This window comes from Pseudonocardia phyllosphaerae, from assembly GCF_046546475.1.
Classification (GTDB): Bacteria; Actinomycetota; Actinomycetes; order Mycobacteriales; family Pseudonocardiaceae; genus Pseudonocardia; species Pseudonocardia phyllosphaerae.
Map to the genome: position 1 here is coordinate 848,299 of NZ_JBKGXS010000001.1, position 57,289 is coordinate 905,587.

Sequence of the window (57,289 nt, forward strand, 5' to 3'; positions counted from 1 at the left end):
CGGGATGGACGGCCTGGAGGTCTGCCGCCGCATCCGTGCCGGCCAGTCCGACCTGCCCGTGCTGATGCTCACCGCGCGCACCGACGAGGTGGACTTCGTCGTCGGTCTCGACGCCGGTGCCGACGACTACGTCTCCAAGCCGTTCCGGCTCGCCGAGCTGCTCGCCCGGGTGCGGGCGCTGCTGCGCCGCCGCACCCAGGACGTCGTCGAGGTCGACGGGCTGCGGATGGAGCTCTCCGGCCGCCGCGTCCTGCTCGACGGCGACGAGGTCACCCTGGCCAACAAGGAGTTCGAGCTGCTGCGGGTCCTGATGACCCACGCCGGGCAGGTCGTGACCCGCGACGAGATCCTGCACTCGGTGTGGGGCGACGCCGACATGAAGTCGTCGAAGACGCTGGACATGCACATGTCCTGGCTGCGCCGCAAGATCGGCGGCGAGAAGCGGATCGCCACCGTCCGCGGCGTCGGCTTCCGGTTCAACACCGACTGACCTGCTGCGATGCGCCGCCGGATCCTGCTCTCCACGCTGCTCACCGTCGCGGTGACGGCGCTGTTCCTGGGCGGCCCGCTGGCGCTGGCGACCTGGCAGCTGGTCGAGGACTTCACCCGCGCCGAGCTGACCCAGCGCCTCGAACAGCTCGACAGCCGCCTCGACGGCCCGGAGGGCCGCCCCGTCGACCCGCGCTCGATCGAGCTGGGCATCCCGGCCAACAGCCGCCTGGTGATCGACGACCCGCGCACCGGGCCCCGCGCGTACGGCGCCGCCGAGGTCGCCGACCCGGTCACCGAGTACCTCCCGCTGGGCGGCGGCGGGACGATCACGCTGTCCCAGCCGCGGGAGATCATGCGTGAGCAGCAGACCCGGGTGGTCGCCGTCGTCGTGCTGCTCGTGGGGTTCTCGGTGACCGTCGGTACGGGCGTCGCGATCTACACCGCGCGGCGGCTGTCGGACCCGCTGCGTGATCTCGCCGCCCGCGCCGCGCGGCTCGGCGCCGGTGACTTCCGCACCGCGCCGGGCCGCTACGACATCGCCGAGCTGGACCGGGTCTCCGAGGTGCTCGACTCGTCGGCGACGGCGCTGGCCCAGCTCCTGCAGCGCGAACGGTCCCTGGTCGGCGACGTGTCCCACCAGCTCCGCAGCCGGATCACCGCCCTGCAGCTGCGCCTCGACGAGCTCTCCACCCACCCCGACCCGGACGCCCGCCGCGAGGCCGTCGCCGCGCTGGAGCAGACCGAGCGCCTCACCGGTGTCCTCGACGACCTGCTGGAGTCCGCCCGTGCCGCCCGGGCCGCGGGTGCGGAGCCGGTCGACCTGGCCGAGGCCGTCGAGGAGGCCGCCCGGGAGTGGCGCGAGCCGCTGCAGGCGGCGGGGCGGTCTCTGCGGCTGCGGGTGCCCGACGGGATGCTCGCCCGGGTCACCGGCGCCCGGCTGCGGGAGGCGATCGGCGCACTCGTCGACAACGCGCTGCAGCACGGCGAGGGCACGGTGACCGTCACGGCCCGGACCGGGGACAACGCCCTGCTGGTCGAGGTGTCCGACACCGGGCCGGGGGTGCCGGAGGACCTGGTGCGCCACGTGTTCGACCGCGGGGTCTCCGCCCAGTCGTCGACGGGGCTGGGGCTGGCCCTGGCGCGCACCCTGATCGAGGCCGACGGCGGCCGGCTGGAGCTCTACCGGGCCCGGCCGCCGGTGTTCCGGATGTACCTGCCGCCCGCCCGGCCCGATGACGTCGCCGCGGCCGCCCCACCGGCGTCCAGCTCCGGTCCGCGCTGAGCAGGCTGTGTTGATGGGCCCGCTCAGCGGGCTGTGTTGATGGGCCCGCTCAGCGGGCGTCGGACTCCGGGAACACGTAGCGGCGGAACGCCCACCAGCGGAACGCCATGCCCGCCAGCGTCCCGAGGATCTGCCCGGACACGAAGTCGGCGACCTCCTGGGTCAGCAGCGACACCGCCGGGATCTCCAGCCCGACGGCGTAGCGGGACAGCGCCAGCGGCGCCGCATACACCGCGACACCGATCCCGGAGATCAGGAAGAACAGCGCCGCCTCGTGGTGGCGCTCCCGCCCGCCGCGGGTCCGGAAGGACCACTCGCGGTTGAGCACGTAGGACACGATCGTCGCGACCAGCACGGCGATCACCTTCGCCGTCACCGGCTTCTCGCCGAGCACGGTGGCCTTGAGCAGCAGGAACACGACGGTGTCGATCACCCACGTGGTCGCGCCGACCATCAGGAACTTGATGAGCTCGCGGTGCCGGATCGCCGTGTCGCGGTACGGCTGCGGGATCCTGGCGAGCGCGATCTCGACCACCGACACGACCGTCAGAGTGCCAGATTAGGCTCCCTGAATCGTGGACAGGGTGGACGCAGCAGGCAACGGGATGCCCACGGTCGGCATGGTCGGCGGAGGGCAGCTCGCGCGCATGACGGCACAGGCGGCCGTCGCGCTCGGGCAGACGCTGCGCGTGCTGGCGTCGGAGGAGACCGACCCGGCGGCGCTGGTGACCCCGGACGTGGTGCTCGGCGACCCCGACGACGGCGCGGCGCTGCGCGAGCTCGCGACCGGCTGCTCGGCGGTGACCTTCGACCACGAGGGCGTCCCGCAGGAGGTGCTCGTCCCGCTCGCCGAGGCCGGGATCCCGCTGCGGCCGCCGCCCGAGGCGCTCGTGCACGCCCAGGACAAGCTCGTCATGCGACGCCGGCTGAGCGCCATGGGCCTGCCGGTGCCCGACTTCGCCGAGGTCACCGCCCCGGCCGACGTCGCCACGTTCGGCGACGCGCACGGCTGGCCGGTGGTGCTCAAGGCCACCCGCGGCGGCTACGACGGCCGCGGCGTCTGGTTCCTGCGCGAGCCCGACCCGGAGCTGGTCCGCGGGCTGCTCGACGACGGCACCCCGCTGATGGCCGAGTCCGCGGTCCCGATGACCCGCGAGCTGGCCGCGAGCATCGCCCGCTCCCCGTTCGGGCAGGCCGCGGCGTGGCCGGTCGTCGAGACCGTGCAGGTCGACGGCCAGTGCGCGCGGGTCACCGCGCCCGCGCCCGGCTTGTCGTCGGCCGACGCGGCGCGGATCCAGGAGCTGGCGCTGCGGATCGGCGAGGAGCTCGGCGTCGTCGGGCTGATGACCGTCGAGCTGTTCGAGACCGAGCCCGGCCGGGTGGTGGTCAACGAGCTGGCGATGCGCCCGCACAACTCCGGGCACTGGACGATCGAGGGCTCCACGACCTCGCAGTTCGAGCAGCACCTACGGGCCGTGCTGGACTACCCGCTCGGCTCCACCGCCCCGGTCGCGCCGGTCGCGGTGATGGCCAACGTGCTCGGCGCCGCCGAGGAACCGGCGATGTCGATGGACGAGCGCCTGCACCACTGCTTCGCCCGCTACCCGGACGCGAAGGTGCATCTCTACGCCAAGGACGGCCGCCCGGCCCGCAAGATCGGGCACGTGACGGTGCTCGGCGACGCCGCCGACACCGCCGACGCCGTCCGCGAACGCGCCGAGCTGGCCGCAGGCTGGCTGGCCACCGCGACCTGGGCCGACGGCTGGTCGGCCCACCACGGCGATCCCCGGGAGGATTCCTAGATGACGGCCGCACCCGGCCCCCGCGTGGGGGTCGTCATGGGCAGCGACTCCGACTGGCCCACGATGAGCGCCGCCGGCGCCGCGCTCGACGAGTTCGGGATCAACTGGGAGGTGGGCGTCTACTCGGCGCACCGCACCCCGCAGCGGATGCTCGACTACGCCGCATCGGCCGCCGACCGCGGCCTGCAGGCGATCATCGCCGGGGCCGGCGGCGCCGCGCACCTGCCCGGCATGGTCGCCGCCGCGACGCCGCTGCCGGTGATCGGCGTGCCCGTCCCGCTGAAGTACCTCGACGGGCTGGACTCGCTGCTCTCGATCGTGCAGATGCCGGCCGGGGTGCCGGTCGCGACCGTCGCCGTCGGCAACGCGCGCAACGCGGGCCTGCTCGCCGTGCGGATCCTCGGGGCCGGCGACCCGGCGCTGCGCTCGGCGATGGTCGAGTACCAGGCCGACCTGGAGCGCTCGGTGCTGGACAAGGACGCGAACCTGCGGGCCACCGCCCGCGGCGAGGGCTGACGCCTCCCGGAATTCCCGTGGCGTGCGCGCGACACCCGTGCGTACGGTGGCCGTACACGGGAGAGGAGGTGGTCCAGCAGATGAGCTACAGCAGGACACGTGAGGTGGCTGTCCGCTAGCACCACGTTCGAGACGGTCGTGGAAGCCGGTGTGGTGCCGGCGAATCCCAGGCAGTCACCCGTGATCCCCGGGTTCCGAGCTCTCGGTCCCGGGGATCACGCATGTCCGGGGGTCTGCCCCTAGGGGATCCCCGAGGGGGAGAACCGCAGGCCGGGGCGGGTGCCCGCTCCAGTGACCGCGGACGTGCCGCGGGCCACGCTCGGTGCACACACAGCGCACCGAGGGGGAGCCATGCACCGTCCGCTGACCGTGATGTCGGCACTGATGGCCGGGCTGGCCGTCGTCGCCGGGATCGGGCTGATCGTCGACGACCGCACGCTGCTCGACACGTCGGTCTGGACCAAATCGCTCAAGTTCGCCGTCTCGTTCGCGGTCTACGGCCTGACCCTGGCCGTGCTGGTCCCGCGGCTGCGCCGGGCCCGCCGTACCGCCTGGTGGCTGGGCACGCTGTTCGCCGCGACCGCGGTGGTCGACGTCGGGTTCATCGCGCTGCAGGCCGCCCGCGGCACCTACAGCCACTTCAACACGAACACCGACCCGGTCAACGCGATCGGGCAGACCGTGTTCACCTCCGGCGTGCTCGGGATGTTCGGCGTCAGCCTGGTGATCGCGGTACTGCTGCTGGTGCAGCGGGTCGGAGACGCCGCGCTCACCCGGGCCCTGCGGGCCGGGCTGCTGCTGGCGACGGCGGGGATGGCGGTCGCGTTCGCCATCGCCGGGGCGGGCGCGCGGCGGACCGTGCCCGACGCCTACGGCCGCCCGGTCACCCTCGCCGGTGCACACGGCGTCGGGAGCCCGGACGGGGCGGGGATGCCGTTGACGAACTGGAGCACCACCGGCGGTGACCTGCGGGTCCCGCACTTCGTCGGGCTGCACTCGATCCAGGTGCTCGTGCTGGTCGCGGTCGGGCTCGCGATCCTCGCCCGCCGGGTGCCGCGGCTGCGTGACGAGCGGCTGCGCGCCCGGCTGACCGGGGTCGCGGTGCTCGTCTGCGCCGGGGTCTTCGCGATCACCACGTGGCAGGCGTTCCGCGGGCAGTCCCTGGCCGCGCCGGACACCGCGACGCTCGCCGCGGCCGGGGTGCTGGTGCTGCTGGCGGGAGGCGCGACGGCGGTGGCGCTCAGCCGGCCGGGTGCGCCTGCTGCTCCAGCGCCTGCACCGCCCGCTCCAGCCGCCGGGTGACCTGTTCCAGATCCGGGCCGGTGACCGGCCGGGTGTCGGCGGGCGGGGTGTCGGCGGGCGGGGTGTCCAGCGGCAGCATCGGCGCGACCCGCCGGAAGTGCTCGATGGCGCCGGGGACGTCGGTGTCGCGGGCGCCGTCGGCCAGCCAGCGGCGCAACGCCTGGTTGTGCGCCGCGACCAGGGAGGCGGCCGTCACCGCGGCGCGCAGCTCGCCGTCGGGCTCCCCGGCCAGGCGCGCGGTCAGCTCACGGGTGAACAGCCGCCGGTAGTGGTGCACCGAGGCGGCTTCGCGGTCGCGCAGCGCCGGGACCGAGCCGACGAGTGCGAACCGCAGCCGGGCGACCTCCGGGTCGTCGGTGTAGAGCTCGAACACGGTTTCCGCGGCACGCAGTGCCAGTGACGGCAGCGGTTCGTCGGGGTGCGCGTCGTCGAAGACCTCCGCGATCCGGGCGAGGCCGAGCTCGTGGTCGGGGGACAGCGCGTCCTCCTTGCCGCGGAAGTAGCGGAAGAACGTCCGGCGCCCGACCCCGGCAGCAGCGGCGATGTCGTCGACGGTGGTCTCGTCGTAGCCGTGCTCGGTGAACAGCCGGGCCGCGGCGGCGACCAGCTCCCGGCGGACCTCCGCGCGGGCCTCCGGGGACCGGCCACGGCGGGGCCCGGACGCGGTGGTCGTCATGGCACTCAGGGTAGCAATCACCCTTGTTGGTGGCACGGAGTGCCGTTATGGTGGCGGCGTGAACACCGAGTTCGACAGCTACAGGCTCAGCGACGAGCACCAGGCGCTGCGGGAGGCCGTCCGCGACCTCGCGGAGAAGGAGATCGCCCCGTACGCCGCGGAGGTCGACGAGGAAGGCCGCTACCCGGTCGAGGCGCGGGACGCGCTGACCAAGGCCGGGTTCCAGGCCGTGATCATCCCGGAGGAGTACGGCGGCGAGGGTGCCGACGAGCTCGCCGGCTGCCTGGTGATCGAGGAGGTCGCGCGGGTCTGCGCGTCGTCGTCGCTGATCCCGGGCGTGAACGGGCTGGGGATGACCCCGATCCTGCTGTCGGCCTCGGACGAGCTGAAGAAGCAGGTGCTGCCGTCGATCGCCTCCGGCGACGCGATGATCAGCTACGCGCTGTCCGAGCGCGAGGCGGGCTCCGACGCCGCTGCGATGAGGACCCGCGCGCGCCGCGAGGGCGACGAGTGGGTGCTCAACGGCACCAAGTGCTGGATCACCAACGCCGGCGAGTCGACCTGGTACACGGTCATGGCCGTCACCGACCCGGAGAAGAAGGCCAACGGCATCTCGGCGTTCGTGGTCCACAAAGACGATCCCGGGTTCGTCGTCGGGTCCAGGGAGCGCAAGCTCGGCATCCACGGCTCGCCGACCCGCGAGATCCACTTCGAGGACTGCCGGATCCCGGCCGACCGGATCATCGGTGACGAGGGCACCGGCTTCAAGACCGCGCTGCGCACCCTCGACCACACCCGCCCGACGATCGGGGCGCAGGCCGTCGGCATCGCGCAGGGCGCGCTCGACGTCGCGACGCAGTACATCAAGGAGCGCAAGCAGTTCGGCAAGCACCTGGCCGAGTTCCAGGGCCTGCAGTTCATGCTCGCCGACATGGCGATGAAGGTGGAGGCCGCGCGCCAGCTGGTCTACGTCGCCACCTCCCGTGCCGAGCGCGGCGAGTCCGGCCTGGGCTTCATCTCCTCGGCCGCGAAGTGCTTCGCCTCCGACACCGCGATGCAGGTGACCACCGACGCCGTCCAGCTGCTCGGCGGCGCGGGCTACACCCGCGACTTCCCGGCGGAGCGGATGATGCGCGACGCGAAGATCACCCAGATCTACGAGGGCACCAACCAGATCCAGCGCCTGGTCATGGCACGCAACCTGCTGGCCTGACCCCCGCCGAGTCCGCGGACCCGCGACCCGCGACGGCGGCCGGGATCCCGGGCGTACACCTTCCCCGTCGATGCCACCGGACGCGGAGCCGGTGAGCGTGCGCCGTGGTGTCACGGCTCGGACGGGCGCGGGGCGGATGCGGCCGGCTGCTGGCGCGGAACACCGGAGGCTGACACCCTGTCGCTCCGTGACCGACGGCGCGACGCGTGACCCGCTGCTCGACCGGCTCCTCGACACCGATCCGGCGCTGCGCTGGCAGGTCGAACGCGATCTCGCCGGCGCGCCGCCGCAGGTGTGGGAGGCGACCCGCACCCGGACGGCGACCGAGGGCATGGGTGCGCGGCTGCTCGCCCGGCAGGACCCCGAGGGCACCTGGGCGGGCGGCGCGTACTTCCCGGTGGAGCAGCCGACGGTGCCCGGCCAGCCGTGGACCGCGACGACCTGGTCGCTCAACGCGCTGCGCGAGTGGGGCGTCGCCGCCGACGCGCTCGCCGGGACGTCGGAGAAGCTCGAGTCCTGCCGCTGGGAGTACGACGACCTGCCCTACTGGGACGGCGAGGTCGACTGCTGCATCAACGCGTTCACGGTCGCGAACGGGCTCTGGCTCGGCCGGGACATGAGCGCCAACGCGGCCTGGTTCACCACCCACCAGCTCGACGACGGCGGCTGGAACTGCGAGTGGGTCGAGGGCGCGACGCGGTCGTCGTTCCACTCGACGCTCAACTCGCTGATCGGCCTGCTGACCTACGAGGAACGGACCGGCGGGACCGAGGCCACCCGTGCAGCCCGGAAGCGCGGCGAGGAGTACCTGCTGGCCAGGCGGCTGCTGTACCGGCTCTCGACCGGCGAGCGCGCGCCGCTGCCGGACGTCGACCGGTTCGCCTACCCGCTGCGCTGGCGGCACGACGCGCTGCGCGGCACCGACTACTTCCGCCGCGCCCACGCCCTCGACGGCGGTCCCCGGGACCCGCGGCTGAGCGAGGCGGTCGAGCTCGTGCGCGCCGCCCGCGGCCCGGACGGGCTCTGGGTGCAGGGCGAGCGGGACCCCGGCGAGATGTGGTTCGAGGTCGACGTGCCCGCGGGGGAGCCGTCGCCGTGGCTGACGTTGTACGCCACCCGGGTCCTGGACTGGTGGGACCGGTGAGCGTGCCCGTCAGCGCCGGAAGCTCTCCACCAGCACCTCGTCGTCCGGACCGAACCGGCGGGCCGCGGCGCTGATCAGCGCGATGGTCCGCACCGACTGCGCGCAGCCGATGCCGTACTTCTTCCGCACGCGTGCGTCGGCGATCTCCATGCAGGTCCGGCTGCGGGCGACGAAGTCGGCGACCGGGTACGCCGTGCCGGTCGCGAGGTGTTCCTCCACGACCAGCGACGGCGAGTAGTAGCTGACCTCGGTGCCGTCCGGCCAGCGGACGTCGAACGTCATCTCGGGCACGGCACCGACGCTAGGCGCCGGGCATTACCCGCACGTTGCCGCTGTGCGACACCGGCTACAGGATGAACCCGAACAGCGGGCTGTCCGGCGGGATCTGCTCGATGTGCGGCGGAGCCTCCTCCATCCGCTTGAGCAGCGCGGGCAGGTCGTCCGGCGCACCCAGCTCGATGCCCACCAGCGCCGGGCCGGTCTCCCGGTTGGAGCGCTTGGTGTACTCGAACAGCGTGATGTCGTCGTCCGGGCCGAGGACGTCGTCGAGGAAGCGGCGCAGTGCACCGGGCTCCTGCGGGAACTCGACCAGGAAGTAGTGCTTGCGGCCCTCGTACACCAGTGCGCGCTCGACGATGTCGGCGTAGCGGCTGACGTCGTTGTTCCCGCCGGAGATCAGCGAGACCGTCGTCGCGTTCCGCGGGATGTCGAGCAGGCCCAGCGCCGCGGGGGACAGCGCGCCCGCGGGCTCGGCGATGATCCCGTCGGACTGGTAGAGCGACAGCATCTCGACGCAGATCCGGCCCTCGGGCACCGCGAGCAGCTCGACGCCCGCGTCGTGGGCGATCCGGAACGTGTCGGCGCCGACCTTGCGCACGGCGGCGCCGTCGACGAACGGGTCGATCCGGTCCAGCTCCACCGGCTCCCCGGCGGCGAACGCGGCCGCCATGCTCGCCGCACTCGCCGGCTCGACGCCGACGATCCGGGTCGACGGCGCGTGCTCGCGCAGGTACGTGATCGCCCCGGACAGCAGCCCGCCGCCGCCGACCGGCACGACCAGCACGTCCGGCGGGTCGGCCAGCTGGGCCAGGATCTCGCGGGCGATCGTGCCCTGACCGGCGATGGTGCGCGGGTCGTCGAACGCGGGCACCTGCGTCGCGCCGGTGGACTCGGCGTCGGCGCGGGCCGCGGCGGCGGCCTCGTCGTAGGTGTTGCCGACCACCCGCACCTCGACGGCGTCGCGGCCGAGCCGGGCGACGCGGTCGCGCTTCTGCCGCGGCGTCGTCCCGGGCAGGTACACCCGGCCCTTGACTCCGAGCCGGTTGCAGGCGAACGCGACCCCCTGGGCGTGGTTGCCTGCGCTGGCGCACACCACCCCGGCCGCGCGGGCCTGCTCGGGCAGCTCGGCGATGAGGTTGTACGCCCCGCGGATCTTGTAGGAGCGGACCGGCTGCAGGTCCTCGCGCTTGACCCACACCTCGCCGCCGAGCTCGTCGGACAGGCGCGGGTTGAGCTGCAGCGGGGTCGGGCCGATGACGGCGCGCAGGCGCTCGGCCGCGTCGTCGACGTCCCGCGCGCTCACCCGGGTACCGGGCTCGATGGTGCTCACGATCGTCCAGAGTCTCACGCGCGGCGGGGCGGCTCGCGCGGGCCCGCTCAGCCGATCCGGACGGTGACGTTCTCGCTCTCCGCCTTGTGCTCCAGCCGCGTGATCTCCGGCTGGGCCACCTGGACCAGCGAACCCCCGGCGGCGAGGACGGCGAGCAGGCCGTCGCGCAGCCCGTCCGGGGTGTCCCAGGCCAGCGTGGACTGCACGCGGGCGGCGGGGGAGAAGGACAGCGCTGCGGCGCGCTCACGGGCCGCGTCGAGCACCTGGGCGCCGGTGGCGCCGTCCCACGCGGGTGCGTCGGGCCCGACCGGGTCCCACGGCACGAACTCGTCGCCGTGCGGGCGGACCTCGGTGGCGTAGTCGATGACGCCGTCGGGCAGGTCGGGGATCCCCCGGCCGAACGCGTCCAGGGAGAACGCGACGACGCCCTCGGCGCCGGCGGCCAGCGCCTCGTCCAGGTGCGCCGCGTCGGTGAGCACCCACTCCGCCGACGACGGGGCGCTCGTCAGCTCGGCGCCGCAGGACCACAGCGCGAGCAGCACCGCGGCGGTCTGCCAGTGCGCGGGCAGCAGCGACGCGACCCGCACGCCCGGCTCGACGTCGCACTCGTCGCGCAGCAGGTTGGCCGACTTCGCCGCCCAGTTCGCGGTCGTGACGCCGGACAGCTCGACGCGCTCGCCGGTGGCGTCGTCGTAGTAGGTCAGCAGCGGCTTGGCCGCGTCGGCCATGGCCGGGCCGAGCAGCGCGTCGGTGAGGAACAGGTCGGTACCGAAGACGGGGCTCATCGGACGCGACGCTAGCCGATCCGACCCCGCGGCCGAGCCGTCAGTCGATGCAGGGCACCCCGCCCGCGGTGATCGGCGGTGCGGAGGGCGCGCCGCCGGCTCCACCGCCCGCGGCGGGCGCACCGGCGCCGGAGTCCCCGGGGCCGTGGTAGTCGGTGCCGATCAGCACCTGCACCCGGCCCGGGGCGACGCCCTCGGACTGCTCGACGCCGATCCCGCCGAGTGCACCGGCGACCTTGCGGGCGCCCGCGTCGCCGTCGGCCGCGCCGTAGCGGACCACCGAGGTGGTGCGGTCCGGGGCGTTGCCGACCTGGCCGGTGGCGATCCCGTTCTGCCCCAGGACCCCCGCGACGCCCGCGGCGAGCCCGGTGCGGCCCGACCCGTTCCCGACGTCGGCGGTCACCGGCCCGGCCGCCTCGGCGGGCGCCGCCTTCCGCGCGGGAGCGGCAGGCGCCTCGTCGGGCACCGCCTGCGCGGCCTGGCGGGTGGCGGGCTGCTCCTCGGTGTGCCGGGTGACGAAGTCCCGGACCTGGCCCGGATCGACGCTCAGCACGTCGCCCTTGCCCGAGTCGTGCGGCGGGCCGGTCGGGATCGTCAGGAAGTTCATCTGGCCGCCGGCGATGTCGGAGGCCTGGCGGGCGAAGCCGAGCACGTCCCAGCCGCTGTCGATCACCACCGACTGCTGGACGACACCGATCAGCGCCGACAGCTTCGACGGGTCGGTCAGCGTCCCCGACGAGAGCACCTTGTGCGCCACCGCGGCCAGGAACACCTGCTGGCGCTTGATCCGGGACAGGTCCCCGGCGGCGAGGCCGTGGCGCTGGCGGACGAACGACAGCGCCTGCGTGCCGGAGATCGTCTGCGGGCCCGCCGGGAAGTCCGCGCCGGAGAACGCGTCCTTCGCCGGGGCCTTCAGGCAGACGTCGACGCCGCCGATGGCCTGGGTCAGGTTGTGGAAGCCGAGCAGGTTGACCTCGGCGTAGTGGTCGACGCCGAGCCCGGTCAGGTCCTGCACCGCCCCGATCAGCGCCTGCCTGCCCTCCTGCGAGGACTGCTGGTCGAGCTGCCGGGAGTCGGCGACGCCCTGGCTGCTGAGCCGGGACGCGGCCTGCGCCTTCGTCTGCGGATACGCGGCGTTGATCTTGTTGGTGCCGAGCCCGGGGATCGCGACCTCGGAGTCGCGCGGGATGGAGAACGCCGTCGCGCTGCCGCCGCCCGACGGCACGTGCACGACGATGATCGTGTCGGAGTTGAGGACGCCGGACTCCGCGCCGCTGTGCAGCTGCGCCAGGACCTCCGGGGGCAGCGGGTTGCCCTGCGCGTCGGTCCGGCTGTCGACGCCGACGAGCAGAATGTTCTGGTCCCCGCCCGACGAGCCGCCGAAGAGCAGGTTCGTGGTGCTGATCCCGCCGGTGACGTCGCGGTAGAGCAGCCACGCCCCGCCGGTCACCAGCATCGTGACCGCCGACAGCGTCGCGACCGCCACCCGGAACCGGTGGAGCACACGGCTCCCGCGGGTGCCGCGGGGGTCCCGGGCCGGGGCGGAGCGGTACGGGGCGGAACGCACGCTGCTGCCTCCTCGGGGGCTCGGAACGGCGGTGAAGACGGCTCGGGACCCGGCTCGACGCCGGCCGGATCACGGAGTGTCGTCGTTCAGGGTGCAACATCCCGGCCGTCCCCGTGGGCCGAACGGGAAGGCGTGTCGAGGTCGTGACCCGGTCCTCCGACCACGCCGGAACTTGAGGGTGATCGCGTCACACCCGGTGTCGCCGCTGGTCGCGGGCTTGCGACCCGGGCTCGGGGCCGCGCCGGAGCCCCCGATCATGATCACTGAGTGTGACGTTCGTGTCCACGCTCCGCCGACCGGGCGGTCCCGCCCGACCGGGCCCGGCGGGCCCTCGCTAGGTTCGGGCCCGTGCAGCCGCAGGATCCGCAGCGTGCGTACGGCGACCGGGTCGCCGTCGTCGTCGTGACCTACTGGCCCGGGGACATGCTCGAGCCGTTCGTCGCCTCGACCCGCGCCGCGTCGTCCGGACCCGTCCGGATCGTGCTCGCCGACAACGCCTCCGGCGACGGCGTGCCGCAGCGCGTGGCCGCGGAGCACGACGACGTCGAGCTGGTCGAGATCGGTGAGAACGTCGGCTACGGCACCGCTGCGAACCGCGGGGTGGCCGCGCTCGGGCCGGAGTACGGCTGGGTCGTCGTCGCCAACCAGGACCTCGAGTGGCGCCCCGGCGCGCTGGACGTGCTGCTCGACGCCGGTCGCCGCTACCCGCGGGCGGGCTCGCTGGGCCCGCTCATCCGGGAGCCCTCCGGTGAGGTCTACCCGTCGGCACGGCAGGTCCCGTCGCTGGTCGCCGGGGCCGGGCACGCCACGCTGGGGCAGGTCTGGCCCGGCAACCCGTGGAGCACCGCGTACCGGCGGAGCACCGAGGACGTCAGCGAGCGCGACGCCGGCTGGCTGTCCGGCTCGTGCCTGCTGCTGCGCCGGAGCGCGTTCGACTCCGTCGACGGGTTCGACCCGCGCTACTTCATGTACTTCGAGGACGTCGACCTGGGCGACCGCCTGGGCCGGGCCGGATGGCGAAACGTGTACGTACCCTCGTCCGAGGTCGTGCACGTGGGCGGAGTGTCCACCGGCAGGCCGGAGGTGTCGGCGCGGATGCTCGCCGAGCACCACCGCAGCGCCTACCGCTACCTGGCCGACCGGCACGCCCGGCCGGCCGACGCACCGCTGCGCGCCGCACTGCGTGCCGGGCTGGCCGTCCGATCCCGGATCGCCGCGGCCCGGGCGGGCCGCTGAGCGGCCGAACACGAGAGACCGAGGGGGAACCGCGTTGCAGGACGTCGAGGCGGTCGTACTGGTCGGGGGCAAGGGCACCCGGCTGCGGCCACTGACGCTGTCGGCGCCCAAGCCGATGCTGCCCACCGCGGGTGTGCCGTTCCTGGCGCACCTGCTGTCCCGAATACGGGAGGCCGGCATCCGGCGGGTGGTGCTGGGCACCAGCTACCTGGCCGAGACCTTCGAGGAGCACTTCGGTGACGGCTCGGCGCTCGGGCTGGAGCTGACCTACGTGACCGAGACCGAGCCGCTGGGCACCGGCGGGGGCATCCGCAACGTCGCCCCGAAGCTGTCCGCCGAGCACGTCATGATCTTCAACGGGGACGTGCTCGCCGGGACCGACCTCAACGCCGTCCTCGAGACGCACCGGCGGACCTCGGCCGACGTCACCCTGCACCTGGTGCGGGTGCAGAACCCGCGGGCGTTCGGCTGCGTGCCGACCGACCCGACCGGGCGGGTCACCGCGTTCCTGGAGAAGACCGACGACCCGCCGACCGACCAGATCAACGCCGGTTGCTACGTCTTCCGCCGCGAGATCATCGACGAGATCCCCGACGGGCGCCCGGTGTCGGTGGAGCGCGAGACGTTCCCGGAGCTGCTGGCCCAGGGCCGCCGCGTCCAGGGCCACGTCGACGTCGCGTACTGGCGTGACATGGGCACCCCCGGCGACCTGGTGCACGGCTCGGCGGACCTGGTCCGCGGCGTCGCCCCGTCGGCGGCGCTGCCCGGCCCGACCGGCGAGGCGATGGTCCTCGACGACGCCGAGGTCGCCCCGGACGCGTTCGTGTTCGGCGGCAGCACCGTCGGCCGCGGCGCGCGGGTCGGCTCCGGGGCGCGGATCGAGGGCTCGATGCTCTTCGACGGCGCCGTCGTCGGGCCGGGGGCGGTCGTGGAGAGCTCGGTGATCGGCGCGGGTGCGGTCGTCGAGGAGGGCGCCAGCGTGCGCGACACCGTCGTCGGCGACCGGGCCGTGATCGGTGCGCATTGCGAGCTGCGCAACAACATGCGGATCTGGCCGGACGTGGCGCTGCCGCCGCACGGAGTCCGGTTCTCCCCGGACGTGTAACCGTGCTCGACCGGGAGTGGCGGCCGCCGTTCCTGCTGGACCTCTACGGCGTGCTCGCCCCGCTGCGCCGCGGCCGGGGCGACCCGACGTGGCGCACCGCCGGCGACGGCGGCGTGATCTGGCGGGCGTCCACCACCCCGGACGGCCCGGCGACGGTCGCGATCCGCCGCCGCGCCGACGGCGGGGAGCACGGCACGGTCCGTGCCACCGGCTGGGGGCCCGGCGCCGGCTGGGAGCTGGACCGGCTGCCGTCGCTGCTCGGCGCCGACGACGACCCGTCGGCGTTCGCCGCGCACCACCCGGTCGTCGCCGACGCGGTGCGCCGCCGCCCCGGGCTGCGGCTCGGCTCGTCCGGGCGGGTGTGGGACGCGCTGCTGCCCGCGGTGCTGGAGCAGAAGGTCACCGGCGTCGAGGCGCACCGCTCGTTCCGCGAGCTGGCCCGGCGGTTCGGCGAGCCGGCCCCCGGACCCGGGGGTGTCGTCCCGCACGGCATGCGTACCCCGCCCACCCCGGGACGGGTGCGGGAGATCCCGGTCTGGGAGTGGCACCGGGCCGGGGTCGACCACGCACGGCGGTCGGCGATCCTGCACGCCGCCCTCGTCGCGCACCGCCTGGAGGACGCCGCCCGGGTCGGTGGTGAGCAGGGCCGGGTGCTGCTGCGCCGGGTCCGCGGCATCGGTGTGTGGACCGCGGCGGAGGTCGCGCAGCGGGTCTGGGGCGACCCGGACGCGGTCAGCTTCGGCGACTTCCACATCCCCAGCACCGTCGGCTGGGCGCTGCTCGGCCACGACCTCGACGACGCCGGGTTGCTGGACGTGCTCGCTCCGTACGCGCCGCAGCGGCAGCGGGCGGTGCGCTACGTCGAGGCGTCCGGATTCCGGCGGCCGCGGTTCGGGCCGCGCTTCTCACCCCGCGACTACCGGGCGATGTGACCTGCGGATGCGCGTCGTAGGGTCGGTCGCGTGAAGGTCACCGTACTGGTCGGCGGGGTCGGTGGGGCCCGCTTCCTGCAAGGGGTCAAGCTCGCGCTCGGGCTGCCGCCCGTCGGGCCCGGCCCGGAGAACCACCCGCACTCCGTCGACGCCGTCGTGAACGTCGGCGACGACATCTGGCTGCACGGGCTGCGGGTCTGCCCCGACCTCGACACCTGCATGTACACCCTCGGCGGCGGCATCGACGTCGAGAAGGGCTGGGGCCGCGCCGACGAGACGTGGTCGGTGAAGGCCGAGCTCGAGGCCTACGGCGCCGAGCCGACCTGGTTCGGGCTGGGTGACCGCGACGTCGCCACACACCTCGTCCGGACCCGGATGCTGCGCGCGGGCTACCCGCTCTCGCAGGTCACCGAGGCGCTGTGTCACCGCTGGCAGCCCGGGGTGCGGCTGCTCCCGGCCTCCGACGAGCGCGTCGAGACCCATGTGGTGATCGACAACCCCGAGCTCGACGGCGGGGCCGAGGCGAGCGAGGAGACCCCGCCGCAGGTCGCGATCCACTTCCAGGAGTGGTGGATCAAGCACCGGGCCGCGCCGAAGGCGTACCGGTTCGCCTCGGTCGGCGCGGACCGCGCCGCGATCCTGCCCGAGGCCCGCGCCTCGATCGCCGAGGCCGACGTCGTGCTGGTCGCACCGTCGAACCCGGTCGTGTCGATCGGCACGATCATCTCCGTTCCCGGTGTGCCGCAGGCGCTCGCCGCGACCCCGGCCCCGGTCGTCGGTCTCTCGCCGATCGTCGGCGGGCGCCCGGTGCGCGGCATGGCCGACGCCTGCCTGTCCGCGATCGGCGTCGAGACCAGCGCCGAGGGCGTCGGGCGGCACTACGGCGGGCGCGGCGAGGGCGGCCTGCTCGACGGCTACCTGGTGCACACCGGCGACACCGCGACCGTGCCCGGTGCGACCGTGCGCGAGGTGCCGCTGCTGATGACCGACCACGAGGCGACCGCCGACATGGCCCGTGCCGCGTTCGACCTGGCCGGCGTGCGTGTCTGAGCCCGCACACCCGGCGTTCGCCGACCACGCATCGGAGTCGCTGGAGGTCCTCGGTGTCCCGGGGCTGCCGGAGTTCCGTCCCGGCGACGACCTCACCGCCGCGCTGGCCGAGGCGATGCCGTCGCTGCGCGACGGTGACGTCGTCGTGGTCACCTCGAAGGTGTTCTCCAAGACCGAGGGTCGCCTGGTCGCCGCCCCGGTCGACGACGACGAGCGCGACGCCCTGCGCCGCAGGCTCATCGACGGCGAGACCGAGCGGATCCTGGCCCGCCGCGGCAAGACGCTGATCGTCGCCGGGAAGCTCGGGATCGTGCAGGCCGCGGCCGGGGTGGACGGCTCCAACGTCCGCCGCGACGAGCTCGCCCTGCTGCCCGCGGACCCGGACGCCAGCGCCGCCGCGCTGCGCGACGGGCTGCGTGAGCGGCTGGGGGTGACCGTCGGCGTGGTCGTCACCGACACCCTCGGACGGACGTGGCGGGTCGGGCAGACCGACGTCGCGATCGGCTCCGCGGGCGTGCCGGTGCTGCACCGCTACGGCGGCGCCGTCGACGGTCAGGGCAACGACCTGCTCGTCACCGAGATCGCGCTCGCCGACGAGATCGCCGCCGCCGCGGACCTGGTGAAGGGCAAGCTCGGCTCGCTGCCGGTCGCCGTGGTGCGCGGCATGGCCCTCGACGACGACGGCTCCGTCGCCCGCGATCTCGTCCGCCCGGTCGAGGACGACCTGTTCTGGCTCGGGACCGAGGAGGCACTGGCTCGCGGCCACCGTGAGGCGGTCCTGCTGCGCCGCAGCACCCGCGACTTCGCCGACCCCGCCGAGGCCCCGGTCGACGCCGACGCGCTGCGCCGCGCGGTCGGCGTCGCGCTGACCGCGCCGGCCCCGCACCACAGCACCCCGTTCCGGTTCGTGTGGCTGCGCGACCCGGCCCGCCGCACGGCCGTGCTCGACGCGCTGGCCGACCGCTGGCGCGCCGACCTGGCCGCCGACGGACGGCCGGCCGACGAGATCGAACGCCGGCTCGCCCGCGGCGAGCTGCTGCGCCGCGCGCCGGAGGTGGTGCTCGCGTTCCGCACCGGCGAGGGCATGCACACCTACTCCGGCGCCGGCCCCGCCGGCCCCGCCGGCCCCGCCGGCTCCGCTGACGCCGCCGGCACGGACCCGCGCGACGCCGCCGAGCGGGACATGTTCACCGTCGCCGGGGGAGCGGCCGTGCAGTCGCTGCTGGTCGCGCTGGCCGCCGAGGGCCTGGCGTCCTGCTGGGTCGGGTCGACGATCTTCGCCGCGGACGTCGTGCGCGACGCCCTGGACCTGCCTGCGGACTGGGCCCCGCTGGGCGCGGTCGCGGTCGGTGTCCCGGCCGAGCCGCTCACCCCACGCAGCCCGCGCGACCCCGCCGACGCCCTGCTGGAGCGCTGAGACCCGTTGGTAGCCACCGCGACCGCCACCCGTGAGCTCGACGCATGGGACCCGCCCGGGGAGGCCCAGCGCGCGCTCAAGCAGGCACTGCTGGCGTTCCTCGACGCCCGCCCCGACGACGCCTGCGACCGCTCCTGCGCGCCCGGGCACCTGACCGCGTCGGCGCTGCTCGTCGACGCGACCGGCGAGCACACCCTGCTGACCCTGCACCCGCGCGTCGGGCGCTGGATCCAGCTGGGCGGGCACTGCGAGCCCGGCGACGAGAGCCTGCGGGCGGCCGCGCTGCGCGAGGCGACCGAGGAGTCCGGGATGAGCGGGCTGGAGATCGGCGAGCACCCGCTGCACGTCGACGTGCACGCCGTCACCTGCTCCGGCGGCGTCCCGACCCGCCACCTCGACGTGCGCTACCTCGTACGTGCCCCGGCCGGTGCGCAGCCGGTGATCAGCGACGAGTCGCTGGACCTGCGCTGGTGGCCGGTGGACGCGCTGCCGGCCGACAGCGACACCGTCGCGACCATGGTGGCCGCCGCACCGGCGCCGGTGCGGCCGTAGCGCCGGAGGCTCAGAGGTCCCGCCGGAGGCTCAGAGATACCGCCAGAAGAACAGCGCCTGGTAGCCCGCGCCGGCCAGGCTCGTGTTGCCGCCGACGGCGCCGTAGAGCGACTGGGCGGCGGAGAAGAACGCACCGCCGACCCCCGGCACGAACAGCAGCACCGCGAGCAGCGCCAGCGGCGCCCACGGCCGCACCCGGGCGCCGAGCTCCTGGGCCGGCCGCGACAGGTAGGGCTCCAGCACGCCGTAGCCGTCGAGGCCGGGCACCGGGAGCATGTTCAGCACGAACGCGACGACCTGGAACAACGCCAGCGCGGACAGCCCGGCGGCGAGCGGGATCGGCATCGGCACCGCGCCGACGACGACGGTCAGCACGATCCCCAGCAGCAGGTTCGCCAGCGGCCCGGCGAACGAGACCGCGCTGCGCCAGCCCTTGCTGCGCAACGCCCCCTGCTGGATCCACACCGCGCCGCCTGGCAGCGGCAGCCCGCCGATCAGGAAGATCACCAGCGGCAGGACGAACGAGTAGCCGACGTCGGTGTAGCGGCGGATGTCCAGGGTCAGATAGCCCTTCGCGGCCACCGACCGGTCACCGCCGCGGAAAGCCGCGATCGCGTGGCCGTACTCGTGCAGGCACAGCGAGACGGCCCAGCCGCCGACCACGAGCACGAAGATGCCGCCGATCACCGCGGCGCTGGATCCCCACGAGGCCCCCAGCACCGAGAACACCCCGCCGACGGCCGTCACACCCAGAAGGATCAGGAAGAAGGGGCTGACGCGCAGAGCCGGGGATGCCATGTACCCATCGTCCCGGACGGCCCAAACAAACGCGCGGGAGGCTTCACTCATTCGGAAGAGCGAGCTTGCCATCATGGAACGTCAGCGCTGTACTTACAGCGGTGTCATTCGCCGAAGCGTTGCGGGGAGGTGGGCGAGTGGACGACGTCGAGGGTTTCATGCGGATGCTGCGGCCGGCGGAAACAGCCGGCATGGAGCACGACATCGTCGCGATGGACACACATCGCGGCGAGCAGGGCCACGATGCACAGGTTCTGGACCTGAAGGGGCTGCTGCTGGACGACATGTCCGGCGACGAGGTCCCGGAGTGGCAGGAACGTGCGCTGTGCGCCCAGACCGATCCGGAGGCGTTCTTCCCGGAGAAGGGCGGCTCCACCCGCGAGGCGAAGCGGATCTGTTCCGGGTGCGAGGTCCGGGCCGAGTGCCTGGAGTACGCCCTGGCGCAGGACGAGCGCTTCGGGATCTGGGGCGGGCTCTCCGAGCGGGAGCGCCGACGGCTGCGCCGAGCGGCGGTCTGAGCGGACCACCGCTTCCCACAGGGGGGAAACAGACCACGAACGCCCGGGACACCACGCGGTGGCCCGGGCGTCGTCGTGTGCGGGGCCGGGCTCAGCCGCCGTCGACGGCGTCGGGCTCGATGTTGAGGTACTCCGCGACCTGCTCGACGAGCACCTCGTGCACCAGGTCGGCGAGGTCCTCACCGTTGCGGGCCCGGGCCTCCAGCGGACGGCGGTAGAGCACGATCCGTGCGCGGGTCGGCAGGCCCGCCGAGTCGACCCCGGCCGGGACCAGCTGGGCCAGCGGCACGGTGGCGTCGGCGAGGACGCCGGTGCCCCACGCGACCTCGTCCGGCGAGGTCGTGTCGACGGCCGGGACGTCGTCCACGGCCAGGTCCAGGTCGGCGATCTCCGGCCCCCACCGCGACTCGATCGGCTCGAGCGCCTCCAGCACCTTGGCGTCGAAGCGCTCGGCGCGGGTGCGGAAGGCGGGGGTGGTCACCGGGTACATCAGCCCGCGCAGGCCTCGGCCGCGGCGGTCGCGGCGGCGCGGGGTACGGCGCAGCAGACGGTGGGCGGTGGACACCCCGGTGATTCTAGGCGTACACCCGCCCGGACCGGGCCCGACCGAGCCGGGCGCGCGTCGCAGTGCGGCGTGCGGAACCCGAGGGGCTATCGTCCGGAGTGTGTTGAGTGTGCGGAGATGTTCGCGGACGGGCTGCACCGAGCCCGCCGTCGCCACGCTCACCTATGTCTACGCCGACTCCACCGCCGTCGTCGGCCCGCTGGCCACCCAGGCCGAACCGCACTCCTATGACCTCTGCACCGCGCACGCGCAGAGCCTGACCGCGCCGCGCGGCTGGGAGGTCGTCCGGTTCGAGGGCGAGTTCACACCGCCCCAGCACGCGACGGAGGAGCTGACCGCGCTCGCGGACGCCGTCCGCGAGGCGGGACGGGGGGACCGGCCGGTCGAGGTGGTGGCCCGGAACGGTGGCGGCAACGGGCGGCGGGGGCACCTGCGGGCGCTACCGGCGCCCTCGGAGGACAGCCGCAACTCCTGATCCGCCACCCGCCACCACTCCTGATCCGCTCCTGATCGCGGTACCGCGCGTGGCCGGACGCTCACACGCGTGAGATGAGCGCGGACGGGTGACGGTCTTGCGCTAGGGTCGTGTGTCGTGCCCGACCTCTCGGCGATCGTGAAGGCCTACGACATCCGCGGTGTCGTCGGCGAGCAGCTCGACGAACGGACCGCACGCGCCCTCGGCGCGGCGACCGCGCGGCTCGTCGCATCCGACCCCGGCCCCGGTGACTCCGCGGGAACACCTGCGGTCGTCGTCGGCCGGGACATGCGCGACTCCTCACCGCGGCTGGCGGCCGCATTCGCCGAGGGCGTCACCGGACAGGGCCTCGACGTCGTCGACATCGGCCTGGCCAGCACCGACATGCTCTACTTCGCCTCCGGCACGCTCGGCCTGCCCGGCGCGATGTTCACCGCCAGCCACAACCCGGCCGCCTACAACGGCATCAAGCTGTGCCGCGCCGGCGCCGTGCCGATCGGCCAGTCCTCCGGGCTCGCGACCATCCGCGACGAGGCGGGCCGCTTCCTCGACGACGGCATCCCGGCGTTCGACGGCACTCCCGGCACCGTCCGCACCGAGGACCTGCGCGACGGCTACGCCGACTACCTGCGCGGCCTGGTCGACCTGGCCGGCTGTGCCGGGCTCACGGTCGTCGTGGACGCAGGCAACGGGATGGGCGGCCACACCGTCCCCACCGTGTTCGAGACGCTCGGCATGCACGTCGTGCCGCTGTACTTCGAGCTCGACGGCACCTTCCCCAACCACGAGGCGAACCCGCTGGACCCGGCCAACCTGGTCGACCTGCAGAAGGCCGTCGTCGCCGAGGGCGCCGACCTGGGCCTGGCCTTCGACGGCGACGCCGACCGCTGCTTCGTCGTCGACGAGCGCGGCGAGGCGGTCAGCCCGAGCGCCATCACCGCGCTGGTCGCGGCCCGCGAGCTGGACAAGGCGGCGGCCCGCGGCGAGACCGACGTCTGCGTGATCCACAACCTGATCACCTCCCGTGCGGTGCCCGAGCTGGTCGCCGAGCGCGGCGGCCGCCCGGTCCGCACCCGGGTCGGGCACTCGTTCATCAAGCAGACGATGGCCGAGACCGGTGCCGTGTTCGGTGGCGAGCACTCGGCGCACTACTACTTCCGCGACTTCTGGAAGGCCGACTCCGGGATGCTCGCGGCGCTGCACGTGCTGGCCGCGCTCGGTGAGCACCGCGCGGCGGGCGAGAACGCGACGCTGTCCGGGCTGATGGAGTCCTACGAGCGCTACTCCGCCTCCGGTGAGATCAACTCCACGGTCACCGACCAGGCCGCCACGGTCGCCGAGATCGAGAAGATCTACGGTGCCCGCGACGGTGTCGAGCTCGACCGGCTCGACGGCCTGACCGTGTCGCTGCCCGACGGCTCGTGGTTCAACCTGCGCGCCTCCAACACCGAGCCGCTGCTGCGGCTCAACGTGGAGGCCGCCGACGACGCCGCCGTGGCCGCCCTGCGGGACGAGGTCCTGGAGATCGTCCGGTCCTGAGCGGACGTGGCCCCGAGCGGCTGTCCGACAGCGGCTCCGGATCGATCCGGAGCCGGATTCACCGCGGCCGTACCCGGTCGGCCCCCGCGCGACGACGCCGAGCGGTGGCAGCATCGACCCTGCAGGCGTGACGACGAGGAGAACCGTGGCCGTACAGCTCGACCCCCAGCTGCTGGAGATCCTGGCGTGCCCGTGCGACGAGCACGCGTCCCTGACCAGCGAGAACGAGACGTTGCGCTGTGGCGCGTGCACCCGGGCGTTCCCGGTCACCGACGGCATCCCGGTGCTCCTGCTCGACGCCGCCCTCCCGGGAACCGGCCCGGGCTCCCCGGCCCCGGGGAAGACCGTCGGGCACGACGGGTGACGCCGGTGCTCGACGACACCCTCCTGGCCGATCCCGGTGAGCTCGCCTCCCGGGACTCCACCGGCGTGCTCCGTGCCGCCGCGACCGCGGGCGCCCAGGTGCGTTCCGCGGTGCACGCGTGCGGCGAGGCGGGCGTGGACCGGCTCGCCGGGCACCGCCCGCGGGCGCTGGTCCTGCTGAGCCGTCCGGGCGTCTCCGGGGCGGTGTGCGACCTGGTCACCGCGCTGCTGGGGGACCGCTGCCCGGTGCCGGTGGTGCAGTCGGACCGGGTGCCCGGCTGGATCGGGCCGCTCGACGTCGTCGTCGCGCACACCGCGGACCCGACCGACCCCGTGCTGGCCGAGTCCGTGGAGCTGGCGAGCCGCCGCGGCGCCGAGGTCGTGCTGTCCGCACCGGACGGCGGCCCGGTGTCGCAGGCCGGGGCCGGACGGGTCCGGCTGGTCGAGCCGCGGATCCCGTTGCCCGAGGGCCTCGGGTTCGCCCAGGCGCTGGCCGTGGCGCTCGTCGTGGTGTCGGAGCTGGAGCTGATCTCCCCGGTGCCGCAGGCGGGGCTGGAGCATCTCGCCGACGCCCTCGACGCCGAGGCCGAGCGCTGCCAGCCCGGCCACGAGCCGTTCGTGAACCCGGCCAAGTCGCTGGCGCTGCGCTTCGCCGAGCGCACCCCGCTGCTGTGGGGCGCCGACCTGGCCGCGGCCGCCATCGCCCGGCACGGGGCGACCGCGCTGGCCGCGCACGCCGGTGTCGTCGCGCAGGCCTCCGACCTCGGCCAGGCCGGCACGCTGGCCGGGCTGCGCGTCGCCGTCGACCTGTCCGAGCGGGAGAGCGACATCTTCGCCGACCCGTTCGACGACCCGGAGCCGTCGGCCGCCGCGCCGCCGCCCCGCCTGGTGCTGCTCGGTACCGGCGAGGAGGACCCGCAGCAGGTCAGCCGCCGCCTCCTCGGCCGGGAGTGGCCGAACGCCGACCTCGCACATCCGGTGGACGAGATCCCGCGCGGGAGCCGCGACGCGGTCCTGCTGCGCGCCGGCCTGCTCGCGCTGCGGGCCGACATCGCCGCCGTCTACCTGGGCCTGGCCACCCGCGGTGGCCTGGGCGTCTGACCTCGGGGGACCCGTGGAACTGCTGGAGAACCAGATCCGGACCTACGCCTGGGGGTCGCGGACGGTGATCGCCGAGCTGCTCGGCGAGCCCGTGCCGTCCCCGCACCCGCAGGCCGAGCTGTGGCTGGGGGCCCACCCCGGCGCGCCGTCGCTGGTGCGTCCGGCCGGGGGCAGCCCCCGGCCGCTCGGTGAGCTCATCGCGGCCGACCCGGACGCCGCCCTGGGCGACGGCCGGGACCGCTGGGAGGGGCGGCTGCCGTTCCTGCTCAAGGTGCTCGCCGCCGACGAGCCGCTGAGCCTGCAGGCGCATCCCAGCCTCGCCCAGGCCCAGGAGGGCTGGGCGCGGGAGAACGCGGCGGGGATCGCCGTCGACGCGCCGCACCGCAACTACCGCGACGCCAACCACAAGCCCGAGCTGATCTGCGCGCTCACCGAGTTCGTCGCGCTCGTCGGGTTCCGGGAGCCGGCGCGCACGGTGGAGCTGCTGCAGGCCCTCGCGGTGCCCGAGCTGGCCTCGCACACCGAGCTGCTGGCAGGCCAGCCGAACCCGGACGGCCTGCGCGCGCTGTTCACGACCTGGATCACGCTGCCCCAGTCCGTGCTCGACGGTCTCGTCCCGGCCCTGCAGGACGGTGCGGTCCGGCTGCTGGAGCGCGGGGCAGGCGAGTGGGCAGGCGAGGCGCGGATGGTGCTGGACCTGTCCGAGCGCTACCCCGACGACGCCGGTGTGCTGGCCGCGCTGCTGCTCAACCGGATCACCCTGTCCCCCGGGCAGGCGCTGTTCCTGCCCGCCGGGAACCTGCACGCCTACCTGTCCGGGGCGGGCATCGAGCTGATGGCGAACTCGGACAACGTGCTGCGCGGCGGGCTGACGCCCAAGCACGTCGACGTCCCGGAGCTGCTGCGGGTGCTGGACTTCGGTGCCCCGCCGCCGCCGGTGCGCGAGCCCGTCGACGACCCGGACGCGACCGGCTGGCGGCGCTACGCCGTCGAGGTGGAGGAGTTCCTGCTGCGCCGTGCCGACCTCGACGGCCGGGACAAGCTCGACCTGCCCGGCAGCGGTGCCCGGATCCTGCTGTGCACCGACGGCGAGGCGACCGTGGAGGGCCCGGACGGGACCGTCGAGCTGCCCCGCGGGGCGGCGGTGTTCCTGGCCGCGTCCGACGTCGGCGGGGTGCTGGCCAGCGGTGACGACGGCGCCACGGTCTTCCTGGCCGGGGACGCGCTCTAGGTTCCCGCCGGGTGCCGGGCCGCCGCCCGGCGGTTCCGCCCGTGCCGGCTCCCCCGGTCCCGCTACAGTGCTCGCCGCAACGATCGGTGACCACGGGGGAGGCCCATTTGTCGGCCGAGGGCGGTAGCAAGGCGATCCTGGCGGCACTGGCCGCGAACCTGGGGATCGCGGTGGCGAAGTTCATCGGCTTCGCGCTCACCGGCGCGTCCTCGATGCTCGCCGAGGGGGTGCACTCGGTCGCCGACACCGCGAACCAGGGGCTGCTCCTGCTGGGGCGCAAGCGCGCCGAGCGCACGGCGACCCCGGAGCACCCGTTCGGCTACGGCCGCAACCGGTTCTTCTACGCCTTCGTCGTGGCGCTGCTGCTGTTCACGATGGGGTCGGTCTTCGCGATCTACGAGGGCATCGAGAAGCTCGGCCGGCCCGAGGACCTGAGCTCGCCGATCATCGCGATCGCGATCCTGGTCGTGGCGGTCTGCCTGGAGGGCTACTCGTTCTTCACCGCGGTCGGGGAGTCGAAGAAGACCAAGGGCCGGCGCAGCTGGTGGCTGTTCATCCGGCAGGCCAAGGCCCCGGAGCTGCCGGTGGTGCTGCTGGAGGACTTCGGTGCGCTGATCGGTCTGGGGCTGGCCCTGCTCGGCGTCGGGCTGACGCTGCTCACCGGCAACCCGGTCTGGGACGCCATCGGCACCCTGTGCATCGGCACCCTGCTCGGGATCATCGCGGTCGTGCTGGTGATCGAGATGAAGAGCCTGCTCATCGGTGAGGGTGCGCTGCCCACCGAGGTGAACAAGATCGTCGACGCGCTCGAGGCCGGGCACCACGTCGTCCGCGTCATCCACATCAAGACCCAGTACCTCGGGCCGGAGGAGCTGCTGATCGCGGCGAAGATCGCGCTGACGCCGCGGATGCCGGTCGAGCAGGTCGCCCGCGAGATCGACGAGGCCGAAGCCCGGGTGCGCGCGCAGGTCCCGATCGCCCGGCAGATCTACCTGGAGCCCGACCTGGACCGCAGCGCGGCCTCCGAGCCGGGTAACCAGATCGACCGCGAGGGCGAGGCCGTCGCGCAGGACAGCTGACCGGCTCCGCCCGGTCCCGCCGTGTTCTCGCGCCGATCCGGACAGGTGCTCGGCGCCGTTCCGGTGCCGGTCGCCGGGTCAGTAGGTGTGCGGGGCCCGGTGGTGTTCGAAGATCAGCGCCGTCCGGGTCCCGGCCACGTCGCGGTAGGAGTTGAGCGCGCCGACCAGGTCGCGCAGCGCCGCGGTGTCGGCGGTGGCCACCCGCAGGACGTAGTCGTCCTCACCGGCCAGGAAGTAGACGTCGCGGACCTCGGGCAGCCGCCCGGCCCGGTCGACGAACTCGGCGAGCCGGTCCCGGGCGTCGGCCTGCAGGCGGACGGAGATCATGGCCTGCAACGGATGTCCGGTCGCCGCGGGGTCGACGTCGGCGTGGTAGCCGCGGATGACCCCGCGCTCGCGCAGCGCCCGGATCCGCCCCAGGCAGGTCGACGGCGCGATGCCGACGGCCTCGGCGAGCGCGTTGTTCGGGGTACGGGCGTCCTGCTCCAGCAGGCGCAGCAGCGCGCGGTCGGTCGCGTCGAGCCGAACGTCGTTCGGCGCGCCGGGCACTGACCGGGAGGCCGATGAAGATGTTTCGGTCATGCTGCCTCCTCGAGAATCTTCAGCGATAACGTTGGCACGGTACCGCTGGATCTTCATTCTTGTCCGCAACCCGAGCGGACGGAGAACGACATGCGCATCGCAGTGCCCAAGGAGATCAAGGACAACGAGTTCCGGGTCGCCCTGACCCCGGCCGGCGTCCACGAGCTGGTCCAGCGCGGCCACGAGGTGTTCGTCGAGCACGACGCCGGCGCAGGCTCGGCCATCTCCGACGCGGACTTCAAGTCCGCCGGTGCCGAGATCCTCGCCGACCCGGCCGACGTCTGGGCCTCGGCCGAGCTGCTGCTCAAGGTCAAGGAGCCGATCGAGGCCGAGTACGGGTACCTGCGCGAGGACCTGACGCTGTTCACCTACCTGCACCTGGCCGCGTCCCGGTCGTGCACGGACGCGCTCCTCTTCGCCGGCACCACCTCGATCGCCTACGAGACCGTCCGCACCGCCGACAACAGGCTCCCGCTGCTCGCCCCGATGAGCGAGGTCGCCGGGCGGCTGGCCCCGCAGGCCGGCGCGTACCACCTGATGAGCTCGGCCGGCGGCCGCGGCGTGCTCATGGGCGGTGTCCCCGGCGCCCCCGGCGCCGACGTCGTCGTGCTGGGTGCGGGTGTGGCCGGTGCCAACGCCGTCGCCATCGCCGCGGGCATGGGCGCCAAGGTGACCGTGCTCGACATCGACATCGACAAGCTCCGCGCGATCGACGAGCGCTACGCCGGCCGGGTCAGCACCGTCTACTCCACCCAGCTCTCGGTCCGCGAGGCCGTCACCAACGCCGATCTCGTCGTCGGCGCGGTGCTGGTGCCGGGCGCCAAGGCTCCGACGCTGGTCTCCAACGAGCTCGTCTCGCAGATGCGCCCGGGTGCGGTCCTGGTCGACATCGCGATCGACCAGGGCGGCTGCTTCGCCGACTCGCGGCCGACCACGCACGCGGAGCCGACCTACGCCGTCCACGACACGGTCTTCTACTGCGTCGCCAACATGCCCGGCGCGGTCCCGCACACCTCCACCCGGGCGCTGACCAACGCGACGCTGCCCTACGTGCTGCGCCTGGCCGACCGTGGCTGGGAGGAGGCGACGCGCACCGACGCCGCCCTGGCGAACGGTCTGTCGACCCACCGTGGCACGCTGCTCTCGGCCGAGGTCGCCGACGCGCACGGCCTGGAGGTCGGCACGGTCTGACCCCGCCCGAGCTCTCCGCCGGTCCCGGATCCGCAACCGCGGATCCGGGATTCCGGCATTCCCGGACACGGTCCCGCAAAACGGGCAAATCGCAATGCAACCTGATTGTGACCCGAAATCTGTACCCGGACGCGTGACGCGGCACTCGTCGCGGTCGTAGCTTCACCGCTCATGACGGTCACGAACCGCGGGGGCGGACCCTTCAGCGGCTTTCTCCGCACGAAGTCGGTCGAGCAGGCGATCAGGGACACCGAGGAACCGGAGTTCCAGCTGCGCAAGGCGCTCGGTCCGGTCCAACTGACGATCATGGGCATCGGCGTCCTGATCGGGACGGGGGTGTTCGTCCTCGCCGGTGAGGCGGCGGCGAACTACTCCGGACCGGCGGTGGCGCTGTCGTTCCTGATCGCCGGCGTGGTGTGTGCGCTGGCGGCGCTCTGCTACGCCGAGTTCGCCTCCAGCGTGCCGGTGGCGGGCAGCGCCTACACGTTCTCCTACGCCTCCATGGGCGAGTTCATCGCCTGGATGATCGGCTGGGACCTGATCCTGGAGTTCACCCTCGGTGCGGCGACCGTGTCGAAGGGGTGGAGCGGCTACTTCGACAGTGTGCTCGGCAAGCTCGGCCTCTCGATCCCCGACGCGATCTCCAGCGCCCCGGAGGACGGCGGTGTCGTCGACGTCCCGGCGATGTTCATCTCGCTGGCCATGATGGTCGTGCTGATCATCGGCATCCGGCTCTCGGCCTGGGTGAACGCCACCATCACCACGCTCAAGCTGCTGATCGTCGCCGGGATCCTGATCATCGGCTCGTTCTACGTGACCAGCTCCAACTGGATCCCGTTCATCCCCGAGTCGAAGCCCGCCGACTATTCCGACGCGGTCGGCGGTACCCCGCTGCTGCTGCAGATCCTCGGCATCAACAGCGGGTTCGGCATCACCGGCGTGTTCACCGGTGCCGCGGTCGTGTTCTTCGCCTACCTCGGCTTCGACATCGTCGCGACGCTGTCGGAGGAGGTGAAGAACCCGCAGAAGACCATGCCGATCGGCATCATCGCCTCGCTGACCATCGCGACGGTGCTCTACATCGTCGTCTCGCTGGTCTACACCGGGATCCTGCCGTACCAGCAGCTCGGCGTGGAGGCGCCTGCGGCGGCGGCGATGGCCGCGACCGGCGTGCCCGCGGCGGAGTTCATCATCTCGCTCGGCATCCTGATCGGCCTCACCGTCGTGATCATGACGCTGATGCTCGGCCAGACCCGCGTGGCGTTCGCGATGAGCCGCGACCACCTGCTGCCCTCGACGCTGGCCAAGGTGCACCCGAAGTACCGCACCCCTTACAAGCTCACGATCATCACCGGTGTCGTGTCGGCGATCCTCTGCGGCTTCATCCCGCTCTCCGAGCTCGCGGCGCTGGTGAACATCGGCACGCTGGCCGCGTTCGTGCTGGTCTCGATCGGCGTGATCGTGCTGCGCAAGAAGCGCCCCGACCTGCCGCGCACGTTCAAGACGCCGCTGGTGCCCTTCATCCCGATCCTGTCCGCGGTGCTGTGCTTCGGCGTGGCGCTGTTCCTGCCGGTCGACACCTGGCTGCGGTTCGTCGGCTGGATGGTCATCGGCTTCATCGTCTACTACTTCTACGGCCGCACGCGCAGCCGGCTCGTGACCGGCGAGCACGCCTGACCCTGCGCCACCCCTCCGGCCCCGTGGCCCGCCCGACGGCGGTGCCGCGGGGCCGGAATGCTGTCCGGGGTTCGCCCGCTCCGACCCCTCCTGCCAGGGCGGGTTCGGCACTAGGCTCGCGATCCATGACCGTTCCGCAGCCGGACGACGCCGGCGATCCGCGTGCCGCGACGGTCTGCCTCGACGTCGGGTCCTGCTGGACGAAGGCCGTGCTGGTCCAGCCCGACGGCTCGCCGTCCGGTTACGCCGAGCACCCCACCACCCCCGACGTCCTGGCCGGGGTGGACGCCGCCGTCGCCGCGGCGGCCGCGGCCGGGCACAGCGGGGCGGCCTCCCCGGAGGTGCTGGCCTGCTCCTCGGCGGGCGGGGCGCTGCGCCTCGCCGTCGTCGGGGCGGAGCGCCTGGCCGCGACCGAGGCCGCGCACCGGGTGTGCCGGACCGCCGGGGCACGCGTCGTCGGGGTGTACAGCGGGGCGCTGGAGTCCTCCGACGTCCGCGAGCTGGCCGGGCAACGGCCCGGTGTGGTGCTGCTGCTCGGCGGGGCCGACGGCGAGGACCCCGGCATCGTCCTGCACAACGCGGGACGGCTGGCACGCACCCGCGGTGGTTACCCGGTCCTGCTCGCCGTCGACGACGCCGCCCGCAACGACGCCCTGAGCCTGCTCCGCGCCGGCGGGCGGGCGGTCACGACCTGCCCGAACGTGATCCCGCGGACCGGTGAGATCGTCCCCGGACCGGCCCGGAACGCGGTGACCCGGCTCTACGAGCGCCACGTACTCGGCCGCAGCGGGGAGGACGGGCGGTTCACCTCGCTGGCCCGCACCCGCACCCCGCTCGCGGTCTCCGGCGGCGCGGCCGCGCTGGCCCGGGTGACCGGCACCGGCGTGCTCGTCGTCGACATCGGCTCGGCGACCACCGACGTGCACCAGGCCGTCGACCCGGCGTTCCTGGCGTCGGCGCCCGAACCGCTGGTCACCGTGGAGGGCGACCTCGGGCTCCGGGACGGTGCGCACGGGCTGATCGTGGAGGCCCAGGCCGACGGCGTCGTCGACCCGGTCGAGGCCGACCTGCTCACCCCCGCGGTGTCCGCGCTGGCCGGAGCCGGGGCGTCGGTGCCCGCGACCCGGGGCGAGGCGGCGGAGGACCGGCGGCTCGCGGCCGTCGCCGCGGTGCTCGCGCTGCGCAGGCACCTGCGCGCGACCGGCCACCTCGCCGATCCCGACGGCGACGACGGGCTGCCCGGCTCGCAGCAGCGCGGGGCGCTGGGGCTGCGCGGCGCTGCCGCACTCGGTGACATCGGTCTCGTGGTGCTCACCGGCGGCGTGTTCCGCCAGCGGGACCCCGCCGGCCTGGCGGCCGTGGCCGCCACCGTCGAGAGCGATCCGGTGCTCGCACCCGTCCTGACCGGTGCGGACGTGCGGATCGACGGCGAGGTCGTGCTGGCACCGGCGGGGCTGCTGGCCGCGTCGGGACGTGAACGCGCCGCCCGTGCACTGCTGACCGAGCAGCTGCTGGAATGACCGGTTCATGATCGGGTCGCGGGATCCGGTCCGGTTGACACCCGCCCGGGGCGTGGCAACGATGGAACACGCAACAGCACAGCCGGGCGCCGAGAGGCGCTGCAGCGGCCCGCCCGTCCACCTGCGGTGGCCGGGGCGATGGCCGCCACGCTCGGTCCCGGCCCGCACGGACGAGAAAGGGCGCCTGTCTCCGACGAGGAGGGAGGGTGCCGTGTTCGTGCCCTCGTCTCCCGGCCCGGAGCCCCGTCCCGCCCGACTCTCGTCGCCGGTGACCACCGGCCGCACGGACGAGATCGAACCGATCGCCCGAGGAGGCGCACTCACCCCATGACCGGTCACCCGAAGCTGCAGAACGTCAACGGCCTGGACTTCGCCATCGCCGACATCAACGAGGCGGAGTACGGACGCAAGGACATCCGTCTGGCCGAGAACGAGATGCCGGGTCTGGTCGACCTGCGCCGCGAGTACGCCGAGGCCAAGCCGCTGGCGGGCGCGCGTATCGCCGGGTCGCTGCACATGACCACCCAGACCGCCGTGCTGATCGAGACGCTGGTCGCGCTGGGCGCCGACGTGCGCTGGGTCTCCTGCAACATCTTCTCCACCCAGGACTACGCCGCCGCCGCGGCCGTCGTCGGGCCGAACGGCACCCCGGAGAAGCCCGAGGGCGTGCCGGTCTTCGCCTGGAAGGGCGAGACCCTCGAGGACTACTGGTGGTGCACGGAGCAGCTGTTCAAGTTCCGTGACGCCGACGGCAACGTCGTCGGCCCGAACATGATCCTCGACGACGGCGGCGACGCCACCCTGCTGGTGCACAAGGGCGTCGAGTTCGAGGAGACCGGTGTCGTCCCGACCGTCGCCGACGACGACGAGACCGTCGCCGACGAGGAGCGGGTCGTCCTCGACACGCTGCGCCGCAGCCTGGAGGAGGACCCGAAGCGCTGGACGACGATCAACTCCGACATCCGCGGTGTCACCGAGGAGACCACGACCGGCGTCAACCGCCTGTACCAGCTCGCCGAGCAGGGCAAGCTGCTGTTCCCGGCGATCAACGTCAACGACTCGGTCACCAAGTCGAAGTTCGACAACAAGTACGGCATCCGGCACTCGCTGCTGGACGGCCTGAACCGCGCCACCGACGTGCTGATCGGCGGCAAGGTCGCGCTGGTCTGCGGCTACGGCGACGTCGGCAAGGGCTGCGCCGAGGCGCTGGCCGGCCAGGGTGCCCGCGTGATCGTCTCCGAGATCGACCCGATCTGCGCCCTGCAGGCGCTGCTCGAGGGCTTCCAGGTGGCGAAGGTCGAGGACGTCATCGACCAGGCCGACGTCGTGGTCACCACGACCGGCAACAAGGACATCATCACCACCGAGCTGATGCAGAAGATGAAGCACCAGGCGATCCTGTGCAACGTCGGTCACTTCGACAACGAGATCGACATGGCAGGCCTGGGCCGCATCAAGGGCATCAACAAGGTCAACATCAAGCCGCAGGTCGACGAGTGGATCTTCCCGGACGGGCACTCGATCCTGGTGCTCTCCGAGGGCCGCCTGATGAACCTGGGCAACGCGACCGGCCACCCGTCGTTCGTCATGTCGAACTCGTTCGCGAACCAGACGATCGCCCAGATCGAGCTGTTCACCAAGCACGACGAGTACGAGAAGGAGGTCTACCGCCTCCCGAAGCACCTCGACGAGAAGGTCGCCAAGGTGCACGTGCTCGCGCTCGGCGGCGAGCTGACCCAGCTCTCGAAGGACCAGGCCGAGTACATCGGCGTGGACGTCGAGGGCCCGTACAAGCCGGAGCACTACCGCTACTGATCCGGCAGGTCCGGTAGATCCGGTAGGCGAGATCTCTCCGACGGCGCGGCGCCCGGCTGGGTGCCGCGCCGTCGGCGTGTGCAGGAAGGGGTGCAGGTGAGCGACTCCGAGCCCGGCGTGCCCGAGCCCGCGCCGGAGACCGTGCCCGAGCCCGGGACGGAGACCGAGCCGGAGACCGTGCCCGGCGTGTCCGAGCCCGGTGCCGGCATCGGGTCCGGATCCGGCGACGGCTGGGTGCGCTGCGCGTACGGCCACCGGCACTGGGGCCTGTTCGGCGCGGCCGGGCTGCTGGTGCGCCACCACGACGACGCCGACCCGCCCGGTGTCGACCGGGTCCTGCTCCAGCACCGCGCGTCGTGGAGCCACCACGGCGGCACCTGGGGCATCCCCGGTGGTGCCCTGGACCCCGGCGAGACCGCCCGGCAGGCGGCGCTGCGCGAGGCCGCCGAGGAGAGCGACCTCGACACCGCCGCGGCCGAGACGGTCGACGAGTTCGTCGACGACCACGGCGGCTGGAGCTACACCACCGTCGTCGTCCGGGTGCCGTGCGCGCCGCCGGTCGCGGTACGCGGAGCGGAGAGCACCGAGCTGCGCTGGGTGCGCGCCGACCGGCTCCACGAGCTCGACCTGCACCCCGGGTTCGCGACGAGCTGGCCCCGGGTGCGGGCGCTCGGGGCCCTGCCGCACACCGGCTAGGGTCACCGCCGTGGGACGGCTGGTGGTCATCGAGGGGCTCGACGGGGCCGGCAAGCGCACGTTCGCGTCGGCGCTCACGGCCGCCCTGCATGACGCCGGTGCCACGGTGTCCTCCCTCGCCTTCCCCCGGTACGACGACGACGTGCACGCCGAGCTCGCCCGCGACGCCCTCTACGGCCGGATGGGCGACCTGGCGTCCTCGGTGCACGCGATGGCGGTGCTGTTCGCGCTCGACCGCCGCGACGCCGCCCCGCAGCTGAGCGCGGCGCTGGCGACGCACGACGTGGTGCTCGTCGACCGCTACGTCGCCTCCAACGCCGCGTACAACGCCGCCCGGCTCGGGCAGGACGCTGCGGGTGAGGTCGTCGGCTGGGTCCGGGCGCTGGAGATCGACCGGTTCGGTGTCCCCGTGCCCGACCACCAGCTGCTGCTCGCCCCGCCCCGCGAGGTGGCCGCCGAGCGTGCCCGCCTGCGGGAGGCGACCGAGCCCGGCCGCGAGCGCGACGCCTACGAGAGTGACGCGGGCCTGCAGGCCCGCACCGACGACGTCTACCGGGAGCTGGCCGCGACCGGCTGGCTGAGCGCCTGGACCGTCGTCGGATCCACCGGCGGGGCCGATCCGGCCGACCCGGCGGCGCTGGTGCCCGTCCTGCTCGACCCTCCGGCGTCGGGCCCGGAGACCGAACTGGGATAGTGATGCTCATGAAGTCGCGCGTGCTGGTGGTCGACGACGACCCGGCCCTGGCCGAGATGCTCACCATCGTGCTGCGGGGCGAAGGATTCGACACCGCCGTCGTCGCCGACGGCACGCGGGCGCTGCCCGCGGTCCGCGACGTCCAGCCCGACCTCGTGCTGCTCGACCTGATGCTGCCCGGGATGAACGGCATCGACGTCTGCCGGGCCATCCGGGCCGAGTCGGGCGTTCCCATCGTCATGCTCACCGCCAAGTCGGACACGGTCGACGTCGTCCTCGGTCTCGAGTCGGGCGCCGACGACTACGTGGTCAAGCCGTTCAAGCCGAAGGAGCTCGTCGCGCGGATCCGGGCCCGGGTGCGCCGCAACGACTCCGAGCCCGCCGAGCAGCTGTCGATCGGCGACATCGAGATCGACGTCCCGGCCCATCAGGTGATGCGGGAGGGTCGGCCGATCGCGCTCACCCCGCTCGAGTTCGACCTGCTCGTCGCGCTCGCCCGCAAGCCGCGGCAGGTGTTCACCCGCGAGGTGCTCCTGGAGCAGGTGTGGGGCTACCGGCACGCCGCCGACACCCGGCTGGTGAACGTGCACGTGCAGCGCCTGCGCTCGAAGGTGGAGCGCGACCCCGAGCGCCCCGAGGTGGTCCTGACCGTCCGCGGGGTGGGGTACAAGGCCGGCCCCCCGTGACCGGGAAGCGGGGCATCCGGCCGTGAGGGGCCGGGTACGCCGCCGGATCCGGGGGCTGCCCGGGATGGCGCGGCTGGCGCAGGCCCTCGCGCCACTGCGTGCCCAGGCCCGCGAGCTCGGCGGCCTCGTGGCCGCCTCGTGGCGGCGTTCGCTGCAGCTGCGGGTCGTCGTGTCGACGCTCGCGCTGTCCTCGGCCGTGGTCCTCGTGCTCGGCCTGGTGCTGCAGAGCGAGATCGCCGAGCGGCTGCTGCAGAGCAAGACCGCGGGCGCGCTGGTGCAGGCCGAGGCCGGCCGCGTCGTGCTCGAGGGGCAGCTCTCCGGCGTCGACCCCGACCGCGAGGGCGTGCAGGAGATCCTCAACCAGGCGCTGCAGCGGCTGACCAACTCCGACAGCTCCGCGCCCGGTGCGACGACCGCCGGTGAGTTCCGGGCCGCGCTGACCACCGGGTCCGGCAGCGGCCCCGAGGTCTCCGCCGGGCCGGTCGACGAGGTCACCCCGGAGCAGCGGCTCACCGTGGCCGAGGGCGGGCTGAGCCGCCAGTACACGACCGTCGACGGCATCCCGACGCTGATCATCGGGCAGCCGGTCGCCACCGCGGGCCGGGAGCTGCAGTTCTACCTGCTGTTCCCGCTGGAGGGCGAGCGCCAGACGCTGAACCTGGTGCAGAGCACGCTGATCGTCGGCGGCCTCGTGCTGCTGGTGCTGCTCGCCGCGATCGCCAGCCTGGTGACCCGGCAGGTCGTCCGGCCGATCGGGCACGCCGCCGACGTCGCCGAACGCTTCGCCGGCGGGCACCTCGACGAACGCATGGCCGTCCGCGGCGAGGACGAGGTCGCCCGGCTCGCCGAGTCCTACAACGAGATGGCCGGCAGCCTCGCCGCGCAGATCGCCCAGCTCGAGGAGTTCGGCGCGCTGCAGCGCCGGTTCACCTCCGACGTCAGCCACGAGCTGCGCACGCCGCTGACCACCGTGCGGATGGCCGCCGACGTCCTCTACGCCTCCCGCGACGAGCTGCTCCCCGCCCTGCGCCGCAGCTCCGAGCTGCTGGTCACCGAGCTCGACCGGTTCGAGGAGCTGCTCGCCGACCTGCTGGAGATCTCCCGGCTCGACGCAGGCGTCGCCGACCTCGGGGCCGAGCGCATCGACCTGGGCGCGATCGTGCACCGTGCGGTGGACGCGGTCCGCGGCATCGCCGCCGACGCGGGCACCGAGCTGGTGCTCGACCTGCCCGAGAGCGAGGTCGTGGAGGCCGACTCGCGGCGGGTCGAGCGGATCGTGCGGAACCTGGTGGCCAACGCGATCGACCACGGGGAGGGCAAGCCGGTGGAGGTCACGATGGCCGGGGACCCCGGCGGCGTCGCCGTGCTGGTGCGGGACCACGGCGTCGGCCTGCGCCCCGGTGAGGCCGATCTGGTGTTCAACCGGTTCTGGCGTGCCGAGGAGTCCCGGGCCCGCCGCAGCGGCGGCACCGGGCTGGGGCTGTCGATCAGCATCGAGGACGCCCGCCTGCACGGTGGCTGGCTGCAGGCCTGGGGCGAGCCCGGCCGCGGGTCGGCGTTCCGGCTGACCCTGCCGCGCCAGGTCGGCGGTCACCTCTCGGCCTCCCCGCTGCCCCTGGGGCCGTCGCCGCGCAACGGCACCCGGGACACCGACGACGACCGCAGGGACGGCCGTCCCGGCTCCTCGGTACCGACCCCGCCGCGCGGGGTGCTCACCGTGCGCGGGCCGAGCACCCGGCCCGACGACCACCGGCCCGACGGCTCGGGAGCGGACACCGCCGACACGCACGACGCCGGCCCTCGCGATGCCGACGACGCCCGCGACACGGCCGACGCCCGCGACACTTCCGACACAGCCGACGACGCCCGCGACACCGCCGACCCCGCCGCCACCCGCGACACCGCCGCCACCCGCGACACCGCCGACACAGCCGCCGACACCCGCGCCGACTCCGGGGACGCCGCCCCGATCCGGCCCGCGGAGCGGGCGATCATCGACCCGGGAGCCGACCGGTGACCCGCCGCCGCATCACCGGACCGCTGCTGCTGGCGCTGTGCGCGGTCGTGCTCGCCGGGTGCGCCAGTGTGCCGCAGCACTCCTCGGTGCAGGTCCTGCGCCAGACCGGGGACTCCGGCGCCGCGGTGCCCGACGGCCCGATCGAGGACGGTGACCCGCTCGGGCTGGTCCGCGGGTTCGTCTACGCCTCCGGGCGCTCCGACGACCGGCACGCCTCGGCGCGCCGGTACCTGGCCGGTGCCGCGTCGAACTGGGACGACGGTGCTTCCCTGACCGTGCTCACCGAACGATTCGACACGGTCTTCGCCCCGAGCACCACCGAGGCCGGCCCGGACCGGGCCACGGTCCGGGTGCGCGGTACCCGGCTCGGGACGGTCGGGCCGTCGGGGGCCTTCGACGCCGCGCCCGCCCCGGTCGAGCTCGACGTCGGCGTCGTCCGGCAGAACGACCACTGGCGGATCGACCGGGTTCCGCCGGGTGTCCTGGTGCGCCAGTCCGACTTCCGGGACAACTACCGCTCGCTGCGCGCCTGGTTCGCCGACCCGGCCCGGGACGCGCTGATGCCCGACACCCATTACGTCCCCAGCACCCGGCCGACCCAGCTCGCGGCACGTGCCGTCGAGGTTCTGATGCGCGGCCCGTCGGCCGGGCTCTCCGGCGCCGCGGTGTCGCTGTTCCCGGCCACCGCACGCCTGCGGTCCGCGGTCTCCGAGTCACCCGACGGCGTCGCGCTCGTCGACCTGACCGGGGTCTCGGGACTGTCCGAACCGGATCGTCGCACCCTCGCCGCACAGCTCGCGCTGACGCTGGCGGAGGTGAGCGTGCCGCGGGTCCGGATCCTCTCCGACGGGCAGCCGCTGCTCCCGGGCCGGCCCGAGGTCAGCCGGGACGACTTCGCCGCGCTCGCGACCGGTACCGAGGTGCTGCCGCAGCTTCCGATGGTCGTCGACGGTGGCCGGGTGCGGCAGCTGACCGAGTCCGGCGGGGACGACCCGGTCGCGGGCCAGGCCGGCAACGGCTCGTTCGACATCGTCGACGCGGCCTCGTCGGTGCGGGGAAACCGGATGGCCGTGGTCTCCCGGGAGGAGACCGGCACGCAGCGCCTGCTCGTCGGTCCGGTCGGCGGGCAGATGACGGCGACGCCGGTCTCGGGGGCCGAGGTCACCGCCCTGACCTGGAGTGCGCGTGGGGACGAGATCTGGGCGATCGCCGACGGACGTGTCCGGCGGGTGCTGGTGCCGTCGGCCGGCCGCCCGTCCGAGGGGGCACTGGACCTGTCCGCACTCGGTACGACCGCACCGATCACCGACCTGGCCCTGTCCCGTGACGGAGGCCGGATCGCCGTCGTCGCCGGGCGGCGGGTGCTGGTCGCCCCGGTCGTCGACGAGGCGGGTGGGCGCGTGTCGCTCGGGGCCGCGCGGGCGCTGCGGCCCACCGAGCTCACCCACGCGGTGGCGGTCGCCTGGCGCTCGGCCGAGCAGCTCGTCGTCGCCTCGGACTCCGACCGGCCGGTCGCGCTGGTGTCTGCCGATGCCATGTGGCTGGACCCGATACCGGGCACGAACCTCACCTCCCCGTTGCGTGCGGTCACCGCGGCTCCCGGTCATCCGCTGTACGTGACCGACCGGACCGGGCTGTGGAGCTACTCCGGCGCCGACCTCGACGCCTGGCGCCAGACGCTCGGCACCTCGACCACCGTCCGGCCCTTCTACCCGGGCTGATCCCGTCGGACCGGTCCCGGCCGAGTCTGCTGCGTCCGGCGCCGGCCGTGCACCGGAAGTTCGTGACCTGTGGACCGAACCGGCGGGTGTGGACAACCGCGCTCGCGTCCGGAGCAACGGCCGGTCCGGACGGCCGAACGTGTCGGGACGTGCGGGCAGCATCGCCGGCATGACCACTGCGACGCACCTCCTGCCCGCCCTCGCCGACCTGCTGCTGCCCCGTTCCTGCGGGGGGTGCGGCGGCGCGGCGGGGCTACCGGCCGGTGGCTGGTGCCCGGCCTGCGCCGAGGCCACCGGTGCGCCCTACGCGGTCCGGGTCCCCGGCGGCGGTCGGGTGGCCGCCGCCGGGCGCTATGCCGGCCCGCTGCGCCGTGCGGTGCTGGCCTACAAGGAGCGGGACCGGCGCGACCTCGCCACGGACCTGGCCGCCCTGCTGGTGCCCGCGGTCGCGGCGGTCCTGCCGACGCCCGTCACCGGGGTACGCGGAGATCCGGCCGGAGTCTGGCTGGTACCGGCGCCGTCGCGGCGTACGGCGGCCCGGGCCCGGGGCGGCGACCACGTGCACCGGATCTGCCGGCGGCTCGAGCGGCGGCTGGCCGCATCCGGGTTGCCGGCCCGCACGGTGCCCGCGTTGGCACTCGACGGCCGCGCGCGGGACTCCGTGGGCCTGGACGCGACCGCCCGAGCCGACAACCTCGCGGGTTCGCTGCACGTCGCGCTGTCGCCGCTGCGCGGCCCGGCGCCGGGGGAGCGGGTCCTGCTCGTCGACGACGTCGTGACCAGCGGCGCGACCCTGCGGGCCTGCCGCTGGGCGTTGCGTTCGGTGGGGATCGACGTCGTCGGTGCGGTGCTGCTCGCCGACGCCACGACCTCCGGCGGCGGCCCGGGGGTCCGGGCACCCGGCCGGCGGGGGTCACCCACGTGCCGCACACCGGATACAGAACGCGGCGACGCGCGCCACCACGTCCCACGGGCGGGTCGGTGAACGACCTGTCGAGCGCGCGCATTTCCCGCTAACGTCCGCTGAACTCAGTGGCGTCCACCACATGAGTGCTCCCGAGACGGAGGAGGAAGCGACCGGCAGTCCATCCCGGGACCGGCGCGTCCCGGGCTCAGCACGACTGAAGCGAGGGATGTCCGAGTGGAGATCGTCGTCACCGGCCGGAACGTCGAGGTGCCCGAGCACTTCCGGGGTCTGGTCGAAGAGAAGCTGACTCGCCTGGAACGCCACGATCACAAGATCGTCGGGATGGAGGTCGAGCTCTTCCACGAGCCGAACCGCCGTCAGCAGAAGTCCTGCCAGCGTGTGGAGATCACCGGACGCGGAGGGTGCGGTGCCGTCGCCCGCGCCGAGGCCTCCGCGGCCGACTTCTATGCCGCACTTGATCTCGCCGCGAGCAAGCTCGCCGAGCGCCTCCGCCGATCGCACGACCGGCGCAAGCCCAGCCGCCGCGACCGCGTCCAGGCCTCCCGCGTCGCCGCGAGTGCCTCCGCCGTCGCCCTGATGGAGCAGGCGCCCGCCGCCGTCGACCTCGTCCCGTCCCCGCGCGGGCACGACGAGTCGCTCCCGGCCGCCTCCGAGGATGCGCTCGACCGCTACGAGGCGGAGCTCGCGGCCGGCCTGCCCGGCCGCATCGTCCGGGAGAAGGAGCACACCGCCGCACCGATGACCGTCGACGACGCCCTGTCCCGCATGGAGCTCGTCGGACACGACTTCTATCTCTTCTCCGACAAGGACTCCGGCTGCCCGTCGGTGGTCTACCGGCGCCACGGTTACGACTACGGCGTCATCCGGCTCAGCGGCTGACGCCACCGGGCCCGTCGTACCCGCCGCTCGCCGCGGCGGGTACGGCTGCGGGCGGTCAGGTCCGTCCGGCGCAGTCCGCCGGGCGTCCGGCCGATCCGCCGCGGCCCGGGCGGTGCGGTGGCCCCGTACCATGGCGGCGGGTCGGTAGCGCCTGCGTCGTCGGGTGGTGCCGCTCCGTGACCTGACCGCGACGTGAATGAGGTCGGCAGTGCCCTTCCTGAGTCGACTCCTCCGGGCCGGCGAGAGCAAGCTGGTGAAGCGGCTGGCGAAGATCGCCGCCCACATCGACGACCTGGAACCGGAGTTCGAGGGCCTCACCGATGCCCAGCTGCGGGCCAAGACCGACGAGTTCCGCGGGCGCCTCGCCGACGGCGAGTCGCTCGACGAGCTGCTGCCCGAGGCGTTCGCGACGGTCCGTGAGGCCGCGCAGCGCACCCTGGGCCAGCGGCCCTTCACCGTGCAGCTCATGGGTGCCGGTGCACTGCACATGGGCAACGTCGCCGAGATGGGCACCGGTGAGGGCAAGACCCTGACCTCGACTCTCGCGGTCTACCTGAACGCGTTGTCCGGCAAGGGCGTCCACGTCGTCACCACGAACGACTACCTGGCCAAGCGCGACTCCGAGACGATGGGCCGGATCCACCGCTGGCTGGGGCTGACCGTCGGTGTGATCCTCGCGGAGATGCCCCCGGCGCAGCGCCGTGAGCAGTACGCCTGCGACATCACCTACGGCACGAACAACGAGTTCGGCTTCGACTACCTGCGCGACAACATGGCCTGGAACACCAGCGACATGGTGCAGCGCGGGCACAACTTCGCGATCGTCGACGAGGCGGACTCGATCCTCATCGACGAGGCGCGCACCCCGCTGATCATCTCCGGGCCGGCGGAGCAGAGTGCCCGCTGGTACCAGGAGTTCGCGCGGCTCGCGCCGATGATGACCAAGGACATCCACTACGACATCGACGAGCGCAAGCGCACCGTCGGTATCACCGAGGACGGTGTCGCCCTGGTCGAGGACCAGCTCGGCATCGACAACCTCTACGAGTCCGCGAACACCCCGCTGGTCGGCTACCTGAACAACGCGGTCAAGGCCAAGGAGCTGTTCAAGAACGACAAGGACTACATCGTCACCGACGGCGAGGTCCTGATCGTCGACGAGTTCACCGGCCGCGTGCTCGCCGGTCGCCGCTACAACGAGGGCATGCACCAGGCGATCGAGGCCAAGGAAGGCGTCGAGATCCAGCCGGAGAACCAGACGCTGGCCACGATCACGCTGCAGAACTTCTTCCGGCTCTACGACAAGCTCGCCGGCATGACCGGTACGGCCCAGACCGAGGCCGCCGAGCTCTACGAGATCTACAAGATGTCGGTCGTCCCGATCCCCCCGAACAAGCCGCGGGTGCGCGAGGACAAGGCCGACCTCATCTACAAGAACGAGCCCGCGAAGTTCCAGGCCGTCGCCGACGACATCGCCGAGGCCTACGCCAAGGGCCAGCCGGTGCTGGTCGGCACCACCAGCGTCGAGAAGTCGGAGTACCTGTCCAAGCTGCTCTCGCAGGTCAAGGTGCCGAACTCGCCGACCCGTGGTGTCCCGCACGAGGTCCTGAACGCGAAGAACAACGCCCGTGAGGCGGCGATCGTCGCGCAGGCCGGGCACGCCGGGGCGATCACGGTCGCCACGAACATGGCCGGCCGCGGTACCGACATCATGCTGGGCGGCAACCCCGAGTTCCTCGCCGACCTGGAGCTGCGCAGCCAGGGCCTCGACCCGGTCGACACCCGCGAGGAGTACGAGGCCGCGTGGGACGCGGTCCTCGACCGGATGCGCAAGCAGGTCAAGGCCGAGGCCGAGGAGGTCCGCAACGCGGGCGGGCTCTACGTCGTCGGCACCGAGCGGCACGAGTCGCGGCGTATCGACAACCAGCTCCGCGGCCGGTCCGGCCGCCAGGGCGACCCGGGCGCGTCGCGGTTCTACCTCTCGCTGGGCGACGACCTCATGCGCCGGTTCAACGGCCAGGTCGTCGAGTCGATCATGAACCGGTTCAACCTGCCGGACGACGTCCCGATCGAGGCCAAGATGGTCACCCGGGCGATCCGCAGCGCCCAGACCCAGGTCGAGCAGCAGAACTTCGAGATCCGCAAGAACGTCCTCAAGTACGACGAGGTGCTCAACAAGCAGCGCAAGGTCATCTACGCCGAGCGCCGCCGTGTGCTCGACGGCGAGGACGTCGAGCGCCAGACCCGGAACATGCTCGAGGACGTCGTCCACGCCTACGTGCAGGGCGCGACGTCGGAGGGCTACTCCGAGGACTGGGACCTCGAGAAGCTCTGGACGGCGCTGCGCGAGCTCTACCCGGTCGGGCTCGACTGGCACGAGTTCGCCGAGGAGGAGGATCTCTCCGCCGAGACGCTGGAGAAGGCCGTCCTGGCCGACGCCGAGGAGGCCTACTCCCGGCGCGAGGCCGATATCGACGCGCTGATCGGCCAGCAGGGCGGCATGCGCGAGCTCGAGCGCCAGGTTCTGATGCAGGTCATCGACCGCAAGTGGCGCGAGCACCTCTACGAGATGGACTACCTCAAGGAGGGCATCGGGCTGCGTGCGATGGCCCAGCGCGACCCGGTGATCGAGTACCAGCGCGAGGGCTACGACATGTTCGCCGCGATGCTCGAGGGCATCAAGGAGGAGACGATCGGGCACCTGTTCAACGTCGTCGTCCAGGTGCAGCAGCCCACCGAGCCGGTCCAGGAGGCCGACCCGCAGACGACCGAGATCCCGGTCGTGCGGAACGCGCCGCCGGAGGACGTCACCGAGTCCACCGTCGTCCTGCCGAACCTGTTCCGGTCCTCGCCGCCGCAGAGCCTGCAGTACAGCGGTCCCGACGAGGACGGCGGCGTCGCCGCCCGCAGCGACGACGAGCAGCCGGCCGCGAACGGCGACGGCGGCAACCGGGCCGGACGGCGCCGCGCGGAGAAGGCGAACCGCCGGCGTCGCTGACGCTGCCGGTCAGGGGCACGCCGGTCACAGCAGGGCGACCTGCGTGATCGTCCAGCTCGCCTCGGCGCCGGCCCGGTCGAGCCGCAGGACCAGGGCACGGGTGCGGCCGCCGACGACGGTGGTCGTGCAGACCTCGGCCGCGTCCGGGTGCGGGTGCGCGACGTGCAGCCGTGCCGGCCGGCGGATCTCCGGCGCCGCCCCGCAGCCCGGTGGCGGCACCCGCCCGCCCGGGCCGGCGTGCCGCGTGGACCGGCCCGCCGGTCGCAACGCCGCCAGCTGCCGGACGACGGCCGGTGGTGCGAGCCCGGTGAGCTGAGCCGGCTGCCGCCGCCCGGCCAGGACCTCGACGACGAGCCGGGTGATCGCGCCCGCCTGCTCGCGGGCCCGGTCGCGGTCGGCCGGCAGCGTCGGGTCGACGACGGGCGGCGGTGCGGCAGTGGGAACCGGCGGCCCCGCGACCGGGAACCCGGCCGGGCGGTGCGCCCACACCGGCATCGGCGGCGGCTCGTGCGCCGGTGGCCGGATCCGGATGCCGCCGGGCAGGATCGTCGTCGCCGCGCGGGGCCGCCCGCCCCCGCAGCACGTGCACCAGGTGGAGGGGCCGAGGCGGGTCGCCTCGGGTGCGGCGGGGTGGGCCACCGGAGCGTGCGCAGCAGGTTCCGGATCGGCGACTGCTGGGCGGGCCACCGGAGCGTGCGCAGCAGGTTCCGGATCGGTGGCCGCGGACGGTGCCGGGGGTGGGGTGGTCACCGGATGAGCGTCGTCGCACGACCGGGTGCTCTGCCCGGATCCACCGGCTTCGGTCACCGTTCCGTTCGGGCCATACCGTTCGGTGACGAACGATCCGGATGACGAACGATCCGCATGACGAACGATCCGGATGACGGACGCTCCGGGCGCGAACGATTCAGGTGCGAACAGTCCGGGGAAGAACGATGTCGCGGCGGCAGGACGCCGCGAGCCCGGCCCGGCCGGCCCCGGGGCGATGCGCCCGGGCAGCACAGGGTTCACGACCGCGAACCCTCGCCCCCGACCCGCTCCGCCGTCCTCCCCACCGTCCTAACCTGCGCCGATGCCCGACCCGACGCAGCCACCGGAGCCTCCGCCACAGCCCCTCCCGGAGCCACAGTCCCTCCCGGCGCCACAGCCACTCCCGGCGCCACAGCCCCCGCCGGAACCACCGGCGCCGGGCCCGTCCCATCCGGTAGACACGGTCCCGCTCCAGGAACTGCTGCTCCGCGCCGCGGCCGCGGTCGTCGCCGACCGGCGCCGCCGCGCGTCGGCGTACGGGATCTCGGCGACCGGGCTGAGGGTGCTGCGCGTCCTCGCCGACGACCTCGCCGGCGACGACGGGCCGGTCCAGCGCGACCTCGCCGCCCGTGCCGGGGTCGCCCCGGCGACGCTCACGCCGGTGCTCGACGCCCTGGCGGCGACCGGCGATGTCGTCCGCACCCGGGACCGGGACGACCGGCGGGCCCAGCGGGTCACGATCACGGCCCGCGGCCGCACCCGGCTCGGTGCCCTGACCAGAGCGACCGCGCCGACCGGATGGGACGCCACGACACCCGGCCAACCGGACGTTCCCGGCACTCACGGCGCAGACGCGTCGGCGATCCGCGGTTACCTGGTGGCGATGATCGCCGAGGTGGAGCAGGATCGACCGTTCCCGGTGGTGTGACCGAGCACGGCCGGAAGCCGGAACAGTCGGGCCGGAGGCCGGAACAGGCGGTCGGACAGGGGGAGCGGTGGCAGCGGTCGAGGTCGCCGACCTGGTCAAGCGGTACCCGAAGGCGAGGACCAACGCCGTCGACGGGCTGTCGTTCACCGTCGCCGAGGGCGAGGTCTTCGGGCTGCTCGGCCCGAACGGCGCCGGGAAGACCACCACCGTCGGCGTGCTGACCACGCGCGTCGTCCCGACCTCGGGTACCGCCCGCGTCGCAGGCCTCGACGTGCGCGCCGAGCCGGTCACGGTGTGCGCGAAGCTCGCCGTCGTCCCGCAGCGGCAGAACCTGGACCGGTCGCTGGGCGTGCGGGACAACCTGACCTTCCACGCGGCGTACCACGGTGTCGGGCGGGCCGAACGCAACCGTCGCGCCGACGCCCTGCTGGAGCGGATGGGCTTGTCGGACAAGGCGAAGGCCATCGCCGACGACCTGTCCGGCGGCCAGGCGCAGCGCGTCATGATCGCCCGCGCACTGATGCACCGGCCCGAGGTGCTCTTCCTCGACGAACCCTCCACCGGCCTCGACCCGCAGGCACGGTTGTTCGTGCACGACCAGATCCGCGCGCTGCGCGACGAGGGCATCACCGTCGTCCTCACCACGCACGACATGGACGAGGCGCACAAGCTGTCCGACCGCGTCGGCGTCGTCGACCACGGCAGGCTGCTCGCCCTCGACACCCCGGACGCGCTGGTCCGGTCGCTGCCCGGTGGCGCGACCGTCGAGCTGGTGGCGGTGCCCGGGCCGGACGGCACGGACGAGCTGATCGCCGCACTCGGTGACCTCGACGGCGTCGCCCGCGCCGAGGACCGTGCAACAGGCCCGGCCACGGCCCCCGACGCTCCGGTCACGGTCCGGCTCGCGGTCACCTGCGACCCGGCCACGCTGCTCGCCCCGGCCGTGGAGGCCGCCGCGAAGCATGGCGCGACGGTCCGGGACGTCTCGCTCGGCGAGGCCACCCTGGAGGACGTGTTCATCGAGCTGACCGGGAGGGACCTGCGATGAGCAGCCAGGTGGGCCACCAGGCAACGGGCGAGGCACCGGGCGGACCGGCGGCACGTCCGGAGCCTGCAGGAGGCCGGGCGCCGACGGGCAAGGCGTTCCTCGCGGTGCTGCGCCGCGACATCTACGTGACCGGCAAGGAGCTGCCGTCGTTCCTGGCCCAGACGCTGATCCAGCCGTTCTTCTTCCTGCTGGTCTTCGTGGTCGTGCTCGGCCGCGGCGGGTTCGTCTCCGCGGGCTACGGCTCGATCATGCTGCCCGGGCTGATCGCGCTGAACGCCATGTTCGGTGCGCTGCAGGCGGTCACGCTGCCGCTGGTGTTCGAGCTGTCCTGGACCCGCGAGATCGACGACCGGCTGCTCGCGCCCATGCCGGTGTGGTCGGTCGCGGTGGAGAAGGTCGTGTTCGCCGCGCTGCGCGGCCTGCTCGCGGCTCTGCTGATGGTGCCGATCGGCGTGCTCATGGTCGACGTCGACTGGCCGGTGTCGGGCCTGCTCCCGGCGTTCGGGGCGGTGGTCCTGGGTGCGCTGGTCGGGGCATCGGTCGGGCTGTTCCTGGGCACCGCGGTCCCTGCCCGGCGGATCAACATCCTGTTCGCGGTGGTGTTCGCGCCGATCATGTTCACCGGGTCCGTGCAGTACCCGTGGCCGACGCTGGCCGACCTGCCCTGGTTCCAGGTGCTCTCCGCGCTCAACCCGCTCACCTACGTCAGCGAGGGCATCCGCGCGGCACTGGTGCCGCAGGTCCCGCACATGCCGCCGTGGGCGTGCGTCGTGGCGCCGATCGTCGCGATCGGGCTGTTCACGCTGCTGGGCATCCGCGGATTCCTGCGCCGCGCCCTCGACTGAGCAGGCACTCCCGGAGCCGGGTTCCGGCGCGGGTGGGTAGCGTCGCGGCGGTGGCGACCACCCGGCCCCTGCGCGGCCTGATCCTCGACTACGGCGGCGTCCTCGACGAGCCCGGCGGCGGCGAGCAGCTGCTCGGCTACGCCCGCCGCGCCGCCGCATCCGGGGTGACGACGGCGCTGTTCTCCGGTGCCCACGTCGTCCCCGACGAGGTCGCGGCCGGTTTCGCGACGGTCCGGCTCGGCGCGGTGCGGGGTGCCCGCAAGCCGTCACCGGAGGCGTTCGCGGCGGTGGCCGAGGCGATGGGCGTCGCACCGGGGGAGTGCGTCGCGGTCGACGACACCGCGGTGTGCGTGCGCGGCGCGGCCGCTGCGGGGATGGTCGGCGTGCACCACACCGACGCCGCGTCGACCCTCGCCGAGCTCGAGGTGCTGCTGGACGTCCCTGCCGAGGGCTGAGCTGCTCCGGCTGCGGACCGAACGTCCACCGAGCGCCGCCCACCCCGGGCGCCAACCACTGCGGAACATGCAGAGGCGCCGCCCGCGGATCGCGGACGGCGCCTCGTCGGCCTTCCCGGTGTCTACCGGGCCGGTCCTGCTGCGCGTGCCGGTGCTACCGGCACGCGGTCACTGCTGCGGCGGGGGCGGCGGCGCCTGACCGGGGGGCGGCGGCGGAGCCTCCCCGGGCGGGGGCGGCGGGGCCTCTCCCGGAGGCGGCGGCGCGGCGGTGTCGCCCTCGCCGGTGTGCTCGCGGGCGTACTCGGTGGCCTTGTCGATCTGCTCGCCGTAGCCGTACTTCTCCTTGGCCATCTCACCGGCCTTGTTGATGCCCTGATCGACCTTGTCGTCGTTCTTACCGACCAGGTCCTTGGCCTTGTCCAGGAAACCCATGGGCGCCATGGTGGCCCCCTCGCTCCGACCTCGCACCCGCTGTGCGTAGCCCGAACGGGTGATGAAGGGCCACTGTCGACGAACGGCACACCCTGCGCCGCAGACGGGCACCACGAATCGGCGAGGGAAGGTTTGGCAGGTCACAGCAGTGGAAACCGCGCTCACGGAGGGCGTGACCGCGCCTGCGACGTGGACGTCAGCCGCGCCGGCGGAGCAACTCGTAGGCGGCGACGGCGCCCGCGGAGGCGACGTTCAGGGACTCCACACCGCCGTACATCGGGAGCGAGACGATTCCGTCGAGCCGGGCGGTGACGTCGTCGGACAGGCCCTCGGTCTCGTTGCCCAGTACCAGGGCGACCCGCGGCGGGAGCGTCGCGTCGAGCAGCGAGTCCCCGCCGGCGTCGAGGCCGAGGACGGTGAACCCGGCGCCGTGCATCGCGTCGATCCCCTCGGCGGCGGTCGCGCTGCGCAGCACCGGCGCGCCGAACGCGACCCCGGCCGAGGCCTTGATCACCAGCGGGTCGATGGCGGGCACGCCGCGGCGGGGGACCAGCACGCCGTCGAGCCCGGCGGCGGTGGCGCTGCGCAGGATCATCCCGACGTTCGACGGGTTGGTGACGGCGTCGAGCACCAGCACCGAGGCAGGGCGCCGCGTCCCCAGGTCGGACAGGAACACCGGCAGGGGCGCCATCCGCGGCGCGACGACGTCGGCGAGAACGCCCTGGTCGTGGCGCCCGTTACCGGCCAGCACCTTCACCCGGTGCGCGCTCTCCCGCTGCACCGGAACACCCCGGCCCCGCGCGGTCGCGACGATCTCCCGCTCGGACGCACCCCGGGCGTTGTCGGCCAGGACGACCTTGTCGACCTCCAGCTCGGGGTCGGACAGGGCCTCCAGGACGGGCTTGCGGCCGTAGACCGTGATGAACCGGTCCTTCGGCGAGATCCGCCCGGAATCCGGCCCGCCGGACGCCGGGGACGCTGCGTCGCTCACGCGGCCCAGCCTCGCACGTAGGATCACTGCCATGCCGTCCCGGCTCTCCCCGCTCGACGCGTCCTTCCTCTACCTGGAGGAGCCCACAACGCCGATGCACGTCGGCGGTCTCGCCGTGTTCCGGCGGCCGCGCAACGGCTTCGACTACGACCGCCTGGTCGAGCTGATCGAGCAGCGCATCGCGCTCGTGCCGCGCTACCGGCAGAAGGTCCGCTACGTCCCGGGCAACCTCGCCCGCCCGGTGTGGGTGGACGACCCCGAGTTCGACATCACCTATCACGTGCGGCGCTCCGCCCTGCCCCGTCCGGGCAGCGAGGAGCAGCTCACCGACCTCGTCGGGCGGCTCATGTCGCGCCCGCTCGACCACACCCGCCCGCTGTGGGAGATGTACCTCATCGAAGGCCTCGCGCCGGCGAAGAGCGGGCCGGGCAGCGGCAAGGCCGGCCGGGTCGCGATCCTGACCAAGACCCACCAGGCGATGGTCGACGGCATCTCCGCCATCGACATCGGCCAGGTGATCCTCGACGTCTCCGCCGAGCCCCGCGACGTCCCGGACGAGCTGTGGATGCCGCGCCCGGAGCCGACCGACGGACAGCTGGTGCTCGACGCGCTCGGCGAGGCCGTGACCCGGCCCAGCGAGATCGTCGACAACGTCCGCACCGCCACCGGGGACGCGCTCGCGACCGTCGAGAAGATCGGTCGTGGTGTCGGGAAGGTGCTGACGATGGCGGCCACCGCAGGGCGTCGCGCGCCCGGGCTGCCGCTCAACGCCGAGATCTCCACCCAGCGCCGGTTCGCCATGGTGCGCACCGATCTCGAGGACTACCGCAAGGTGCGGGCCTTCTACGGCTGCGACGTCAACGACGTCGTGCTCGCCGTCGTCGCGGGGGCGCTGCGCAGCTGGCTGATGTCACGGGGTGAGCCGGTCGGCGGGTCCTCGACGGTGCGGGCGCTGGTCCCGCTGTCGGTGCGTGGCGAGGGCGACGTGCCCAGCTCGGCGACCGGCGGGTCGCTGGGGAACCGGGTGGCGTCGTTCATCGTGGACCTGCCGGTGGGCGAGCCGAGCCCGCTGGTGCGGCTGCACCAGGTCACCCACCAGATGCGCGAGCACACCGACACCGGCGACGCCGTCGGCGCCGACACCCTGGTCCGGATCGGCGGGTTCGCGCCGCCGACCCTGCACGCCGTCGGTGCGCGCACCGCGAACACGATGGCGCGGCACTTCTTCAACCTGGTGGTCACCAACGTGCCCGGCCCCCAGTTCCCGCTCTACGCCGCCGGGGCGCAGATGCTGGAGATGTTCCCGGTGGTCCCGCTGGCGAAGGGTCAGGCCGTCGCGATCGGCCTGACCAGCTACGACGGCGGGGTGTACTACGGCCTCAACGGCGACCGCGACGCGATGCACGACCTCGACGTCCTCGCCGGCACGGTCACCGAATCCCTCGAGGAACTCCTCGACACGCTCCGACAGACGGGATGACGCATGCGGATCTATGTCCCCGCCACCTGGCCGATGCTGCAGAAGACGGTGTCGTCGCAGAAGCTCGAACCGCTCGGCGGCACCGCCTTCGCGCTGACGCCGAAGCTGCGCGAGGTGCACACCACCGATGACGACGAGGAGCTCGAGTACGCCGCGATGAGCGAGGCCGCGCGGGCGTCGCTGCGGCTGCTCGCCGTCGAGTTCGGGCTCGGCGAGGACGGCACCCCCGCCCGGCGGGTGGTGGTCGTCGCCGACCTCGACGACGCCGAGGTCACCCTGCGCCCCGACCTCGACGACGGTGTCGTCCGGCTCGCCGGTCCGGTGCCGGTCGATGTGATCGCCGCGGTGCACGTGGACCTGCCCGAGGCCGAGCACGCGGTGCGCGAGGCCGCCGCGGCCGTCGACAAGGCCGACCTGGGCGACCTCGACGCCGAGTTCCTCGTCGGGGAGGCCGAGGACCACGAGCTGGCCTGGTACGAGGGCTCCGAGCTGCCGTTCCTGGTGGAGCTGGGGCCGGGCTCCGGCTCCTCGGAGGACTGACAGGGCCGGTTCGGGACACCGCCCGGCTCCTCATCCGGGCCTGCACCGAAGCCGGGCGGGCCCGGGTTCTCCGCCCGTGCTCGACCCGGATCAGTACGCAGGCTGGTTGAGCGCCACCAGGATCCGGCGCAGCGCGACCAGCCTGCCCTCGCCGAGGGTCCCGGCGACGACCATGCCGTCGAGCGCGCACTCCGGGTCCGCGGGCGGCCCGAGGTGCCCGCAGCCGCGCGGGCAGTCCTCGATGGCCTCGGCGAGATCCCCGAACGCGACGACGACGTCGTCGGCACCCAGATGCGCGAGCCCGAACGACCGCACGCCCGGGGTGTCGACGACCCAGCCGTCGTCGCCGAGCGGGAGCGCGAGTGCCGCGGTCGTCGTGTGCCGGCCCTTGCCGACGCCCGAGACCCGGCCGGTGGCCTGCTCGGCGTCCGGGACGACCGCGTTGACCAGCGTCGACTTCCCGACACCGGAGTGCCCGACCAGCGCGCACAGGTCCCCGGCGAGGATCTCGCGCAGCGCGTCGAGGCCCTCCGGCGCGCCGTCGGCGGCCCGGCCGGTGATCACCAGCGGCACCCCCAGCTCGCGGTACTGCGCCGCGAACGGCTCCGGGTCGGCCAGGTCGGACTTGGTCAGGCACAGCACCGGCTGCAGCCCGCCTGCGTAGGCGGCGACCAGGCAGCGGTCGACGAAACCGGTGCGCGGCACCGGGTCCGCCACCGCCGTCACGACGACGAGCCGGGCGGCGTTCGCGACGACGACCCGCTCGTAGGGGTCGGTGTCGTCGGCGGTGCGGCGCAGCACGGTCGCCCGGTCGGCGACCCGCACGATCCGGGCGAGCGTGTCCGGCTCGCCGGTGAGGTCCCCGACCAGGTCCACCCGGTCCCCGACGACGATCGGGGTGCGCCCCAGCTCCCGGGCCCGCATCGCGACGACCTGCGGCAGCTCCGGGTCGCCGTCGACGGCACAGGTCCAGCGGCCGCGGTCGACGGCGGTGACCATGGCGCGGGTCGCGTCGTCGTGTGCGGGACGGCGCTTGCTGCGCGGCCGTGAGCTGCGCCGCCCGGGCCGGACCCGGACGTCGGTCTCGTCGTAGCTGCGGGCGTCCCGGCGCGGCATCGCTCAGCGGCCCCCGTCCGGCAGGCCGGCCGGTCGTCCGAGCAGCGCGTCCCACCTGCCGGGGAAGTCGGGGATGGTCTTGCCGGTGCAGCCGATGTCGTCGACCTGCACCCCGGGCACGACCAGCCCGATGATCGCCCCGGCGGTGGCCATCCGGTGGTCGGCGTAGGCGCCCCAGGGGCGGTCGGCGCGTCCGGTGAGTGGCTTCGGCTCGATGACCAGGCCGTCCTCGGTCTCGGTGACGGCGCCGCCGAGCTCGGTGATCTCGGTGGCCAGTGCGGCGAGGCGGTCGGTCTCGTGCCCGCGCAGGTGCCCGATGCCGCGCAGCCGTGACGTGCCGGAGGCGAGCGCGGCGACGGCGGCGACGGTGGGCGCGAGCTCGCCGGCGTCGTGCAGGTCGACATCGACCCCGGCGATCCGGTCCGGGCCGGCGACGGTGAGCCCGTCCGGGCCGTGCTCGATCCGGGCGCCGAACTGCTCCAGTACCGGCAGGACGTCGACGCCGGGCTGGGTGGTGGTCCGCGGCCAGCCGCGCACGGTGACCTGGCCGCCGGTGACCACGGCCGCGGCCAGGAACACCGCCGCGTTGGACAGGTCGGGCTCGATCGTCCAGTCCCGCACCGCGATCGGGCCGGGCTCGACCCGCCAGGTGTTCGGCTCGTCGTCGTGCACGGTGACACCGGCCTCGCGCAGCATCGCCACGGTCATCGCGATGTGCGGCAACGAGGGCAGCGGCTTGCCGTCGTGCCGGACGACGACCCCGCGCTCGAACAGCGCCCCGGACAGCAGCAGCCCGGACACGAACTGCGACGACGCCGACGCGTCCACGGTGACCTCGCCGCCGCGGATCGGGCCGCCGTCGAGCAGGAACGGCAGCGCGTCGTCGGCGCCGTCGAACCGGAGCCGGGCGCCGAGGTCGCGCAGTGCGCCGAGCACGGTGCCCATCGGGCGCTCACGGGCGCGCGGGTCGCCGTCGAAGCGGACGGCGCCGTGCGCGGTGGCCGCGGCAGGTGGGACGAACCGCATGACGGTCCCGGCCAGCCCGCAGTCCACCTCCGCGGGGAAGTCGGGGGTGCCGCCGCGCAGCCCGCCGTGCGCGCCGATGCCGACGGTGTCCCCGGTCGTGGTGACGGGGGTGCCGAGTGCGGTGAGCGCGCCGGTCATCAGCACGGTGTCGCGGGTGGGCGGGGCGCCGTCGACGCGGCAGTCGCCGCCGGAGAGCCCGGCCAGCAGCAGCGCGCGGTTGGTGACCGACTTCGACCCGGGGACCGAGACGGTGCCGGTCACGGGGGCGTCGGGGGTCGGGGCGCTCCAGATGCTCACGTCGCCATCTTCTCGCACGTGGAAGGATGGGCTGCATGTGCGGCCGTTACGCCTCCACGAAGGCCCCCGCCGACCTGGCCGACGAGTTCCACGCGGTCGACGCGACCGCGGAGAGCGCGCAGCGGCCGGACTACAACGTGGCGCCGACGAAGGACATCACCGTCGTCGTCGAGCGGCACCCGCGCGACGACGACGGCGCTCCCGACCCGGACGTCACCGAACGGTCGTTGCGGACCGTGCGGTGGGGCCTGGTGCCGTTCTGGGCGAAGGATCCCTCGGCCGGAGCGCGGATGGTCAACGCCCGCTCGGAGACGATCACCGAGAAGCCGGCGTTCCGCCGCGCGGTGGCGTCGCGGCGCTGCCTGTTCCCGATGGACGGCTGGTACGAGTGGCAGCGCTCCGCCGCGGTCCCGAAGAGCGAGGGCGGCACCGGTAAGCCGACCAAGCAGCCCTACTTCACCCACTACGCCGACGGCGACACCCTCGCCATGGCCGGGATCTGGGAGTTCTGGAAGCCCAAGGACGGCGAGCTCGCGGAGAAGTATCCGGACGGCCTGGTGACCGCGTGCGTGCTCACCACCGAGGCGGTCGGTGCCCTGGCCCAGGTGCACGACCGGATGCCGCTGGTGCTGTCCCCGGACGCGTGGAACGACTGGCTGGACCCCGACGCCGCCGCCGATGCGGCGGAGGTGTCGCGGCTGCTGACCCCGCCGTCGCCGGAGCTGGTGTCCACTCTGGAGATCCGGCCGGTGTCGCCGATGGTGAACAGCGTGCGCAACAACAACCCCGAGCTGCTGGACCGCATCCCCGACGACCAGGTACAGGAGCCGATCCAGTTGGACCTGCTGTCGTGAGCGACCCGGCGACCGGGGAGACCGGGGCGCCCGGAGCTGAGGCGCCGGTAGGCGGGGAGCCCGGAATCGGGAGTTCCGAGTCCGGGGTGACGGAGTTCGGGCCGGCCGGAGCCGGGGACCCCGAGGTCCGCGAGATCGACACGCCGCGCGGCCCGGCGCGGGTCACCCTGCACCCGGCCGGGAGCCGGAGCGACGGTCGGCCTGCCGGCAGCGGGCCCGGCGGTGCGGCCGGTGCCGACATCGGCTCGGAGGGGGCGCGTGGTCTACTGCTGCTCGGCCACGGTGCCGGAGGTGGCGTCACCGCACCGGATCTGGTCGCCGCGACCGGGGCCGCGCTCGACGCCGGCTACGACGTCGGTCTGGTCGAGCAGCCCTACCGCGTCGCCGGACGACGTGCGCCCGCCCCTGCCGGGCACCTCGACGAGGCCTGGACCGCGGTCTGCGCCGCGCTGCACGACGGCACCCGGTCACTCGTCGTCGGCGGGCGGAGCTCCGGCGCCCGGGTCGCCTGCCGGACGGCCGCGGTCACCGGCGCCTCCGGGGTCCTGTGCCTGGCGTTCCCGCTGGTCCCACCGGGGAAGCCGGAGAAGACCCGGGAGCCGGAGCTGGCCGGCGTCGACGTGCCGGTGCTGGTCGTGCAGGGCCGCAGCGACCGGTTCGGCGTCCCCGAGGCGGCACCCGGTCGCGAGGTCGTCCTGATCGACGGCGACCACGGCCTGAAGAAGGACCGCGCCGAGCTGACCGCCGCGGTGGGGAAGTGGCTGGCCGGGCTGTAGCAGCACCGTGATCACCTGCTGAGGAGCGGGACGCGCGCTCAGAGAGCGTCGATGTCGACGGCGCCTGGGACAGCGAGGAGCGTCGTGACAGTGATGTCGCGACACATCCCCGACACCCGTCCTGGTCATGATCCGGGTGGTGGCCGCGACTCGGATCGCCGCACGGCCTCGGCACGGGCGCAGTGCCTCAGAACGGTGCTGGATCATCGTCGGCTCCATTCCGGGGCTCCGGGATCGCCGGCTGTGCTCCGCCTGCGGGCCGGTCGAGCGTCGAGCGCGCCGACGTCGGCAGCTCGGTGTCGGGGTTGATCACTCGCCGGTCTGCGACGCCTTCGGTGACCACGGTGTCCTCGGTGAAGACGCGGTAGTCCTTCGGGTACGTGGTCGACTGGTACCCGTCGGGGCTGATCCAGGTCAGTCCACCGTCGGGGCGCACCAGTGCGTGCCAGCCGGTGACGTCTTTGAGCTTGTGATGCCGTTGGCAGAGCCCGAACAGGTTGTCGTCGACGGTGTGGCCGTCCTTGCCCCAGTCCTGGTGATGATCGAGATCGCGGATCCGGCGTTCGCAGTTCGGACCACGACAGGTGCCGTCGCGGCCGTGGACGTGGTCGTGCAGGTTCGCCGGTGGCCGGTAGGTGTTGCGTCCGTAGTCGAGCAGCTGTCCGGTGGCGGGGTCGGTGACCAGCCGTTTCCAGTCACCACCGGCGGCCAGGGCGCGGGCGGTGGTGGCGGGGATGGGGCCGTGGCCGGTGATCTCCCCGGGTCGGTTACCGCCGAGCAGGGTGTCGAGGCTGACGACGACCTGGATCAGCGGTTTGCGGCCGATCGTGGCGTTGGGGTCGGGCTTACACGCGAGGACTTCGGCGACGGCGGTGGCGATGACCTCGGCGTCCATACCGGTCGTCCCGTCATCGAGCGCTGCGCCGGTTGTTGCGTTGGTCGCTGTACCGGCCTGGGTACCGGTCGCTGCGGTGGTCTCCGTGCCGGTTGTTGCCTCGGTGGCCGGCGCGGTGCCGGCGCTCGTCGCGGTGCCGGCCGCGGGACGGCTGTTGACCACAGTGCTCACCGCGGTCATCACCGAGGTCAGGTCGGTGATCGTCACCGTGCCCTGCAGCAGTTCGTGGGCCAGATCGCAGCGCCGCTGCGCCAACGTCCGCGGGTCCTCGCTGCCCAGTGAGCGGGCGAGGCGGTCCAGGGAGTTCCAGGACGCTTCGGTCTGCGCGGCGGAGCCGGACAGCCACAGTGAGCCCATGCCGTTGTCGGTGCGGCTGATCGTCACTTCGCGGTCGTCGAACGCCCGCTGATGACGGCGAGCGGCGCCGTCGGGGTCGGCCCGGTGGATCGCCGTGCGCAGCCGCGCCCGGAGCCGGGTCTGGGTGATCGTGGAGGCGCCGGGCAGGATCGCGGCCTGCACCGCGCGGGCGGCGTCGTCGTCGAGGACCTGGGTGGACTCGGCGATGGCCTCGGCGGCGCGTTCCCCGATCCGGCCCGCCTCCCACTCGGCGAGAGTTTCGGGCAGTACGCGGTAGAGGCGTTCGGCCATGCCGAGTTCGCCGCGGGCCTGGTCCTCGGTCAGATGGGTGGCGATCGCGACCTGCGACGGGAGCCAGCGGGCCACCGGCACCGGAGTCTTCCCGGTGGCGTCGGGGACCGGGGCGGTGCTGCCCGGTGGGTGTCGTTCGACCAGGGCGCCGAGCAGGCGGGTGCGGACCGCGCCGGCCCAGCGTTCCAGCTGCACCGCGGCTTCGACGGTCTTCAGCAGTTCACGGTCGGAGAGATCCTCGGGTGCGGCGGCGGTGGCTTCGCACAGCGCGGCGAGGGTCCCGCCGGGCAGCATCTGCGCGGCGAGTGCCTCTTCGACCGTTGTGTCGACCACATGTTCGATTTTACCGGAGCAAGCAGTTACTTCGCTAGTAAAAGTTGCTGCCGTTGGGCGCAGAGATCCGACCGGTGGGCGGGGCAGGTGCGGGATGCCGGGGCCGCATGTCGCGAGCGGAT

55 protein-coding genes (1 of these 55 cut by a window edge) are annotated in these 57,289 nt (G+C 73.7%); 40 read left to right on the forward strand and 15 right to left on the reverse strand.

Annotation, left to right across the window (positions count from 1 at the left end):
• Positions 1–490, forward strand: partial view of a response regulator transcription factor gene (locus tag ACLE50_RS04050; protein WP_410941970.1) — the 3' portion only. It extends 167 nt beyond the left edge of the window; 490 of the gene's 657 nt are visible here — the last part of the coding sequence; its start codon lies beyond the left edge, outside the window; the stop codon is at positions 488–490.
• A gap of 9 nt (positions 491–499) precedes the next feature.
• The gene (locus ACLE50_RS04055) at positions 500–1,774 is read left to right on the forward strand and encodes an ATP-binding protein (protein WP_410941971.1); all 1,275 of its coding nucleotides are present in this window, start codon (positions 500–502) and stop codon (positions 1,772–1,774) included.
• 49 nt (positions 1,775–1,823) lie between these two features.
• On the opposite strand, the gene ACLE50_RS04060 is transcribed toward ACLE50_RS04055, so the two are convergent.
• Positions 1,824–2,315: a GtrA family protein gene (locus ACLE50_RS04060; protein ID WP_410941972.1), complete on the reverse strand. Its 492-nt coding sequence runs from the start codon at positions 2,313–2,315 to the stop codon at positions 1,824–1,826.
• A gap of 64 nt (positions 2,316–2,379) precedes the next feature.
• On the opposite strand from ACLE50_RS04060, the gene ACLE50_RS04065 reads away from it, so the two are divergent.
• The 3 genes from ACLE50_RS04065 (at position 2,380) to ACLE50_RS04075 (ending at position 5,394) form a co-directional block, all read left to right on the forward strand.
• Entirely contained in the window at positions 2,380–3,576 is a 1,197-nt protein-coding gene (locus tag ACLE50_RS04065) for a 5-(carboxyamino)imidazole ribonucleotide synthase (RefSeq protein WP_410942264.1), read from the forward strand.
• Positions 3,577–4,092 (forward strand): 5-(carboxyamino)imidazole ribonucleotide mutase, encoded by a 516-nt coding sequence (purE, locus tag ACLE50_RS04070; protein WP_410941973.1) that lies wholly within the window; start codon positions 3,577–3,579, stop codon positions 4,090–4,092.
• 351 nt (positions 4,093–4,443) lie between these two features.
• A complete protein-coding gene (locus tag ACLE50_RS04075) occupies positions 4,444–5,394 on the forward strand; it encodes a hypothetical protein (RefSeq protein ID WP_410941974.1) in 951 nt (316 codons plus the stop codon).
• On the opposite strand, the gene ACLE50_RS04080 is transcribed toward ACLE50_RS04075, so the two are convergent.
• Positions 5,333–6,070 carry a TetR family transcriptional regulator gene (locus ACLE50_RS04080; RefSeq protein ID WP_410941975.1) on the reverse strand — a complete coding sequence of 246 codons (738 nt, stop codon included), beginning with the start codon at positions 6,068–6,070 and terminating at the stop codon, positions 5,333–5,335. The genes ACLE50_RS04075 and ACLE50_RS04080 overlap by 62 nt on opposite strands.
• 58 nt (positions 6,071–6,128) lie before the next feature.
• Between ACLE50_RS04080 and ACLE50_RS04085 the strand changes: the two genes are divergently transcribed.
• Together ACLE50_RS04085 and ACLE50_RS04090 are read left to right on the forward strand one after the other, a co-directional pair.
• Entirely contained in the window at positions 6,129–7,283 is a 1,155-nt protein-coding gene (locus ACLE50_RS04085; protein WP_410941976.1) for an acyl-CoA dehydrogenase family protein, read from the forward strand.
• Positions 7,284–7,470: 187 nt separating this feature from the next.
• Positions 7,471–8,427: a squalene cyclase gene (locus ACLE50_RS04090; protein ID WP_410941977.1), complete on the forward strand. Its 957-nt coding sequence runs from the start codon at positions 7,471–7,473 to the stop codon at positions 8,425–8,427.
• A 9-nt stretch (positions 8,428–8,436) separates the two neighbouring features.
• Here ACLE50_RS04090 and ACLE50_RS04095 read toward each other — a convergent pair whose 3' ends face one another.
• From ACLE50_RS04095 to ACLE50_RS04110, 4 genes are all read right to left on the reverse strand, one after another.
• Positions 8,437–8,709, reverse strand: coding sequence for an MSMEG_0570 family nitrogen starvation response protein (locus ACLE50_RS04095; RefSeq protein WP_410942265.1), 273 nt, complete (start codon positions 8,707–8,709; stop codon positions 8,437–8,439).
• Between the two features lie 64 nt (positions 8,710–8,773).
• Positions 8,774–10,009 (reverse strand): threonine ammonia-lyase IlvA, encoded by a 1,236-nt coding sequence (ilvA, locus tag ACLE50_RS04100; RefSeq protein WP_410942266.1) that lies wholly within the window; start codon positions 10,007–10,009, stop codon positions 8,774–8,776.
• A gap of 74 nt (positions 10,010–10,083) precedes the next feature.
• Positions 10,084–10,821 (reverse strand): TIGR03089 family protein, encoded by a 738-nt coding sequence (locus tag ACLE50_RS04105; RefSeq protein ID WP_410941978.1) that lies wholly within the window; start codon positions 10,819–10,821, stop codon positions 10,084–10,086.
• A 40-nt stretch (positions 10,822–10,861) separates the two neighbouring features.
• Positions 10,862–12,388 (reverse strand): LCP family protein, encoded by a 1,527-nt coding sequence (locus ACLE50_RS04110; protein WP_410941979.1) that lies wholly within the window; start codon positions 12,386–12,388, stop codon positions 10,862–10,864.
• Between the two features lie 348 nt (positions 12,389–12,736).
• On the opposite strand from ACLE50_RS04110, the gene ACLE50_RS04115 reads away from it, so the two are divergent.
• Genes ACLE50_RS04115 through ACLE50_RS04140 form a run of 6 tightly spaced genes read left to right on the forward strand, consistent with a single transcriptional unit; the run spans position 12,737 to position 18,680 of the window.
• Entirely contained in the window at positions 12,737–13,624 is an 888-nt protein-coding gene (locus ACLE50_RS04115) for a glycosyltransferase family 2 protein (protein ID WP_410941980.1), read from the forward strand.
• Between the two features lie 34 nt (positions 13,625–13,658).
• Positions 13,659–14,729 carry a mannose-1-phosphate guanylyltransferase gene (manB, locus tag ACLE50_RS04120; protein ID WP_410941981.1) on the forward strand — a complete coding sequence of 357 codons (1,071 nt, stop codon included), beginning with the start codon at positions 13,659–13,661 and terminating at the stop codon, positions 14,727–14,729.
• A gap of 2 nt (positions 14,730–14,731) precedes the next feature.
• Positions 14,732–15,661: a DNA-3-methyladenine glycosylase family protein gene (locus tag ACLE50_RS04125; RefSeq protein ID WP_410941982.1), complete on the forward strand. Its 930-nt coding sequence runs from the start codon at positions 14,732–14,734 to the stop codon at positions 15,659–15,661.
• Positions 15,662–15,691: 30 nt separating this feature from the next.
• The gene (cofD, locus tag ACLE50_RS04130; RefSeq protein WP_410941983.1) at positions 15,692–16,711 is read left to right on the forward strand and encodes a 2-phospho-L-lactate transferase; all 1,020 of its coding nucleotides are present in this window, start codon (positions 15,692–15,694) and stop codon (positions 16,709–16,711) included.
• Positions 16,704–18,128, forward strand: coding sequence for a coenzyme F420-0:L-glutamate ligase (locus ACLE50_RS04135; RefSeq protein WP_410941984.1), 1,425 nt, complete (start codon positions 16,704–16,706; stop codon positions 18,126–18,128). The genes cofD and ACLE50_RS04135 overlap by 8 nt, the downstream gene beginning before the upstream one ends.
• 6 nt (positions 18,129–18,134) lie before the next feature.
• Entirely contained in the window at positions 18,135–18,680 is a 546-nt protein-coding gene (locus tag ACLE50_RS04140; RefSeq protein ID WP_410941985.1) for an NUDIX hydrolase, read from the forward strand.
• 30 nt (positions 18,681–18,710) lie between these two features.
• Here ACLE50_RS04140 and ACLE50_RS04145 read toward each other — a convergent pair whose 3' ends face one another.
• On the reverse strand, positions 18,711–19,478 hold the full coding sequence (locus ACLE50_RS04145; protein ID WP_410941986.1) for a site-2 protease family protein: 768 nt from the start codon (positions 19,476–19,478) through the stop codon (positions 18,711–18,713).
• Between the two features lie 284 nt (positions 19,479–19,762).
• Between ACLE50_RS04145 and ACLE50_RS04150 the strand changes: the two genes are divergently transcribed.
• Positions 19,763–19,996, forward strand: coding sequence for a WhiB family transcriptional regulator (locus tag ACLE50_RS04150; RefSeq protein WP_410942267.1), 234 nt, complete (start codon positions 19,763–19,765; stop codon positions 19,994–19,996).
• 91 nt (positions 19,997–20,087) lie between these two features.
• On the opposite strand, the gene ACLE50_RS04155 is transcribed toward ACLE50_RS04150, so the two are convergent.
• Positions 20,088–20,561: a metallopeptidase family protein gene (locus ACLE50_RS04155; protein ID WP_410941987.1), complete on the reverse strand. Its 474-nt coding sequence runs from the start codon at positions 20,559–20,561 to the stop codon at positions 20,088–20,090.
• Between the two features lie 100 nt (positions 20,562–20,661).
• On the opposite strand from ACLE50_RS04155, the gene ACLE50_RS04160 reads away from it, so the two are divergent.
• The 6 genes from ACLE50_RS04160 to ACLE50_RS04185 all read left to right on the forward strand — a co-directional run bounded on the left by ACLE50_RS04160 (position 20,662) and on the right by ACLE50_RS04185 (position 26,349).
• Complete coding sequence (locus tag ACLE50_RS04160; protein WP_410941988.1) at positions 20,662–21,036, forward strand: DUF3499 domain-containing protein; 375 nt, start codon at positions 20,662–20,664, stop codon at positions 21,034–21,036.
• 117 nt (positions 21,037–21,153) lie between these two features.
• Positions 21,154–22,575: a phosphomannomutase/phosphoglucomutase gene (locus tag ACLE50_RS04165; protein WP_410941989.1), complete on the forward strand. Its 1,422-nt coding sequence runs from the start codon at positions 21,154–21,156 to the stop codon at positions 22,573–22,575.
• A gap of 145 nt (positions 22,576–22,720) precedes the next feature.
• Positions 22,721–22,939, forward strand: a complete 219-nt coding sequence (locus tag ACLE50_RS04170; protein ID WP_410941990.1) for a Trm112 family protein — start codon at positions 22,721–22,723, stop codon at positions 22,937–22,939.
• Between the two features lie 5 nt (positions 22,940–22,944).
• Complete coding sequence (locus tag ACLE50_RS04175) at positions 22,945–24,039, forward strand: hypothetical protein (protein WP_410941991.1); 1,095 nt, start codon at positions 22,945–22,947, stop codon at positions 24,037–24,039.
• A gap of 13 nt (positions 24,040–24,052) precedes the next feature.
• Complete coding sequence (manA, locus tag ACLE50_RS04180) at positions 24,053–25,270, forward strand: mannose-6-phosphate isomerase, class I (RefSeq protein ID WP_410941992.1); 1,218 nt, start codon at positions 24,053–24,055, stop codon at positions 25,268–25,270.
• A 107-nt stretch (positions 25,271–25,377) separates the two neighbouring features.
• Entirely contained in the window at positions 25,378–26,349 is a 972-nt protein-coding gene (locus ACLE50_RS04185; RefSeq protein WP_410942268.1) for a cation diffusion facilitator family transporter, read from the forward strand.
• 78 nt (positions 26,350–26,427) lie between these two features.
• Here the strand turns inward: ACLE50_RS04185 and ACLE50_RS04190 are convergent, their stop codons facing one another.
• The gene (locus ACLE50_RS04190) at positions 26,428–26,931 is read right to left on the reverse strand and encodes an Lrp/AsnC family transcriptional regulator (protein WP_410941993.1); all 504 of its coding nucleotides are present in this window, start codon (positions 26,929–26,931) and stop codon (positions 26,428–26,430) included.
• Positions 26,932–27,021: 90 nt separating this feature from the next.
• Between ACLE50_RS04190 and ald the strand changes: the two genes are divergently transcribed.
• From ald to secA, 12 genes are all read left to right on the forward strand, one after another.
• Entirely contained in the window at positions 27,022–28,122 is a 1,101-nt protein-coding gene (gene ald, locus ACLE50_RS04195; protein ID WP_410941994.1) for an alanine dehydrogenase, read from the forward strand.
• Positions 28,123–28,293: 171 nt separating this feature from the next.
• Positions 28,294–29,799, forward strand: coding sequence for an amino acid permease (locus ACLE50_RS04200; protein WP_410941995.1), 1,506 nt, complete (start codon positions 28,294–28,296; stop codon positions 29,797–29,799).
• Positions 29,800–29,924: 125 nt separating this feature from the next.
• A complete protein-coding gene (locus ACLE50_RS04205; protein ID WP_410941996.1) occupies positions 29,925–31,319 on the forward strand; it encodes a glutamate mutase L in 1,395 nt (464 codons plus the stop codon).
• Between the two features lie 327 nt (positions 31,320–31,646).
• Entirely contained in the window at positions 31,647–33,134 is a 1,488-nt protein-coding gene (ahcY, locus tag ACLE50_RS04210; RefSeq protein WP_410941997.1) for an adenosylhomocysteinase, read from the forward strand.
• Between the two features lie 96 nt (positions 33,135–33,230).
• The gene (locus tag ACLE50_RS04215; protein WP_410941998.1) at positions 33,231–33,830 is read left to right on the forward strand and encodes an NUDIX domain-containing protein; all 600 of its coding nucleotides are present in this window, start codon (positions 33,231–33,233) and stop codon (positions 33,828–33,830) included.
• A 10-nt stretch (positions 33,831–33,840) separates the two neighbouring features.
• A complete protein-coding gene (locus ACLE50_RS04220; RefSeq protein WP_410941999.1) occupies positions 33,841–34,524 on the forward strand; it encodes a dTMP kinase in 684 nt (227 codons plus the stop codon).
• Between the two features lie 8 nt (positions 34,525–34,532).
• A complete protein-coding gene (mtrA, locus tag ACLE50_RS04225) occupies positions 34,533–35,210 on the forward strand; it encodes an MtrAB system response regulator MtrA (RefSeq protein WP_410942000.1) in 678 nt (225 codons plus the stop codon).
• 22 nt (positions 35,211–35,232) lie between these two features.
• Positions 35,233–37,227 (forward strand): MtrAB system histidine kinase MtrB, encoded by a 1,995-nt coding sequence (gene mtrB / locus ACLE50_RS04230; RefSeq protein ID WP_410942001.1) that lies wholly within the window; start codon positions 35,233–35,235, stop codon positions 37,225–37,227.
• Positions 37,224–38,948 carry an LpqB family beta-propeller domain-containing protein gene (locus ACLE50_RS04235; RefSeq protein WP_410942002.1) on the forward strand — a complete coding sequence of 575 codons (1,725 nt, stop codon included), beginning with the start codon at positions 37,224–37,226 and terminating at the stop codon, positions 38,946–38,948. The genes mtrB and ACLE50_RS04235 overlap by 4 nt, the downstream gene beginning before the upstream one ends.
• Positions 38,949–39,117: 169 nt before the next feature.
• Positions 39,118–39,933, forward strand: coding sequence for a ComF family protein (locus tag ACLE50_RS04240; RefSeq protein ID WP_410942003.1), 816 nt, complete (start codon positions 39,118–39,120; stop codon positions 39,931–39,933).
• Between the two features lie 156 nt (positions 39,934–40,089).
• Complete coding sequence (hpf, locus tag ACLE50_RS04245) at positions 40,090–40,755, forward strand: ribosome hibernation-promoting factor, HPF/YfiA family (RefSeq protein ID WP_410942004.1); 666 nt, start codon at positions 40,090–40,092, stop codon at positions 40,753–40,755.
• A gap of 196 nt (positions 40,756–40,951) precedes the next feature.
• The gene (gene secA, locus ACLE50_RS04250; protein ID WP_410942005.1) at positions 40,952–43,753 is read left to right on the forward strand and encodes a preprotein translocase subunit SecA; all 2,802 of its coding nucleotides are present in this window, start codon (positions 40,952–40,954) and stop codon (positions 43,751–43,753) included.
• A 24-nt stretch (positions 43,754–43,777) separates the two neighbouring features.
• On the opposite strand, the gene ACLE50_RS04255 is transcribed toward secA, so the two are convergent.
• A complete protein-coding gene (locus ACLE50_RS04255) occupies positions 43,778–44,392 on the reverse strand; it encodes an Rv3235 family protein (RefSeq protein WP_410942006.1) in 615 nt (204 codons plus the stop codon).
• Positions 44,393–44,825: 433 nt separating this feature from the next.
• Between ACLE50_RS04255 and ACLE50_RS04260 the strand changes: the two genes are divergently transcribed.
• The 4 genes from ACLE50_RS04260 (at position 44,826) to ACLE50_RS04275 (ending at position 47,779) form a co-directional block, all read left to right on the forward strand.
• Positions 44,826–45,431 carry a MarR family transcriptional regulator gene (locus ACLE50_RS04260; RefSeq protein ID WP_410942007.1) on the forward strand — a complete coding sequence of 202 codons (606 nt, stop codon included), beginning with the start codon at positions 44,826–44,828 and terminating at the stop codon, positions 45,429–45,431.
• 67 nt (positions 45,432–45,498) lie between these two features.
• Positions 45,499–46,479 carry an ABC transporter ATP-binding protein gene (locus ACLE50_RS04265; protein ID WP_410942008.1) on the forward strand — a complete coding sequence of 327 codons (981 nt, stop codon included), beginning with the start codon at positions 45,499–45,501 and terminating at the stop codon, positions 46,477–46,479.
• Complete coding sequence (locus tag ACLE50_RS04270; RefSeq protein WP_410942009.1) at positions 46,476–47,324, forward strand: ABC transporter permease; 849 nt, start codon at positions 46,476–46,478, stop codon at positions 47,322–47,324. The genes ACLE50_RS04265 and ACLE50_RS04270 overlap by 4 nt, the downstream gene beginning before the upstream one ends.
• A gap of 50 nt (positions 47,325–47,374) precedes the next feature.
• Positions 47,375–47,779, forward strand: coding sequence for an HAD-IA family hydrolase (locus tag ACLE50_RS04275; protein ID WP_410942010.1), 405 nt, complete (start codon positions 47,375–47,377; stop codon positions 47,777–47,779).
• Positions 47,780–47,947: 168 nt separating this feature from the next.
• Here ACLE50_RS04275 and ACLE50_RS04280 read toward each other — a convergent pair whose 3' ends face one another.
• Together ACLE50_RS04280 and ACLE50_RS04285 are read right to left on the reverse strand one after the other, a co-directional pair.
• A complete protein-coding gene (locus ACLE50_RS04280; RefSeq protein ID WP_410942011.1) occupies positions 47,948–48,211 on the reverse strand; it encodes an antitoxin in 264 nt (87 codons plus the stop codon).
• Between the two features lie 196 nt (positions 48,212–48,407).
• Positions 48,408–49,235 (reverse strand): TrmH family RNA methyltransferase, encoded by an 828-nt coding sequence (locus tag ACLE50_RS04285; protein WP_410942012.1) that lies wholly within the window; start codon positions 49,233–49,235, stop codon positions 48,408–48,410.
• Here ACLE50_RS04285 and ACLE50_RS04290 point away from each other — a divergent pair.
• Together ACLE50_RS04290 and ACLE50_RS04295 are read left to right on the forward strand one after the other, a co-directional pair.
• Positions 49,234–50,682 carry a WS/DGAT/MGAT family O-acyltransferase gene (locus tag ACLE50_RS04290; RefSeq protein ID WP_410942013.1) on the forward strand — a complete coding sequence of 483 codons (1,449 nt, stop codon included), beginning with the start codon at positions 49,234–49,236 and terminating at the stop codon, positions 50,680–50,682. The two genes, ACLE50_RS04285 and ACLE50_RS04290, sit on opposite strands and share 2 nt — an antisense overlap.
• Positions 50,683–50,685: 3 nt before the next feature.
• Positions 50,686–51,222 (forward strand): DUF6912 family protein, encoded by a 537-nt coding sequence (locus ACLE50_RS04295; RefSeq protein ID WP_410942014.1) that lies wholly within the window; start codon positions 50,686–50,688, stop codon positions 51,220–51,222.
• A 90-nt stretch (positions 51,223–51,312) separates the two neighbouring features.
• Here ACLE50_RS04295 and rsgA read toward each other — a convergent pair whose 3' ends face one another.
• Positions 51,313–52,338, reverse strand: a complete 1,026-nt coding sequence (gene rsgA / locus ACLE50_RS04300; protein ID WP_410942015.1) for a ribosome small subunit-dependent GTPase A — start codon at positions 52,336–52,338, stop codon at positions 51,313–51,315.
• A 3-nt stretch (positions 52,339–52,341) separates the two neighbouring features.
• Positions 52,342–53,661, reverse strand: coding sequence for a 3-phosphoshikimate 1-carboxyvinyltransferase (aroA, locus tag ACLE50_RS04305; RefSeq protein ID WP_410942016.1), 1,320 nt, complete (start codon positions 53,659–53,661; stop codon positions 52,342–52,344).
• A 35-nt stretch (positions 53,662–53,696) separates the two neighbouring features.
• Here aroA and ACLE50_RS04310 point away from each other — a divergent pair, with 35 nt between their 5' ends.
• Complete coding sequence (locus ACLE50_RS04310; RefSeq protein ID WP_410942017.1) at positions 53,697–54,515, forward strand: SOS response-associated peptidase; 819 nt, start codon at positions 53,697–53,699, stop codon at positions 54,513–54,515.
• An 86-nt stretch (positions 54,516–54,601) separates the two neighbouring features.
• Entirely contained in the window at positions 54,602–55,291 is a 690-nt protein-coding gene (locus ACLE50_RS04315; protein ID WP_410942018.1) for an alpha/beta hydrolase family protein, read from the forward strand.
• Between the two features lie 187 nt (positions 55,292–55,478).
• Here ACLE50_RS04315 and ACLE50_RS04320 read toward each other — a convergent pair whose 3' ends face one another.
• Entirely contained in the window at positions 55,479–57,167 is a 1,689-nt protein-coding gene (locus ACLE50_RS04320) for an HNH endonuclease (RefSeq protein WP_410942019.1), read from the reverse strand.
• Between the last annotated feature and the right edge of the window lie 122 nt (positions 57,168–57,289).

Bases quoted from the DNA above. Each gene is read 5' to 3' on its own strand.
- ACLE50_RS04055 (WP_410941971.1), top strand. From the start codon at position 500: ATGCGCCGCCGGATCCTGCTCTCCACGCTGCTCACCGTCGCGGTGACG.
- ACLE50_RS04065 (WP_410942264.1), top strand. From the start codon at position 2,380: ATGCCCACGGTCGGCATGGTCGGCGGAGGGCAGCTCGCGCGCATGACG.
- purE (WP_410941973.1), top strand. From the start codon at position 3,577: ATGACGGCCGCACCCGGCCCCCGCGTGGGGGTCGTCATGGGCAGCGAC.
- ACLE50_RS04075 (WP_410941974.1), top strand. From the start codon at position 4,444: ATGCACCGTCCGCTGACCGTGATGTCGGCACTGATGGCCGGGCTGGCC.
- ACLE50_RS04080 (WP_410941975.1), bottom strand. From the start codon at position 6,070: ATGACGACCACCGCGTCCGGGCCCCGCCGTGGCCGGTCCCCGGAGGCC.
- ACLE50_RS04095 (WP_410942265.1), bottom strand. From the start codon at position 8,709: ATGACGTTCGACGTCCGCTGGCCGGACGGCACCGAGGTCAGCTACTAC.
- ACLE50_RS04105 (WP_410941978.1), bottom strand. From the start codon at position 10,821: ATGAGCCCCGTCTTCGGTACCGACCTGTTCCTCACCGACGCGCTGCTC.
- ACLE50_RS04145 (WP_410941986.1), bottom strand. From the start codon at position 19,478: ATGGCATCCCCGGCTCTGCGCGTCAGCCCCTTCTTCCTGATCCTTCTG.
- ACLE50_RS04150 (WP_410942267.1), top strand. From the start codon at position 19,763: ATGTCCGGCGACGAGGTCCCGGAGTGGCAGGAACGTGCGCTGTGCGCC.
- ACLE50_RS04190 (WP_410941993.1), bottom strand. From the start codon at position 26,931: ATGACCGAAACATCTTCATCGGCCTCCCGGTCAGTGCCCGGCGCGCCG.
- ald (WP_410941994.1), top strand. From the start codon at position 27,022: ATGCGCATCGCAGTGCCCAAGGAGATCAAGGACAACGAGTTCCGGGTC.
- ACLE50_RS04200 (WP_410941995.1), top strand. From the start codon at position 28,294: ATGACGGTCACGAACCGCGGGGGCGGACCCTTCAGCGGCTTTCTCCGC.
- ACLE50_RS04205 (WP_410941996.1), top strand. From the start codon at position 29,925: ATGACCGTTCCGCAGCCGGACGACGCCGGCGATCCGCGTGCCGCGACG.
- ahcY (WP_410941997.1), top strand. From the start codon at position 31,647: ATGACCGGTCACCCGAAGCTGCAGAACGTCAACGGCCTGGACTTCGCC.
- mtrA (WP_410942000.1), top strand. From the start codon at position 34,533: ATGAAGTCGCGCGTGCTGGTGGTCGACGACGACCCGGCCCTGGCCGAG.
- ACLE50_RS04240 (WP_410942003.1), top strand. From the start codon at position 39,118: ATGACCACTGCGACGCACCTCCTGCCCGCCCTCGCCGACCTGCTGCTG.
- secA (WP_410942005.1), top strand. From the start codon at position 40,952: ATGAGGTCGGCAGTGCCCTTCCTGAGTCGACTCCTCCGGGCCGGCGAG.
- ACLE50_RS04260 (WP_410942007.1), top strand. From the start codon at position 44,826: ATGCCCGACCCGACGCAGCCACCGGAGCCTCCGCCACAGCCCCTCCCG.
- ACLE50_RS04270 (WP_410942009.1), top strand. From the start codon at position 46,476: ATGAGCAGCCAGGTGGGCCACCAGGCAACGGGCGAGGCACCGGGCGGA.
- ACLE50_RS04280 (WP_410942011.1), bottom strand. From the start codon at position 48,211: ATGGGTTTCCTGGACAAGGCCAAGGACCTGGTCGGTAAGAACGACGAC.
- ACLE50_RS04290 (WP_410942013.1), top strand. From the start codon at position 49,234: ATGCCGTCCCGGCTCTCCCCGCTCGACGCGTCCTTCCTCTACCTGGAG.
- ACLE50_RS04285 (WP_410942012.1), bottom strand. From the start codon at position 49,235: ATGGCAGTGATCCTACGTGCGAGGCTGGGCCGCGTGAGCGACGCAGCG.
- ACLE50_RS04295 (WP_410942014.1), top strand. From the start codon at position 50,686: ATGCGGATCTATGTCCCCGCCACCTGGCCGATGCTGCAGAAGACGGTG.
- rsgA (WP_410942015.1), bottom strand. From the start codon at position 52,338: ATGCCGCGCCGGGACGCCCGCAGCTACGACGAGACCGACGTCCGGGTC.
- ACLE50_RS04310 (WP_410942017.1), top strand. From the start codon at position 53,697: ATGTGCGGCCGTTACGCCTCCACGAAGGCCCCCGCCGACCTGGCCGAC.